This is a genomic window from Rhodococcus sp. OAS809 (assembly GCF_040546695.1).
GTDB classification, from domain to species: domain Bacteria; phylum Actinomycetota; class Actinomycetes; order Mycobacteriales; family Mycobacteriaceae; genus Rhodococcus_F; species Rhodococcus_F qingshengii.
Genome location: NZ_JBEPOI010000001.1, coordinates 230685 through 288355 on the forward strand (window position 1 = coordinate 230685; position 57671 = coordinate 288355).

The window sequence follows — 57671 nt, forward strand, 5'->3', positions numbered from 1 at the left end:
GCCGCCGATGTCGCACGAAAGGGAATCCGGGTCAATGCCGTTGCACCTGGACCGATTTGGACGCCATTGATTCCGGCGACAATGCCCAAGGAGAAGTTCGAGACGTTCGGGGACGACGTTCCGCTCGGGCGGGCAGGTCAGCCGGCCGAGCTTGCCCCCGCCTATGTATTTCTCGCCTCTAGCGAATCCAGTTACACCACTGGGGAAGTCATCGGCGTGACGGGAGGAAAACCGCTCACCTGAATGTGCGACTAGACAAGGCGTACGACGACGGCGTAACGGTCAACCGTTGTCGAGACCGGCTGCGACCATCGCTGCGGCAGTCTCTCGTTCGGAGAATGAGCCCTTCTCCAGACCCCGGATGACGCCGGAGCGATCAGCGGGGGAACGGTTTTGGTTCAACTTCGCTTTTCCGTAGACACGGGCCACGTGCAATTTCGATCCCCACAATCCCTCGCAGCTGCGCATCGGTAAGCCTCCCTGGCTACTCGATGTTGGAAATTGCGCCTACTCAGCCCCGAGTTCCCGATCGACGAACAAGGCTCCTACCCCGCGCGGAGACCTCCCCGTTCAGGGTGGCAACGATCGATGTCCAGCTGATCCAAGCATTCCGTCGGCCGGCGAGGACTTCCGAGGCGCCCGTATGCGTGCTGGTCTGCCGACCGAACAAGCGGAGCCCCTCCCCAAAGGTTCGCGACGGTCTCTCCGCTACGTTGGGCCGATCGCGGCCGTGCTGCAAGGAAAGCCCCGAATCTGCCGGAGAGGCAGCGTGCAGTCCAGTTTCGCGCATGCCGATATCCGCGATCACCCTCGACGCTCAGTTCACAATGGATCAGCGAGGGGGCAACTTCAGCGTCGAGCACCGAGAGCTTCCCGGCTTGTCACGGACGCGGCCCGCCTTCAAGCAGTCGGGCCAGCCCTGGACCCACCGCCGTTCTGCGTCTGGACGGGCGATGACAGGGACGAATGCTGCCAAACGAACCTCCCACGCCTGCAGCACTTCAGCTCGAAATTGTCTCACGCTGCGCGACGCGTATCCAGTCGAATGAAGGGGTTCCGGCGCACGCTGCCGGAGGTAGCGCTGGCGCGCAACTCCCACCGCCACCGGGAATTTCGCTCACTCGTCACAGAAGTCATCGTCTACCGCCAGTTCAAACTGTGCTCAAGAATGCCGAGCCCCGATGCCACCGCATTGCCTTCGAGTGATGGCATGTGACGGCCTTGTTTACCGGTTTGATCGCCTGCCCGACGGGTAGCACTCGAACGAGGCCGGTACTTCAGTGCCGGAAGACAACGTGGAAAGGACCCACCGTGGCTCGTCAAGACTCACAACCTCAACTCAAGGATCAAGAGCTCTATGAAGAACTACGAAAGAAGGGGGATTCGAAGCAGAAGGCGGCTCGGATTTCCAACGCGGCTGCCAATCGTGGACGGTCAAGTGTGGGTAAATCCGGCGGCAAGTCCTCACCGTACGAAGAATGGACGGTCGAAGAATTGAAAAGGCGAGCCAAAGAACTCGACCTGCACGGGTACTCGAAATTGAAGAAGAGCGAACTGATCGACACCCTCCGACATCATTGATCTCACCATTTCATTTGGTATGAATCGCGCGGGCCGATCTGGCTCCTCGTTAGCTCCAGCGAACGCTCGCCCCATAATCCTGAAGCGGGTGGCACTCTCTCAGCGGGCGCGGGCAGGGATTCGTCCGTTGAACAGGAAGTCGTCAACGGTTGTGTTGGCCTTCTTGGCGTGCATACGGAGTCGGCCGTAAGGAGCGCTTTTCGACGTCGACCTTGGCGTGGTCGGCTTCGGGCAGTCCTGGCCGGATTCGCCCCGCAGTGCGTCGATCGAGATGATCGTCGGCTTTCCGCTACGCGTTGGCTTCGCCGACGCCGTCGCGGAGGTCCTCGATCCGTTTTGGAATCGACCTTGTAAGCGGCGTTCGGTGTGGCGACTTTCTGAGTGATGTGCCAATGTCTCGTCGAGCTTCTCCGCGAGACGTGCTGCGAGAGAACGGGGACAGCGGTCGCCGCCGTCCGGTCACGATGCTCATGTAGCACTGTCCGCTGTACGAACATGTGCAGCACACGAGGTAGGGCGGACAGTTCAGAAGCGATGAGCATCGCGAATCAGCCACCACCATTCGAAAGAACCGTCGACGGTGAGAGTCGCCATCTGGGTCGTAAATTACTATAGGAGCGGAATGCTTTGTATCGGATTTATCGTGGCGGGGCGGGAATTCGACACTTTGCCCACGAGGGACATGAATAATCCGTTCCGACATCCCCTGTTGTTCCATTTCGTCGAGAAATGCACTCAAAGGCGATGCGAACACTCCGTAGTCGTCGAAGTGCACAGGAATCGCGTAGTCAGGGGAAATCAAGTTCACCGCTTTCACTCCCTCGATCCCATCCATGGTCACCGTCACACCCCACGGTATTTTGTCGCCGAAAGGCAGCCTCGTCCCACCCAGATGGAAAACGCCACTGTGGATGCGCGGATACCGCCGTGGAATCTCCGCCAAATCCTCGACCGCGAGCGTGTCCCCGGAGACGTACACGCAGAGTTTCGGCGGCTCTGTGCCGGAACCGAATTCGAGGATGCTGCCCATCACCGGCGGTTAAATCCGCGCCGTGGTTGCCCACGACGGCCCGTGCCGGCCAGGCACGGCGGTGACGCGAACCCAGTCGCCGTCCGCCGTGACCGTGCGTGACTCCCAAATCGCCAACCCGGCTGCTTTTTCGAAACCACGACGTCTTTTTCGCAGCGTGTTCAGTGGTGACGGGTAACGCGTGGTCCAAACCCGCCTGCGCACGTCGATCCCAGTGATCGCCGTGCAGGTGCGAGAGAACCACTGCGTCTAGGCGGGGAAGTTGGTCGACGGTCGATGCAGGCGCGTGCAGTCTTTTCGAGGTGAGCCCATGGCCCAGATAGGCGTACTCGCCGCGGTGCAGAAAGTTGGGGTCGGTCAGTATGGTCACGTTCCCGTACCTGATCAGGAAAGTCGCATTGCCAATAAAGGTGAAAATCCCTTTCTCCATAGGGCTCTGATACCCAGCCTTCACTCCATCAACCGCAGTACGTTTCGACATCAGGACTCGAACGCCACAAGCCGGTTCAGCATATTGCGCGCCACCGCATGCCAGGGTAATAAGGGGTGGATTTCGCGGCCGCAGAGGTTAGCAAGACTTTTAGTTGACTGGCAGCCTGTGTCATATCCTGCGCACGAAACTTGATGTTCCACTTGGGCGAGTGGATGTCCGGCGTGGACAGTCTCAGCAACCGATCAGCCGGGTCCTTGCCGAATTGGAGAGCCTCGGACAGGTCCTGCTGCCACCAAGATCCCCTCATCTGCTCCACGCGGCTTCGACGACGTCGGTGACTGCAATCGGTGTCACTGTTCCAGTCGCCAACCCCGTGGCGAGATTCCGAATAGTTTAGACAGCAGTCGATGTCGCGATCGCGGCGAAGCGAGAAGTGGGCGCGTCAGGATTTTCGAGCACTGGCGCGCGCGGGCATGCAGGGCATGATCGAGGGCGCGAAGGCTGGCGCCGAACGGCGTGTTAGAACACGACACGCGGGTCGCCAGCCACGGTCGAAAGTAACTGGCGGAGAGAGAAAGTGGATCTTCGGCCGCCGGCATGATTGAAAGGAATCACCGTCTTGATGTCCTTCGGCACGAAAGGGCGAAGTCGCGCTCGGACAGGCAGCGTGCTTCCTTTCTGATTGGTGCATTCGTCGCGTTGACCGCTTTCATGCTGTTTCGGCGCTTCCCCGAGATTCACATTCAGACTGAGGAGTTGAAATGTGACAAGGAAGCAGCAACGGACGGGGGTGATGGTCATGGCTCGACGTGGTGCGGGCGCCATCGGTGCCCCACACAGTCGATCGCCAGTGCGGACAACATCGACGAGCACTCCTCGTCTGTCCGCGGGATACCGGGTCCGCAGCGGCTTCCACGACAACGCAGAATCAAACCGGCATTTGGTGGAGCCATGTTTGATCCGGTCCCTGTCCGGGAAGGTGAGATTTCTAGTATTCGCGGGCTCAGGGCCGCGACCGCACCGAAAACGCAAGCAGCGGAGGGATTGCCATGACACACCTCACTTCCGACCTGCTCTCGACCGGCATACCGACGCTGGGGGTGGAGGAGGAGTTCTTACTCTGCGAGCCCCGAACGGGGCGGCCCAGTTTGCGCAGTAGCGAGGTCGGATCCATTGGCCGCGGACTCGGAGTCTCCCTTCAACGTGAACTTTCCCGTTGCCAAGTGGAAACGTCGACGTCTATAGGGGCCCACATCCGCGATCTTCGTGCTCAACTGTGCGAATCACGCGCCGCCGCCGCTACCGCTGCTGCCGAGGCGGGCTGTCAGCTGCTGGCCGTCGGGACAGCGTTTTACGACCCTCCGCCTGACGCGATTACACCGACGTCGCGGTACCGGCGTATGGCGGGTCAGTACGGCGCGCTCACCACAAGTGTGATTTGCGGTTGCCATATCCATGTGGGGGTCGAGGACCGCGAACGCGCCGTTCAGGTCATCAATCATCTACGTCCCTGGTTGCCCACAGTCTTGGCATTGACCGCGAATTCGCCTATTTGCGCCGGAGTTGATACCGGCTACGCAAGCTGGCGGCATATCGTTTTCGGCAGATGGCCGAGCGCGGGTCCGCCTCCACGGTTCGAGTCCGCCCTACACTACGAGGACGTTGTGGAAACGATGTTGGAGACGGGGCTCATCCTTGATCCTCATATGGTTTATTGGGACGCACGCCTTTCGGATCATCTTCCTACGGTAGAGATTCGGATCAGCGACGTGCCGGCGACGGTAGAGGAGACGATCACTCTGGCCACGCTGGTACACGCCTTGGTCATCATGGCAACCAAGGCAGTGGTCAGCGGTGAAACGGTCCCGGCTGTTGACCAGGATTTACTCCGCGCAGCATGCTGGCGGGCCGCTCGTGACGGTCTCGATGGCAAGGCACTCGATTTGAAATCCATCCGTCTAGTGACCGCCCGCCAAGCTGTCCGTCGCCTGATGCACCATGTCGCGCCTACACTGACCGCTCTCGGCGAGCTCGACCGTGTCGCGGCCGCGGTGAACAGAGTTCTTGCCCGCGGAAATGGCGCGATCGTCCAACGTCGAGAACTGGCACGGCGGGGAAGCGTCTCCGACGTGATCGACCTGTGTGCCCGGCGCACCGTGGAGGGATGCACGCAGCCAAGGAACGTCAGTTTGTTGTCTCACCCCGGTGAACCCGTCTATCCGTAAACCTCTAGGGCAGTGATCGGTTGGTTCGACTGGCACTTGGCTGCGGACGACCTCCTGGGCCTCGGAGTTTGGTCGATAATATGACGGCTAACGACACTCCGAAGTTATCGTTGCGCCAGGAGGGCTTGGGGCCAGGTCAGTCGCTGTAAGTTTTGGGTCAGACGGAAAGATGGCACACCCCAGCACCCGCCCAATAGCGCCTGACCTGGCGCGATGCTAAGGTTCGCCTGAATCGGGACTGCGCTGTCTTCCTCAGGTGGGGACCGAATGGAAGTTTGGACGTCCTCATGCCTGACAACGATGCCTTCGAGGTGCCGCAGAGATTGGGACGCGGTTATGTCGAAGCGAGTCAGCAGTATTGAGTAAATTTCACCGTGACGTCGCCGTCCTCGCCTCGTACCTCGCACAATTCGACTACAGCGATAGAGGAACCGCCGACTCTCACACTGCCGCTTCGGCACTCACGCCTGAGGACCGTCACCGCCGTCGAGGCGACTACGCGGACAGTATTGCTGGGTGACCGCGACAGAAGTCAGTGATGAAGACGTCGCGGCGCTCAACCAGATGCGGGCAACGCTACGGCTTCCTGCCCTCATCGTGACCGCCGACGGCCCTCGTAACGGCAAAGACTCGTCGTCGAGAATAAGGAACCCTATCGGCGAACGGAGGTTACTTTCGAACCCAGTACCGAGGGTGTGCGTCGGTTACGAAGGCCCCTGCATCGCACCGCGCAAGCGCCAACTTCTGCACGAGCACCACCCGCTTTACAATTGCGCCTCCCACCGGCAACGACGGACCGCCTTACTGGCAAACCGCCGAGCCTCGAAACCCACTGCAGACATCCCGATTACCTACGAAACTACTGTGCTGCCACGCCCCGATACCGCAGGCAATCAACGCCGTTGCCGGGGATACGGTTCGCATCCTTCCCCAGTTACTGGCATTGCACCGACGTCGTGTCCCGCTCGCACCCGCTGCAGGAACGGAAAATTTCCAGAGCGACAACGTCGACGTCCCGGCACCCCGATGCCTCGCCGTCATCCCATCGTGCTGGTCGAAGGAGATGATTTGGTGGCGCGGAAAACCACGAGTTCCTCAGTAGCCTGACCAGCCACGATCAAACCCCGTTGCTCGAGAACCGCTCGCCGCGAACGCATGACGGGACCGAAAGGAACCAAACTCCTGGCCACCACAGTCACCGTCAAACCGCATTCTTCCAACATTGCCTCCGTCTTCTGCACACCACACAGCGCTGACTGCAGCAACAGTAACGTCCCACCCGGAGCCAACACTTCAGCGCAAGACAGCGCGATCCTGTCAAGTAATGCCCGCCCGTCTTTCCCGGCGTCCCACGCACGCTCGATACCGGTCGTAGGCAACTCATCGCCCCACGCCGGAACATACGGCGGGTTGGAAACGACGACATCGAACAACTCGCCCTGCACCGCCGCCGTCAGATCACCTCGCCGAACATCGATACGCTTTCCGGCAACGACCGCATTGAGTCGCGCATTCAGACACGCCCGGCGAGCAATGTCCACGGCGACAACGTGCCCGGCCCCCGCCTTGGCCGCGGCGACCGACAACGCGCCTGTACCGGCGCACAAATCCAACACCCGAGTGCGCGGTGTCAGACTATGCGCCAAGAGGGCATCGTTGAGCAAGGATGTGTCCTGTTGAGGTGGATATACACCGGGTAAACGCACGATCATCATCGACTCCTCGGTTCTGGCACCATGCACACGCCCATTCCCCGAACAGCACGTACGCAAACCGATCGTCAATTACCTCGCGCTCGAATCGGTCTCGTACCCTGCCGGAAGGCTGTGGCGGGGCGACCGTTCGATTCGACGGTATCCGGCGCACCCCCGCCCGGCGGCCCCGACGCAACGATCATCGACCCGGCGCACGGAATATTGCGCTTGAGGTCGGCCTCTCGCGGCCGTCGCATCCGCCCAACGCGTGCTGTGCCGCACCGCGACGAATGAAGTCGGAAGACGTTGCCGGGACACTGAGGACGCGGGTCGTACGAACCCAACCGCTGGATGCGTACCGAGACCACGGGTCGCATCGCCCCGCCGACCCCGCATCTCGCTACTCCTGGCTACGCCGAGGACGTCCCAAATCCTCTCATACGATGTGTTCGACAATGGGGCAACTATCGTCACCGGCAGACCGAAGGACAGGTCCGACCCCCGAAGCGGGTAGGTAGCCGTCAGGCCTTTCCTCTGGCCTTTTTCGGGGCGATAGGGCCCCGGTCGGCGTACATTGCCTCGATCCGAGACTTGATCTCCGTAGTACTCATGGAACCGCTGCGCACAGTCGGTCGCGAGTTTGATGAAGTCGAGACGGTCATGTGAAATTCCTTGCTGATAGAGACGAACTTCGGAGCGGCTCGGTCGAACCGTCAAATCACGAGAGCAGCGATTCCGATACAGATCACGACAAGCGTCGCGACTCCCACACTCACGGCGACGGATCCGGTCAATATCAACGCCGGAACAGATGCCGACAATGCCGAGCCGACTGCGATCACCGACGTCGACCGCATTGGTGTCACCCGAGATTCGTGCGGGGGTAGTTCGAATGCGGGGCGATTCATGGGTTTTGGCGTCCTTCCTGAGTGGGCCGCGCGGTACGTGGCGCGCCCTTGGCTGCGATGCGAACCCGAAGGGTTCTGCACAAGCCCTGTGATCTCAAGGCGGGGTTCTATGTGTCCGACCGGCACAGTGAGTGTGAAGCAGATCACTTCGTGCCGTATTTCGTTGTACACCCTCACGCGGTGTTCATGCCACTCGGACAAGCGTCCACCATCGTTTGTTCATCCGCTCCGCATTGCAACGCCCCACGAAGGGATCGAGATTAGGCCGATGAGGCGGCCAAAACGAACACGGACTCCAATGCCTTGTGCCGTCCTTCTTCCGATGCCACGCGGCTTCGAAGCCACACGGGCAATGAAGGCACGGCTAGGATCGTCCGCCGGACCGTGCCTCGATTCCTGCTCTTTTGTCGTGATACCTATCCGTCCGGCGGTGCCCCTTTTTCTTACGACGTCCAAGTGGCTACCCCCGAGACGGGGTCTAGTCAGGGGTCGAGCGTCTCGGCGGCACGCGCGCAACCGGGTTCAGCCCCTGGACCTGCCGTCTGGATGATTCTGATCAGCGTCGTAGGTTCACGTCGATGGGAACAAATACTGACTGGCGACGAGTGGGCGGGGCTGAGCGGCCGAGTGCCGACACCGCGACGTCTGAGCAACCGTCTGGCTGGCTTTCACGACCTTTACCGCCGGTGGTGATCTCGGTGTAGATCGTCTCCCCCACCCCCGAGCATCTCGTCGAGGAACTCACGCACCACGGCCGACGCCTCCGCCACATGTACACCGGCGAACATAAGGAGCTTGTGGTGGTCACCGTGGACGGCAGCAGCAAGCGCGCAGACCGGACACCAAACGCAGGCGCTGGGCGTGGGTAGTTCGTCAGGAGTCGATGACCTACCCGCGCGCTCCGGTCCTTCGGTGAACGTGGCAAGAATCGGCTCGATCCGGGTGAGAGCAGTATTTGCCAGCTTCATCAGCTCTTGCAGGAACGTGGCGGGATCGTCCCAGTTGACGCGATGGTGCCCCTGTCCCCTATGTTCTTTCAACGCGGCTCCTCCGTTGGAGTGGTCTGGTAAGTCCGGGGTGTCGCTACAACCGTCGGCAATGACGCAAGCCGGAGATGACGTCATAGGGCGATCCCGCCCAATACCTAGCAGCACGTGACAAGCCGCGAAGCCGTGTACCCGAAACTTTTCCATCCTGGTGACACTTGTTTTTCCGACGACATCCGGGGCATCGACGGTGAAACGCGCGCCTCGACAACGATCTATTCGGCTGCGACTTGGCAGCCGGGACGCTGCCGTGCATCGTCCACACGCCCCTCGCGCGAGCCCAGCCTCCACTGAAGCCCCGGCCGCACCGTCAACGTGCGAAAACTCAAGACACGGAAGGTCAATTCGGTGGGGCTTGCGGCGGCTTCTTGGCATCACGGCCGCTGACTTTGTCACGAACCTTGTCCACCGCAGCAGCAGCCATCCCCATAGTGTTGAGCACAGCAGGATCCGAAGGGGTCCCCGGATGCGGTCGGGTCGGGGCCATCGGCTTCGCCCGCGCCATCTTCTCCCCCAACGCCTCGAGATCCGCCGGGGTCATCGCCTCCCGCAGCCGCGGCCACACCTGCTCCTGCTCGAACTCGATGTGCTCGCGTGCAGCCTCGACAAAGCGGGCCAGAGCCTCCTCGAACACTGCATCGCCCGCCTCACCGTCCTCGAGCATCTGCAGGATACGTTTGGCCGCGTCCTCCTGCGCAACACCGTGGTCAGCGAGCTCGTCGCCGCCCTCCACTGTCCGGCGCACTGCCGGCCAGAAGAACTGCTCCTCCACTGCCTCGTGCTGAGATTCGGCGATCACCAGCGTGGTCACCATGTCGTTGCGGGCACCGAGCCCCACGCCCTCCCCGGCGCGCGGAACCTCATCGAGTGCCTCGAGCATGCCGAGCACACTTTCGTGATCAGCGCGAAGGAACGCCAACGCATCCATCTACCTCACCTCCCGAAACTGCCCGCCACACAGAATTTCGATCAAACATGACACTGCACACGAGGACATGGCGATCACACGGTCCCAGCATGCTGTTCGTGCGTGAACGGCTTACTACCCGACACTGCCGGCGCCCCCTCAGGATTGAGCTCACCACCCCGATTCACCGACTCTTCTCCCCCCAGCCACTGCTCGGTCGGCTTCTCGACATACCGCCACTGCATTCCCTCCGGCCACGGCCCCTGCCCCTCGTTCCACGGGCCACGCGTCGACTGACCGTCAGACATGTTGAACGCAACATTCTGAAACCGATCGTCACCAGGAAGTTTGCCGGGCGGAAAGTTCACCGGCAGCTCGTTGAGCGCCGCGGTGAACTGCTGATAGTGCGCCACCTCCCGGGTCATCAGAAACGTCAACGTGTCCTGCACCCCCGGATCATCGGTGAACTGCTTGAGATATTCGTAGACGATCTTCGCCCGGGACTCCGCCGCCAAATTGCTCCGAATATCCACCGACGGTTCACCGTTGGCGTTGACAAACGTCCCCGACCACGGCACACCCGCCGAATTGACGACATCCGGGCCACCACCACTCAACGTGAAAAACAGCGGCGAGACCGCCGCCTGATGAATCACCTGCTCACGTCCGTCGGAGGTCGCGATCGCCGGCATCCAGTCACACCGTTCGTTGGCTTCCTTCAGGTCATCGTTGAGCCCGTCGAGAAGCATCGTGATCATCGACCCCACAATCTCGAGATGAGAAAACTCCTCCGTCGCGATATCCATGAACAGGTCGTACATCTTCGGGTTCTTGCGACGCAGCGTAAAGGCTTGCGTGAAGTACTGCATCGCCGCCTTCAGTTCACCGTTCTCGCCTCCGAACTGCTCCTGCAGCAATGTAGCGAAACGAGGATCCGGGCCACTGACACGCACATCGAACTGCAAATCCTTGTTGTGAACAAACATCTTTCACTCCCAACGCGAGTAGATACACGACTCCGAGCGGCTACCCACACACATGAGGGACAAACCCGCCAGCACACCAACCGACACTCCCTCCGTCACATTTGATCACCGCTCCACCGAAGGAGAACCCTTCACATCGGATCCCGCGTGGCGTCGATCAGCCATCGCCAAACAGGGGCACCAACACCGTGCACCGCAGATCCCGCCACCCGACCGACAACGAACCTCGAACAACCCTGCAGGACATCTCAGCGCAACCTGCGCAGCTTCGAGGTTGTTCCAAGTCGTTGGTAGACAAGTATTCCCGGGTCACGTCGTAGGTTTGTTCGGAGGCGACGGCACGGTTCGATTGCGGGACTACGGCCGCACACGGAGGGTGCTGTGCCGCGCGTGTTGTCGGGGTTGCTACCGCGTCGAACCTCATGATCGATCTGATGTATGCACCATCGGGGTAGATACTGGAAAGACACGTCGCCGACGCAGTCACCGCTGCCAGTGGTGCCTCGGCTTGGGTGTGAGACGAGACGAGGCCGTCATCGGAATGACGAACTTCGCTGCGCACCAATGGCGAATCGCTTCCGGGCACCGGTCGCGTTATCTCCGCGCCCATCTTGATTCGAGGTCTGACCGCGATAGCCCACAGTGCCGGAGCATCGCGGGCGTGCGAAGTCCGCGCACTGAAGGAATGCCTTGGCGCCCAATCAGTTCGGTTCTAAAAAGGACCAGGTGAGCTTTTCGGCGCAACCTATCGCCCAACCGAGGTAGGAAGAAACTGATTTTTTTCCGAGCCGCGATTCGCAACAATGCCGCCCCCTCGGGAGTTAGTGAGATGTCAGGGGGGATCGACGCGAATCGTCCGTTCGAATCTATTCAGTTCTGACGCTATGTGATTCGCTCTGTCGCTGTGTCGGCATCGCCGTCGGGGTAGTCAGTTTGTGCTGCCTCGGTGCGGTACGTCACTCGTGTTTTCGCCCAGATGGCGTACGGTTGCTGCCTTACCTGCCGCGGAAGGGGGAAAATATCTGAGCGGCCTCATCCGGTGCGGATGACGACTGTGACCTGACCCGGCGACATCTGCGATGCGGACATTGCGTGCCTGCGGTGGGTACACGGACCGATCATGTTCGTACGTGACGACGTCACCGTCTTGCAGGGAATGGTAGATACCGCTTCCCGCAATCTCGGTGAAGTGCACGAAGACGCTCGGGCCACCTTCGTCGGGCAGAATGAACCCGAATCCGTGTTCGAAGTTGAACCACTCGACGAGACCACGCTTCACTTCTCTGGCACGTAAATCGCCCGTACAGGACCCTTCTGTGCCAGAGATTCTCGTATCGACGGTCATCTCGGTTCCTCTCCCGGGCCGCGTCGCTGACGACCGCGGCCCATACCAAGCGCGGCGGTAGCGAGTCCTAGAACGCAGACGAGTGCTCCTACAACCACATTCGACCAGATCAGGGAAGTGCTCGTAGCGACGCCCGCAACAAGCCACGGAGAGACAATCAGCCAGATCCCGAGTAGTGGGACAACGAATGTCATGCCGTGGGTGCGGCCGTACGCGGATCCGAACGCCACTGCCAGCAATCCGATCGCAGCACCACATATCAAGTTCGTGGCGGTCAGATTGGTTTGTGCGGTGAAGCCGATGATCCATGCGGACGCCGCTGCGTAGAGTCCAGAGAGCAACATCAGCCCCTCCACCATCTGAGTGGTTGGTTGTTGGGCCGCTCGGTCGTAGCGCTCCCGCATTGCCATGATGTCGGGGTGAGTGTGCATTGGAGCGTGGATTGATGATGACATGGGAATTCAACTCCTCGACGAAGCGGAAGGCGCTGCCCCTTCCGATCCGTATGTGCGTTTCTGGGGCACAGGCACTTTCGGAACCGATGAGTGCCCTGAGCCATCAGACACGTACCCAGTCCTCCGTTGATCAATGCGCTATCGGCGAAAAAATCGAGAAGTATTCGGTGTGCGCTGGAGTCACGGTCGAAAGACGGCACGCACGCATCCGTCCTTTTTCTCCTTGAACAGTTCGTAACCGCGGACGGCATCGGCGAGTGGCATGTCATGGGTGATCAAGACTGACGGGTCGAGGTCTCCTTGCAGTACGTAATCGAACATGCGCGGCATATATCGCTGCCCATGTTGTTGCGCCGAACGCAATGTCAGACTCTTGTTCGTGATCAGACCCATCGGAAACTTGTCGGTGAGGCCGTAAACGCCGAGGACCGACACGACGCCGCCCTTCCTGCACGCGAGAACAGCTTGGCGGAGCGAAGTAGCGCGGTCGGTTTCCAGGCGCAGCAGTTGTTTGGCCCGGTCGTAAAGTTGTTGAATCCCTGTACCGTGGCCTTCCATACCCACAGCGTCGATGCACGAGTCGGGGCCGCGTCCACCCGTCGCTTCACGTAAGGCCTCCTGCACACTGTCGACACGCGAGTAGTCGATAGTTTCGGCACCAACGACGTTGCGCGCCAGCTGAAGCCGCTCTGGAAACCGGTCGATGACAATTACGCGTTCTGCACCGAGCAGACGCGCACTATGGGCGGCCATCACTCCGACACCGCCGCTACCCCAGACGGCAACGGTGTCACCGGGCGAGATATCACAGAATTCCGCACCCATCAGTCCTGTGGGAACTGCGTCCGAAAGGAACAACGCCTGCTCGTCGGTGATGCCCTCCGGAACTGCAAAACAATTGACATCACCGAACGGTACGCGGATGTATTCGGCATGGGACCCTTGGTATCCGCCGAATGGGTGTGTGTAGCCGTAGATTCCGCCAGTGGGATAGCCGAAGACCGGTTGCTGTAACTCGGCATTGGGATTGGTGGTATCGCACACCGAATACAAGTCGCGGTCGCAGTACCAGCACGATTTACAGCCGATGAACGAGGGCACGACGACGCGGGCACCGACGCTTGTCTGCGTCACCTCCGAGCCTGTCTCGATTACCTCACCCATGAACTCGTGTCCGAAGACGTCGCCTTCCTTCATTCCCGGCAGGTAGCCATTGATGAAGTGCAGATCGGATCCACAAGTCGTGGTAAGCCGCACTTGGACAATGACGTCGTGGGGATTGGTTATCCGCGGATCGTCCACCGTTTCCACGGCGAGATCGTTGACCCCGTTCCAGCACAGTGCGCGCATGAAGACCTCCTCCGATCAGTGAGCACCTTTGCGGGCACTTGGATTGTTGGAGAGCGTGGGGGCCTCGCCGGTCTGTAACAGCGCGCGGGCTCGATAGAGCACTTTGAACAGCACTGTTTGGGTGAATAGGTCCGGAAACGGCGTGGCGGCCTTCAGGGTGACTTCTGTGCCCATATCAACTGGAGCCGAGCGATACCTGACGACCACGGTAGCGTCGTTACTACTGTCCGAGTTCGCGTCATCACCACTGACCGCGACGAACCGTAACTCGCCGTCAGCGGTGTGAAGTCGCGTACGCCACGTGTGTACCTCACCGGCGCCGATTGACAGCGTCCACACGAAGATTTCGTTCTCAGGCGAGCTGACAGTTGCAACATCGCCAAAGACCTGCGACAGCCTCTCGGGATCTCGCCAGAATCTTTCCATGTCGTCGCTGCCGACGCTGATGGTCACGGTCTGCGAGCTCATACCTCTGCGCCCACCGTGCCTGAGACCCTTGACCACACGCGCGTCAAGTTGTTTCCTCACGTTGTAGAGAATGCCCATCGCCCCTCCCATAGCGGACTGCGTCCCATTGTTCGGCAGTACCCGATCGCCGGTAATGAAAACGGCATCATCTGCCCTGTCGGCACGCCGTCGTATCCGGACTGAGAGGGGCCATGAGGATGGTTCGTGTCCACTGGACGCCACCCACTTATCGTCCCCCAGACGCGAACATCGCGGCTCTGATGTCCCGGCCACCCGCTCTGCACGTGACCGGACCGATCGACAGAAAAGATCTCGACCACGTGGACTACGAAATCCTGCACGAGCGTGAACACATCTAGGAATCGATCATCACACCCGTTCAGCGAACCCGCCCGTGAGACGCCTTCGCCGTACGCCGCCCCTTCTCACATTGCGTCGTCGTACCGCCATCGTCGCTCATGGGCCCACCAATTCGAGCGTTGCGCGAACAGGCGATTGAGTGGCTCCACAGATCTGAACGCGGCATAGATGTGGAACCCCAACCGTCCGATGCCGGCCGGGTTCCACGGGGTGAGACGTCCCCGTGTTGAGCACACAGCACGGGGACCCATTTTCCGCGCCGGGCTCCTTGTTCGACCCCGCGCCTACACCCTGAAACAGTCCGTTAGGTTTGACGTGCGGAGTATGTGAACCGTTACCACCGAATCACTTTCAGCGCTGCGCGATCACGCGGAGCGTCGAACGCGACCAGATCTCCGCCCAAGCTCGGCGCACTCGACGTCGTAGGCGGAAACCCTGACCGGACGCTCCGACGGTCCCCCTCACACCGGCGGCATGCACCGTCTTTCCACCCGCCACGGACGTCGAAACCTTCCTCACCGGTGACCGATAGTCCACCTGTGAGCCAGAACCAGCCCCTCCGACTTGACCCCAGCCGACGCGGTCGTCGCCTACGCGTCAATCGGCGGGCGTCACCCGAACAAGTTCACTCCACCATCTAACGCCTGAACACCAGACCTTGACGCCGCCAAGAAATTGTTCACCGTCGTAGTTGTGTGCGTCGGCCCGGTCCCAGCTGGTTTCTTGTTGGGCCACCGCGAGGACGGCGGGCATAAGACCCTCGACGGGTCGTAGCCGGATCGCCGAATCTGCTGGATTACGCCAAAGGTGGTAGGCGAACGACTTGTCCCGCATAAGCCAGGCCGGCACCGAATCCGAGCAGCAGCGCCATGTCGCCGTGTCGGGCCTCGCCGGAACGGAGAAGCTGTTCCATGGCCATCGGAATCGATGCTGCGCTGGTATTTCCGCTTTCGGTGATGTCGCGGGCAACTGCGACGGTGTCGGGCAGTCCCAGCGTTCGTACGAGCGCGTCGGTGATGCGACTGTTGGCTTGGTGTGGAACGAACGCGTCGAGGTCGTGGGCCGTGATTCCAGCTTTGTCCAGTGCGTCGCGGCAGGCCTTCTCCAAAAAGGTTATTGCCCAGCGAAATACAGCCTGGCCGTTCATTCGGATGTACGGTCGTTCACTGCGTTCGCCGGATTGCTCGGCCGCAGCGACCTCGGCGAAGTACTGGGTGAAGTCCTTGTCCTGCTTGATTGCAGAGGTCTGGCTTCCATCCGATCCCCAAGCGACCGGGCCGATACCTTCGGACTCGGACGGGCCGACCACGACTGCTCCAGCCCCGTCCGCGAAAATGAAGGCACAGGTTCGGTCGGTCGGATCGAGCAGATCGGAAAGCCGTTCCACGCCGATCACCAGAACATGGCGTGCCTGACCCGCGCGGACGAGGGCTGCGGCGTTGCCGAGCGCGTAGCAAAAACCTGCACAACCGGCTGAGACGTCGAACGCTGCGGTGTCGTGCAATCCTAATTCGGTCGCCACGACCGCGCCTGCGGATGGCCCCAGCACCATTTGCGACGATGTCGCCAGTACGACTGCATCGATCTGTTCGGCGGCGATACCGGCGGCGGCGAGAGCGCTGCGAGCGGCGCTGACGCTCATCGTCACGATTGTTTCGTCCGGTTCCGCCCACCCCCGCGCAGCAATTCCCGAACGGGTGCGGATCCATTCGTCGGAAGAGTCGATACGATCGACGATTTCGGAATTGGGGACACTGCGTCGGGGCCGGTAGACGCCCAGCCCCAGGAGGGCTGTGTGAGCAACGGAAGGCGCTGTGGAAATGAGCACGGAATCCTCTCCGGGGGACCTGACGGTCCACGTCTCCTGCATCTAACATCAACAGAACTGCACACACAAACGCACGCGCCGCCAATACCCTCTTGTTGGGGGCACAAGCTCGCGCTCACAGCCCTTACCAATGGGCAACTCGACCTTTTGAGTAGGCGCCGGGACGTCAACTTTGAGTTGGTCTCGGAACATCAAGCACCGCTATATCGTTCGAATTGCCAACCCGCGTACTACCGCACGACTGAGGACGGCGCCACGACAGTTCTCGTGGACATTTCCTCCGGCCATTGGCGGCGGATGCACTTCCCTTACCGCATGAACGTCGGCATGCGGCCCGGTATCGCCCACAGTTTTGAGTCCAATTCCTGCGTGATCGTGAATTCGTTCAGTCGAATGACGAGGTCACGATCAGCAGACACACGGGTTACCAACCTGAAGCCTCCATCGAAGCAAAGACCCGGGAGCGGGCGCACCCGTGGATCGTATTCCAGCACCGAATCGAATTCGCGAAGTATGTCGTAGAAATCTCGCAACGCACCGAGTTCGCATCTGGACATGCCGACGCCGCCTGTTGCGATGAACCGAACATGACTGCGCACACTACGAGCCGGAAAAGAATTGAGATGCTCCCGTTGGACGACCCAGGGAAGAGGACTCTTGCCGTCGATCTCCGCACGAAAAAGAGTGCCTGTGACACGAGACCGTGGTGTTGACGGTAGCGATGGACGGGGTCGAGGTGCAGTCATTGCGGTTTCGCAGCCATAGTTTGTCAACGGTTCGATTTGAGCTGGTTCGTCTTGAGTTCACAAAGCATTCTGTGCCCTGCCGGCGCCGAACACCGCTCCGTACCAGAAGCCTACTGTGCGAGTACGTGACGTCCACCACGATCAGTGTCACTGCCGCGATTCCTTGATCGGCGACGTCGTGTAAGTAGGCCGCCGCCCATACCCAACTCAAAAAGAAAGTACGTCCCCTTCCGGTGCCCGCGAACCCAGCAGGTAAGTACGTGGCCCTCAGCAGCGGAAGGCACATCCCACCGATCACGCTCTCCTGCAACGAAATCTCTGCACACGTGAGATCGATCCCCGAACCGTCAGGCACCGGTTCCACCAGTAAGGTCCACGCGCTCACGAACGTCCTCGTGAACGCAAGAGTCCGGTCCTGAGACCGCGTTCAGTTCGTGGATGAACCGAACGAAAGAGTCGGAATCTACCGACGGGACTATCGACTTGCGACCTGCGGGTATCGACGAATCAACTGATCGTGCACGATCTTCAGCCTATGTCTCACCGTCATGAAACCTCCGCCGGAATCGCCTTCGCGAGCACCATGCGCCTGCACGATCGCTCAGGGAAGTGCCATCAACGAATCTCGGTCGGCAGAATTTCGGCACTCGCAATCTGTAGAGCCTCTCGACCCGCAAACTTCGGCTCACCATCAACGGGCGGTTACGCGCTGGAAGGGGTGCACGAATGCAACCAGGAATCCCGCCAACCGTCGGTCAAACCCCGCCGTTTAAAACCTCTCGCGCCGGCGGTGTGGACCTGCACCGTCAACACCAACAGCCACCGAACGACGACGTGTGCTCGTCAGTCTCGATCGACTCCTCACGCACCACCACCGACCCGCCGAGCGCGTCGAAATGTAGCACTGAGCTCACGGGGTCATGTCGGACCCACACGGCCACGGACAGTGGATGCCCCGGGCGGAAAATGTATGAAACCAACTCGATCTGCCCCGGTCTCTCCAGGTCGCGGACATCAGACACAGCCGCCCGAATCCGTGGCCCCGACACCTCCGCCGCTGCGAACGCCGTCTCGCCCGCATGCAGGTCAGTCATCGAATCCATGTCCTGCACCGCACCCTCGCGTACTCAGTAGAGATGACGCAGACCATCGGCGGCCACGGCCTCGACGGAAATGAGGTTTGCGGTGACGTCAACGCGCCGAATCGGCAATTCGCCGAGAGTCGAGTCCGGTCGCTTAGGTGGTGGTCTTTCAATTTCGGCTCAATCCTGCGCAGGCACAGCCTCGTTCAGGCTAGACCCTCGCACGCGTCGCGCGTCTGCGCCGGAAGATCCATTGATGAACTACCACGCGGTTTCTCGGATGGCATCGGGTAACACCCCAGTTTCCGAGTGCTCAGGGCAGTTGCGTCGTTGCCTGGGTCATCGCTTTGGGAGGGTGTCGACTATCTCGGTAGCCACGGACGCGAGTCGGACGTTCAGGCGCTGAGACTGCTGCACGAGCAGCTCGAACGCGCGATCCTCCCCAATCCCGTGCAGCACCATCAACATTCCTTTCGCCCGTTCGATCACTCCCCGCGTCCGCATCGCGGCCTGCATGCCTTCGACCTCGCTCCTCCACATCTCCGCACGACGCGCATTCCACACCGCACCTTCGACCGCAGCCACGAACACTTGCAACAGCACCTCGTCGGTCTCGCTGAACCCACGATCGCCCAACCCGTACAGATTCAGCGCTCCCACCTCGGACTCTCCGGTGAGCAACGGGACAGACAAGTAACTCGCCACGCCCATCCCCGCAACCTTTGCCGCGAATGCGGGCCATCGCTGCTCTGCATCCTCGATCCGCGCCCGCACTACCTTGCCAGTGCGCGCAGCTTCCAGGCACGGGCCTTCGTTCGCCCGGTATTGATGGGCTTCGACATCGAAAGCACGCTCTTCCGTACACGCGATTGTCTCCGGCTGCTTACCAGGGGCCGGCAGGATCGTCACCGCAGCCATGTCCGCGGCTAGCATTGTCGCCACGATCTGCTGGCACACCGATTGCAAAAAAACCGACAGTTGCATAGGCGTCCGCAGTAACGCCCCGAAACGCTCGAGCGCGGTAGCGATGTCGGCGGAATCGTAATCCAGCGACGCTCCGCCAGAGAGCGAAAAAGACCCGACACATGCAACAGAGGGGTCGTTCCGGTTCATCGTGGTCCTGTCTCGCAGGTACCATCCTGCGCGCACTCCAAAGGTGGCGGCGCTGGCTTCACCGTGGCTGCGATTTTACCGCCCACGGATGGATACGACGAAACCTGGTCCCTACTTAAACCATTCGAATAGTCAGCTCGCGTCCACCTGGAAATATTTGTCCACGACGATGCCGCGGGTGAGATCTGTGATGAGATGTTGCGACGAGAATGCTTCGGCGCGCACCGGATCAGCGTCTCCTCACACCGATCCCCACCGCGTCACCGGCGCAACGCCGCGACTTGAACATTCCCACTGCGAACCACGGCATCGCCCGGTCGCGAAATCAAGTCATGTGCCGGATCGAGTTCGGCCAATGCCGCGCCCTCGGTCGAGTCTGCATAAAGTCGGTGCTGGATCCTTGCCCCGCTCCGGGGTCCACAGGCGCCCCCTGTATTTCAAGCACATCAGTCCTCGCTTGCTCCCGCTCTCTCGATGTCTTGGCCACCGCAGACGGCCGCCGGATCGTCCTCCGAGTCGTCGATCGGCCGGTCACTGTGCATATAGCGACCGTGGACTGGCTCACCACGGTACGGGCACGCCGAAGCGCTTGGCGGTCCGGCAGCGTTGCACCCCAGCCTTTTCCAAGATGTCGTCGCAACTGCGATACGGTGGGCCAACGTGCCGATGTCGCGGTCCGCTGGTGGCATCGACCGAACCGTTGACGACCTCCACATCGCACTGCCCGCTCTCAGCGAGCTCACCGGGTAGGTAGCTAAGGCGGGGGCATAGTCGCCAAATACTCGCGGTATGAAGGGATGTGGGCCCGTCATAGTCGAGAAGGTCCCCGCGGAGAAGGCGCCGCTGGCGCCGTTGACGTCCCATGGTCGGTGCGTAAGTCGAGAGGACTGTCGACCGGGGCGAGCTAGATGTGTCGACTTGGATGAGCTCTTCTCCACTGAAGCCGTGTTCGCAGTGAAAAATTGAACGAAGTCATCCACGTAGTGGTCTCGCCGCGCGGTCCCGACTGGCTACGATCGCGCGAAACGTCGTCGGTATCGACTTCAAACCCGCCACACGAACATTGACCTAGATCCCTGAATATCTGCCGGACTCATCGAAAGCGCTGTCGTGCAACGTGTTCCTTTTGAATCTCATACTCATATCGCTCTCCGAGCGAGGGAGCGGATTGACGGTTCGGTGATGCGCGGGATATACCGTTGATGCGCTCGTTGGCCTCCCACTCGACTCACCATGCCTTGACTTTCCATTGCTTCGTTGCGACTTGGATTCGCGTGAGTGCACGCGGACGAAGTTTGTACGTGGATGTTGGCAGACAGCGGGTTCCACCGCGCCGCCAACGATACAGTTCGAGGGCCTCGTGCTGGGCCGCATTACGGAAACTGCCAAGCAGAATCGATGGAACCTTCACTGCACATACCGTGCACCACGCTCCTCACCGGTTGTGAGGGTTTGCCAACACCAACGCCGAATACGCGCCAGCGCTGATGCCTCGTCGCCGAGCATTCTCTTCGAGCCGTGCGGTTGCGAGTTCGATCGAAAGACCCTCGAGTTCGGCAATCATGCCGACCGCCTGCTCCACTTCGCCGCGGACCGTGACCAACTTCTTCACAGCCACCGCCACGTGCGAGTGACGATCTTGGCGGCTGTCCGTGGACAACGTCAGGGCAGCCAAGTCTGCCATGGACTGCCCGTACGCATTACTGCGCGTGGCACTATCCCACGAATCGCGGGTGAAAACCACGAGTGTGCCGAATGATTTGCGGCCCAATCTCATCGGGAAACAACGGCACCCACCGAGACCCCGTTCGAGCCCCGAGCGACCGAACTTCTGCCACCGCTCCCCCACGTCTGCGAAATTGTCGACCATCACAACCGCCCCGCTCTCGGCGCTGAGCGCGGCGGGGCCCGCTATAGCGAGAGTGCGGTCGGGAATAAAGTCTGCATTCGCCGACTCCACCAGCACATCGAGATAATCTGGCTCCCCGTTTCGCACGACGAGGACGCACCACACACCGCTCAGATCCTGTCTCGATCGCTCGACTATCGTCTCGAGCACACGAAGAGAATCGAAGTCGGTGGTGAGAAGATGAGTTACCTCGGCAATGCTCAATTGTATTGCGGAAGTGTTCATCCTGTGCTCCCATCTTGAAGTGCTGCTGACAAGTTGCGCGACGTCCCCAGAGGCGGTGTCATCCGTTTTCACTACCATGCGTGAAACGTGTGCGCCGATTCACGATATCTGCAGCGATCTCCCAGATCGGCCTTCCCGAGGAGTACGCGGCGGCTCGAAGCCGGGAAAGCGATTCGTCGATCGAGACACGAAGTTGGATGGCGATCATTCCGACTGCCTGATTCACTTCCGGTCGGTGAAAGGCGTTGACAAGCGTCCCGGTGTCGAAATCGCCGATCAGAGGAAGTTCGGCCAGGAGCGCCACAGCAATGGCTGCTGCGGTTGCAGTGGCCAATTCGACCTGTTCTTCGTCAAGTGGCAGCGGAGCGAGGCGATACAGTTCGAGCACGCCGAAAACGTCATTTCCACCCTTCAGCGGAAACGCGAACACGGACCCGACCCCGGCTTTGCCTGCCTCACTGGCGAATCCTGGCCAGATGTCACGGTCGTAATCGCTGGATGTGTCGTTACAGAATGTCGGACGCTGGGTGGTGAATGCGTCAACACACGGACCGTCGCCGCCGGTGAACTGGAGTTCGTCGAGGTGCTGGGCTACCGAGTCGGTCGCATACATCAGCTCACGCGATGACGCGCTGTTCAGCACCGTGACAGCCGCGCCTTGAACGTCAGTCAGATTCAGACACTGTCGACACAGGTTCGCGGTCGTGGGCAATTCGACCGCTGCGCGGCGGCCTCTCTCCCTGTCGGCGTCGTTGGGAAATTCGGGTGTGTCCTGGCTTCCTCTCGGATCCGTATTCACAGGACGCACCTCCTCAGTTGCCTTCACGGGACAGAAACGGCGCCCGGTCATCCGGTCCGGCGTAAAGTCGAGATTACCGAATAGAGGTACTTCTCAGGCGCGCGGCCGAGTCGGCCGCGTCGGTGCCACTTTTGGTTGGTGGACCACTTCCACCGCGCGGATCGGGCACGTACACCATGAACTTCGACAGTTCTCATCCGCGCGCGCGCCCGTCGGGTGCGCTCGAACGCGCGCGCGGTCGCGAGCCTAAACTCATCGATCGTCTCGAACGATCTCTCTCGACACCAGCGGGTTCGCCCGATCGGGTTGTGGAGTTGATGGCTCGATGCACGGTAGCGGCTGTGGATTTGGTTGTCGGTGTTGACCACGCCGGTGTGACAGCGTCCTTGGATAGTGAACCGTTCACCGTTGCCCCAACCGATGAACGTGTAGAGGACTTCGATCGCAAGCAATACCTTCTCGATGACGGGCCGTGTCTTTCTGCGTCGCGCACGGGACGTTCGGTACGTATGTCGGTCGAGCAATTAGGCATTCAATGGCCGGCTCTCGGTGTTGCTGCGCGTAATGCCGGTTTGACCGGTTTCCTTGCGGTACCGCTGTTCAACTCCGGATTGCCGGTCGGGTCGTTGAACATGTATTCGCATTCTGCCGTGGCGGACACGGACCGGGACCGCGATCTCGTCCTTGTCATTGCCGAGTACCTGGGAGCCGGACTCGACGCCATCGCAACAGACAATCGACTCGAACGCGCTGGCGCAGCGCTGCGCCGAGGAATCGCGTCACGCGCTGAGATCGAACGAGCGGTCGGAATTCTGATGGTGCGCCGAGACACCGATCCCGAGACCGCTTTTTCCGAATTGGAGGCTGAGGCGCGTCGCGAATCTCGGCACATACGAGACGTTGCACGTCAGACGATCATTTCGGCGGATGACGACCGCCCCTAGGGGCTTCAGATCGCGCAACCAGGACACCATGACCGGCGTTCCACGGAAGCCCCCGATGGGCGAAAGATCACCATCGTTCTGATGCGTACGATTTTTCAAGTACACGCTCGTGAGCAGTGTCCTGCGTCTGCGATCAGTCTGTTTTGAATCACGTCCGCAACTGCCCCTTCCCACAGATGAGCCGGACTGTCACGAGCAAGAGTTCCCCGCTGTTACCTGTCGATAACTTCTTCGGCGACCACGACCGCCTCTGCCGCGCCCGCGGATTTCCATGGACGAGCTGTGCCCGACGAATCGGCACTCGAACAGACAATCAGGAAAAGTACTTCGCCACAACACTCTTGGGCCATCACGTCTCGACGGTACGCACATTCGCCAACAAATCCTCTGCCACCGTCCACAGTTTCGTGTTGGTACGTTGGGATTTGTCGACCAACATTGCGAATGCCGCATCCGCATCGACACCATGCACCGCCATCAACACCCCCTTCGCCTGATCGATCACTGCCCGCGACTCGAGCGCACGCTCGAGTTGCGACGCCAGTTGCCGGGCACCCCGGTAACGTTCGGTGCTGCCGATCGCATAGCCGGCAGCGGTGGTGAACAAATTCATCAACGCCACCTCCGAACGAGCGAACCCGTCCGCACGGCTTCCGTACACGTTCACCGCCCCTGCACGCACTCCGGGCTCGAGCGGCGGCAGCGGGATCGACAGGAAACTTTCTACCCCGAACCGCCGCGCTTCCGAAGACAGGCCCGGCCACCGCTGGCTCGCCGCAACACGGTCCGCCACCACGATCTCTGCGCTCTCTGCGGCCTCGACACACGGACCTTCCCACGACCTGTACTGAAGCTCGTCCACCATGGCGACCTCGCGGGACGTCCGCGCCGCCGTCGAGGGTGTTCCTTCTTCGTCGAGGACGGTCACCCCTGCCATATCGGCATCCTCGATCAACTCCACCGCATGCTCACACAACCGCCGCAAGTACTTTTCGATGTGTTCGGCCGGATCCAGCGCCCGATACAGATCTTGTAACGCTTCGGCAGCAGCATCGAGCGGAGGAAACCAACGATCACCGCCCGCGGCGCTTCGCACGACATCCATCTCACACCTCATCCGATCCCACGAATGGCACACGACAAAAACGTGGGCAGGAACCGAATCCCGGTTCTCACCAGTGACGAATGCCCGGATACCACTCCCACAAAACTCGACAGGGATGCACAGGCCTTCGGCCACCAAAACCGAAAATGGTGGGTTCACCGGCGTCGAGGTGTGAGTGCCTGTCCGTGCAGGACGATCTTTCGAGGATGACCCCGGCGAGTGGACAGCCGGATGTTAGGTCGCCGGGATGCGTCACCGAAAACGCTTCGAGTACGTCGGACCAGAGGTATCCCGCACGCGATGAGCGCAAATGTGTTCCGTTGATGCAATCCCTGGGCGCACGGAGTGCGTTGACGAACTCATGTGATGCGCGAACCAGATTCAACACACGCCGGCCGCGTCAGCGTAGCGACATAGCGTGGTGTTCACGCCACGGGTGAGGAGCGGAGACCTAGCTGATGACACCGCATCGGAGGCAGTGGCGGGTGGCCGCGGCCAGTGTTGCGGCGTTTGGATCCGGTTGGCGGAAAGCCGATCAGGCGGCCTCGACTTCCAATGTGTCGTTGCAGTGGTTCGTCGGTGTGGGGGGCTCATGCTCTATCGTTGCACGCACCCCTCCCGGATGCTCCAGTGCGCAAACCACATTCGGTGCACTGCCTACGTTGCGGCGCCATTCCAAGGCTGGCGCTCTGGCTCACTGGGTCAGGCTCAGATTCCTGTTCTGCTGGGCAGCAACATGATTCCACTCCGGCAAGTCCGATCACGGTAGGCGTTGCTTGCGGGCCAAGTATCCGGCCACGCATCCCACTCCTGCGTCCACCAGGGTGGAGGAGAGCACCATGCGCCCGTGCCTGACCTGATGGCACGGGGGACCGTGACGGAGACCTCTCAGAATTGGCACTCTCAGTTGCAGAGTGCTAATTCGTGTGGTTATCATGTTCTCGCACAGTAAGTTCGGTCAACCGCCACAGTGGCGGTGACCTTTCTTTTCACGACATGGGAGGTGTGTTGCTGTGCTTCGTTTCGATCCTTTCACCGACATCGACGCGATCACCAAGTCCGTACTCGCCGCGGGAACCGGCAACGGACGCAGTCCACGGTTCATGCCGATGGACCTCTACAAGGTCGAGGACCAGTACGTCCTGCACGCCGATCTTCCCGGCGTCGACCCAGGATCAGTGGACGTCCGCATCGACGGCTCGACCCTGACGTTGACCGCGCACCGCACCGCCCTCTCCGAAGAGGGTGTGAGCTGGCTGGCGAGTGAGCGTTTCGCTGGAACCTTCAGACGGCAACTGTCCATCAGCGACGACATCGACGCCGAACAGATCGTCGCCTCGTACGACAACGGCGTGTTGACGGTGACGTTGCCGATCGCGGAGAAGGCTAAACCGCGGCGGATCGAGGTCTCCTCCGGACCGCCCTCACGTACCGAAACCATCGAAGCGAAACCGCAGGTGCAGGTCGAAGCCTGATCCTACTGGCCGGACAAGCGTTCCACGGTGGGGTGGGTTCCGAAGACATGCGTGCTCGGGGCTCACTCCACCGCCCTTTCGGTCCCACCCGCCGTTCGCCACCCACTTAGCCGTAGGCCGACCGGTACACCCTCCACACGAGAGAATCAGCACGAGAACCGCTTAGCTGCCATGACTGCATCAACCCTCCCTCCGCACGAACAATCCGACAACACGGCCAACACCGAATCCCGCCCGCACACCTCGCCTGATTGGTGGGATCACCACCGCCCGATCACCAGTGACGAATACAGCGACATGGCGTTGATGCTCGGCGCCCTCTCGATCCTGACGTTCTGGATGTTCGGCCTCGGCATCCTCCTTGGTGCCGCTGCCATCGGAACGGCACTGACAGCGCGCCGACCCAAGACACCCGGGCAGCACCCCAACGCCCGTCAGGGAATCGCCGGAGTCCTCACCGGCATCGCCGGTGTCGCTTTCGGCATCATCTTCCTCACCGCGGCACTCCCACACCTGTAGTGGAAAAAATAGGTGTTGTATCGCGGCAAAGTGCTCGCCCCACCAGACCCGGGTGATGATATCCATCGAAGCATTTCGAACCCTGACATGCCCAGACCCAGCTGTCGAATCCCTGCTGCGCACCACCGTAACGCGGCAAGCGCTCCCGAGGTAGCCGGATCAAACTGGTGGACTAGATGCACGAAGCATTCGCTAGGTCGAGGGCGCGAACACTCACACGACAAAGCGATGCGCACCGCTATCGGATGGTGAGTCGATCGGAGCGCATTACAGTTGCAGTCATGTCTGTGAACATCGACATCCGTTTCGGCTTGTATAGCCTCGCAGCGGAAGATGCGGCACTGGCCTACACGTTGTTCGAGCGAGCGATCAGGGAAAATCAACTCGAACGTGACGTGACCATCTTCAAACAAGAGAACGCCGACGGGACCCGCGACGTGTACGTCGTGTCGCAGCATCCCGTAATCTTCAGCGGATTCTACAAGTGGCGCTCTACCTTCGAGGAGTCATTGCAAAGCCGCGTCGCGGAGGCGATCCCACCCGCACGAGTGGCATTCGACTGGCAGTACCCCGATGAGTAGTGAGGTGGATCGAGGACCAGGACTAGACCGGCCGCTGATCGGACGAGCCCCTGACTGCAGCATCGGGGGAGAGTTGATGACCCGCTAATTCCATGTAACCGCACTACGAATCGGCTACACACGGCGCGGATCGTCTCCATTTCTCGGTGACGACAGACCCTCGGGGAGTGCCCTTCCTGACGCCGTCGGTGCGCACTGTTCTTACGTACAGCACGGCTGAGAAAACAGTCTCGGGCTAATACGGTCTGTCATCGGCTTCGCCGCCAGGAACTGTGCGCCCAACTACTACCATCCGTGCCTTTCGGCCGTGAAACCTTCTGCGCTGCAGATTACTATGGCCGAAATGCTAGGAAGTCCGGTCGCGGCTCCGACCCGGAGAACGGCTTCCCGAGTGCGTTCTCGACACTGTTGAAAACGACGAATATGTTCGCCCTCGGCGCCGGAGAAAGGTTTCCCGACGACGCATGAAGAAGGTTACTGTCGAACAGGGTCATCGACCCCGCTCCTCCAGTCAGCACCTCAATACCATGTCGGTGGTAGAGCATGGTGATCATTTCCTCCGACGGGACACCGACACGCGGGACTTCTTCGACCAAAGACTCTTCGAAGTATCGATCGGGTGTCGCGCCTGCGCATTGAAGAAATGTTCGATGCGACCCGGGCATCACCATCAAGGGCCCGTTGAAAGAGTGATTATCGGTCAATGCGATCGACGCGCTCACTGCACGGGGTGTCGACATGCCGTCCTCCGCATGCCATGTCTCAAAATCGGCATGCCAGTAGAAAGCCCCGCCGTGAAATCCGGGCTTTGAGTTCAGTCGGCTTTGGTGAACGTAGACCTCGGAACCGAGTATCTCGCGCGCGAGGTCAACCGCGCCGGACTCCTCGACTGCGGCGTGGACCACCGGACTCAAGTTCAGGATATCGAAGATCGAGCGGACCGAGGTCGATGCCTTCTCACGCACGATTCGTTTGTCGTCGATCAGGGCGGGTTCGGCGCCCAGTCGCTGGACTTCACTCAGGCATCTACTGATGGTGTCCGGATTGAGGACGCCCTCGCGCACTGTGAACCCGTCTTGCTCGACATCGCGATGTTTCAGTCGCATCTGTTGGTTCCAGACGACGGGATCGGCCCGGTCCAGTTCGGCGGAGGCGGTTGAGATTCTTGTGGGATACCCATCATTGGTGAAAGTCATCAGTTCGGTTCTGCTCCTCGTTACTCGACCCAAAACCCTGCGTGATACGCACGCCAAGATCCCGGGACACATTCCTCTCTGGACGTCACACGAGACTCATCGTCTAGAACACTGCCGTCAGACGAGCCCAAATCCATTGAAAACCAACGGCTCTTGTCGATGGGAACCACTGGCATTAGATTCCGAGTACTGACCAGCTAGCACACGCGCAGCACCGCTGTCGCTTCAGCTCGGCGGCGAACTCATCGGACCGAAAACTGGTCAGCGTCCGGAGCGCTGTCGCGTAGGGAATTGAGTTGGGTGGCGATCGAGCTACGAATCTGCTCGGCATTGATCTTGAGGTCTCCGAACGGAATCGGATCCAGTGAAACACCATCGATGACCACTTTCCCGACAATTCCGACAACCGAACCGTCCTCGCGGTAGGCAATGGCCTGACCTGCAGCAATTACCTGTTCGATCACGGAGCCCTGATCGAACCCACGACCACCGCGATATACGAGAACGTCTGCGTCCTCGTCTCGAACCGACACGAACCAGTCCACTCTGCCTCCTCATTTTCCAACCAGGTGTTGCCGCGTTGTCAACCGCAGACGACATCGCGCGACATCCCGCCCTGTCACTTGTCAGTGTCGAAACGATCACCAGCGATAACGCCCTGCGCGATCGCAGTGATGCGGCGTTGCCGCGAGAACGCCCGCGCGCGAAGCCGCACCATCGCCTCGTCTACCGAAATCTTGTGGTACGCAGCAAGTATTCCGCAGGCGACATTCACGTTTCCACGGCGGAACACCCCGGCATCGCTTCCCGAGCTCAATACATTGCCTGGAGCGAGTTCGGCGAGCACTGCACGGGCGATCTTGTGTGCGAACAACCGACACGTCACGTCCTCATGCGCTGCAAGGACGGCCGGGGAACTTCCATAGAGCTCGAGTACCCCGAACGGTGACCCACCACCCCCCCGAGCGGGTAGGCATAGACCCTCGCCGCACCGAACCCCAACACCTGGGCTGCGAACAGTGGCCACCGCGCACGCGCCGCGCCTCCTGAAATGTCGTCGTGCAGTTCGGGGTTGTCGAAGCGGAAAGCATCCAGGCACGGGCCTTCCCCGAGAGTGAACTGCGTTTCGTCGATTTCCTCCGCGACGCCGTCGCTGGCGTACACGAGATCTCGCGTCGATGCGGTCGCGAAAACAGCGACACCGGCACCGTCGATCCCTGTCTCGCGGACGAGCTCACTGACGAGCTGTTTCGTCATCTCGAATGGCTCCGACGGAGGAAAACCCGAGGGAGAGAGCGAAATCGACATCGACGGACTTTCCCGAGCGTAAATCCGCTCGCGTTGCGTTGGTGCAGTTTTCTCCAAAACCTATTGGAATACGGCATCTTTCAGAATGCACATCCTCCCAAGTGCCATCGCGGCAGGGGGCAGCAGCACGTTGTCGGCAATGTATCGCAACACTGTCCGGCCCTTTTCTGACCCGGATGGCAAGCCTGATCAACTGCACCCATTTAGAGCTTCTTCCCTCATCTGCGTGCCTTCAAACAATCGTGGGTATGCGCTCAAGATCGAGACTATTCAGCAGCATCTTCAGGAGAAAGACGCGCAGCAAATGTCAGCAATACTCGGAAGCTGGCGCGCGGCCAACTGCCAGAATGGTACTGCTGAAGGTCAGCAATGGTGTGGTCGGGCGGCCTGACGGATTAGCCGTCGAAGGAGCCGCTCTTGTCCTCGGAAACGCATGTCCAACAATGCGCAGCGCTGATATGCGCCTACATCACCAACGACGATGAGGCATGCGAGCCCCTTCGGGACGCCACAGACGTGACATACTGGCGATGGTACGAATCTGCGACAGCCTTGTGTGCGATAGTGCTGAACCTGATCGCATTCAATCTCGGCAGTCGCCGCTTCACCGTCATCGATCGCTCCGCCCCTGAGCGGCAGGAGAGCTTCCCGGTCACAGATATTTGCCGCACGCGACGTCCGTTGGCCGGCCAAGGCTGGGGGTACACGACGGCCACGGTAAACGGGGCACTGCCGTTGGCGATCCGCCCTCGACGGCACTTCCACCGCGTATTCGAGCCCGGATGCTCCATACGTTTGTCATCGAAACCTTCACCCGCGCAGATGCGCCCGTCTCCCTCCGTCGCCGCAGACGATGAAGGGTCGATTCATCGTCAGGACCGCGAAAACTTCTGCGTCCTTCTAACGGCGGGGCGGGAGGGTACACAACACGATCTGCGCCGCGTCGGCACGTTGACATCACCAAAGTGGTTTCCTAAGCATGCTCGTCGCACTCGATAGGTATTTCATCGCATGCCATACGCGTCGTCGGCCCGTTGCGCAGCGCGCACCAACGCAAAACCTGGGGCACGGCCGGACCTCGGCGCGAGAGGGCGACTTCGCCGGCCCGCCGCCCGAAATGTTCAGGCCTCGTCGAGACCTGCGGCGATCATCGCTGCGGCGGTCTCTCGTTCGGAGTGTGTGCCTTGTTCCAATCCCCGGATGACGCCGGAGCGATCTTCAGGGGAGCGGTTCTGGTTCATCTTCGCCTTACCGTAGACGCGATCGATCTGCAGTTCGAACCCCACAATTCCTCGTAGTTGCGCATCGATGAACTCCTTCGGTGCGTCGGTGACCGTCCACTGCTTCTGCCTACCGGACTCGTGCTGGGTGGTCAGCGCCGTAACATGCTCGCGTAACCATTGATCATCGTCATGCGTCACCAATTGCCCGTATATATAGAGAACTTCGTAGTTCCACGTCGGGACGACCTTTCCGTGCACGCGCTTGCTCGGGTAGTAGTCCGGTGACACATAGGCGTCAGTGGCAGGTAAGACGATGACGGTCTCTCCCCCGTTTGCATATCGCCAGTGCGGATTCGCGCGCGCGATGTGGCCTTCGACCGAGTGATTCTCCGCGTTGTAGCGCAACGGGATCGACGTCACTTCGAGGGATTCTGGGCCGGGGGTGATCAGGTGGCCGAAACCTCCAGCCCGCAACGAAGCATCGATCGCCTCATCCGAGAGACGAAACTTTCCGGGCAAGATCATGAAAACTCCTTGTCGTTCCTGGTCGCGGTGACTACTTCCGGCGATGTGTTCGCCAGGCGATCCGCCGCACTCGTGCACTCAATCCAGCGCCGCTTGTCACGTGACAATCCAAACACGGGTTTCCATTTTTGTCACGTGCCAATAAGATGACCAGGTGATCAACTCTGTGGCGGACCGGGTGAACCTCGATATCGTTCGCGGGACCGCCGGCGAGATTTCCGAGGGCATCCGCAATCTCATCAGTGCTGGGGTACTGGCTCCAGGGGATGCGTTGCCGCCCATACGGGCCTTGGCCGACGATCTCGAGGTTCACCGGAACACAGTTGCCGGAGCCTATCGCTTGCTCGTGGCGGCGGGAGTTGTGGAGACACAGGGCCGGCGCGGCAGCTTCGTGCGAGCCATACCGTTCCTGGAAGGAGAAGGCGGTATCGCTCTTCCTGGCAGCGTGGATCTCGCCAGCGGAAATCCTGATCCGGCATTGCTGCCCGATCTCAGAGCCGCCTTGGACCGGACCACTTACACGCCCCGGTTGTACGGCGCCGCAGCCACCGAGCCTCTACTCGATTCCTGGGCACGTTCCTCGATCGAGGACGAGGTTCTCAGGCCGTGCTCGATCACCATCACCAACGGTGCCGTTGACGCGGTCGAGCGACTGTTGACCGCTCATTTGACCCGAGGTGACGCCGTCGCGATCGAGGATCCGTGCTTCCTGGCGAGCATCGGAACGCTCAAAGCCAACAGCTTCCGAGCGGTACCGATGGACATCGACACTTCGGGTATTACCCCGCAAGGGCTGCTGCGTGCTCTCGAAAGTGGTGTGCGCGCGATTATTTGCACCCCTCGTGCGCACAACCCCACCGGGGTCAGCATGAGCGCCGACCGAGCGGCGATTCTCGGAAGCATCCTGGCCGAGTTCCCTCACGTTCTGGTAATCGAGGACGATCACTTCTCTGCCGTGTCCAGCAATCGGTACTGTCGGCTCGCTCCGATGAGCACGACGCGGTGGGCGCTTGTTCGTTCCGTGTCGAAATTTCTCGGGCCCGACCTGCGCGTGGCAGTGGTCGCCTCGGACCTCGACACCGGCATTCGGCTGAGCACTCATCTCCGGTCGGGCGCCAACTGGGTCAGTCACCTGCAGCAGCGCTTGAGTGCTGAACTGCTCAGTGATCCGACGGTGATCGAGGGCCTCGCCGATGCTCGCGCTGTCTACGAGCGACGTCGAACCCTTCTGAAAAATGCACTGTCAGAACATGATATCGAGGTTCCTGACACCCTCGACGGACTCAATGTCTGGGTTCCGCTGGATCGGGATTCCGCACCGATTGTCGATCGACTCGCCGAGTCTGGCTGGCTCGTGCGGGACGGAAGTCAGTTCTCGGCGACGTCGGATCAGTGCCACCGGGCACTTCGTGTGACCGCCTCCACCATCACCTCCGACCACGCGCGCGAGTTCGCGAACACCCTGGTCGGAATCCTGAAGACCTGAGGTGGTTCCAGCGCGCCCGATACGGATTCGTTTGGTCACCGCAGTCTGCATGCCGATTGACACTCGCCGTTGGGCAGGATGGTTTGTAGGCCAACAACTGGCATGGGCCCCTTCAGCAAGTCTCGGCAATTCGAAATCCGCGAAGGCCGAAACCCTTCGCGCCCGGGACCTTTCCCATGAAGGTAAGCTCGGCACGGGTGAGGCGAGTCGAATATCGAATATGTCGTTGTCGATGTCGCAGCCGTCGGCAGACCTCGGACCCCCGAGAGCCTCAGCGAACAACCGTGTCCAACACTTCCTTCAGTATGCTCAGTAGCGTTCTGGCCGGCTGTTTCCGAGCCCGATCCGCATCAACCACGCGCATCGAAAACGACTGCGCCGGACCTGGGCGCCCTGATATCGAAAGCCCCCTCGCTGACGTGGGAGAACCCTTGGTGTGCACTCGCGCCATCACTGCCGCGAGCTGAATTGGGATTTAGCTGCCCAGCATTGATCACCCCCCTCCTCGGGACGCTACAAACATGGAGTTGCGCCTTCACCGGGCATCCTGTTGCAGCGCAGTGTATTTCATGACCAATCGACAGAGTCATGCGCCGGGTCGCTGCATTTTCGAGTGGGCTCCAACCGATCGGATAGAGCACGGCCCCACCTCCGACACCGTCGGCCCGCCTGTAGCTCACCTTGACGACACCTCCAATCTGGGCCATTGTAGTGAACATGTTCAGTGAACAGGTTCACTCAAGGGCGCAGAAACGTACCAAGACTCGTGCGCGTGTGCTTGCGGCAGCAGAACAGTTGTTCCGGGATCAGGGGTTCGACGCGACGACGATTCGGGATATCGCAGCGCTCGCTCAAGTAAGCACAGGCACCGTGATGGCTGTCGGCGACAAGGAATCGTTGCTGGTCACTGTCTACGACGAGTGGATTTCCGCCGTCCACCGTGAGCGCCAGTCCGATCTCATCGACGACGCGAGCCCACTCTCGGCTGCCGACGCGCCCCACGCGATCTTGAGCCTGTTCACACCGTTCGTTCGCCACTTCGCCCGGGACCCCGGACTATCCCGTGCCTACGCAGCGATCATCGTCAGTGGCCGGGTCGAGTCGCAGATTTTCAAGCAGCTCCGCCACGCGCTGGTCACCGAGATCGAGGCGACCCTCGTCCGCGCGGGGCTGGTCCACGAACGCGCCGAGCGCGGTGCGTACGTCATCTACTTCGGATATCTCGGCCTGCTCATGTCTGCCGGCGCCGACGACAGCGACTCGGCCGCCGCATCTGACTTCGAACATTTCCTCGACATCATCAACTTCGTCACCACATCACCTAACCAGGGAGAACTTTCATGATCGCCACACCGCACATCTGGTGGCCGACCGCGGCACTGGCCGCAATCTTGCTGGCCGATGCCCTGCTCTCGATCCGCCCACCCGCCTTCATACAAAACTGCCTCGATGGCGTCGCCTACCCGCGCGACTGGTGGTGGACGCTGGTCGTGGTCAAGCTGCTCGCCGCCGCGGGACTGCTCGCAGGACTGCACTTCCCCGGAGTGGGCGTCACCGCCACCGCGGGTGTTGTTGCCTACTTCGTGTGTGCCGCGTACGCACACATCCGCGCACACTTCGTGAAGCAGGAATTCTGGATCAATTGCCTCGGCATGCTCGCACTATCGATCGTCGTCCTCGTCGTGTCCTACACCGACCTCGTGGCGGGCTGATCGAACCCTTCATCGTTGTGCGCCGCGGGTTTAACCTCCACGGGACTTCCTGGGGCGTAGACGGAACCGGCACACAGTGCGGCTGCACTCGGACCGATTTGCAGCTTTGCGTTCCGGTCATTTTCGACTTCTGACGGAATTTTCGCGAAGGCCGCCACCGACCGAACGTCGGGGGACGTTGCGAGCGCCGAGAAGAAGGATCGGACCTGCCTGCACAATTTGCGAGATCCCCGTCGGGCCGCGACCCGTTGGTCGTGTGCGGCTCGGACGGTCGTAGACGAACCTGACCGCGAGGGTCGAAGCTCTCCAGGTGTGTGGGGTGTCGTTCACGTCATTGGCGGAAACGATCGACACGCCAAACTTCCTACTGGGCGCTAATCTTCAAATACTTTGCGCCCTAATATCATTCGGCTTCCCGCATCCAGCAACGCGCAGCTGCTGGCCGCGCCGCTGCCCGCGCGCTTGGTCGTATCGGCAGTCCACCGAAGCACTCGACGCGACGAAGGCGACACAACTTCAGCGCACGATCGAGGACTGAGCCCCAAGGAGCGATCGCGCCCGACTCGGGATATCGCGCGGCACACTGCACGTCCACCTGATACTTCACTGCAACTTCCGCATCCTTGTCCATTGAATTTGCCTCCGACAGAGCCAACGAAGGTGCCGGGCACTGGCAACAAATCGGCTGGGTCAGCGCGGGGGCCACATCATCCGTCGGCTACGACAGAGATGAGGGGCCTCTCGGATCGAACTACCAGTTCGACAGACAGACGAGCGCCCGCCGGAAAACATGGGGGTTCGTTCCGGCGGACCCACATCACTGATGCCCCATCCAACACGTTGCAAACATGGATGGTCAGTCCGATCGCTCGTCAGTAGCGACGGGACGGACCCGTGCGCTGGGAGCCGGGCACAGACTCAGGTGGCCCCTCAGACCTACATGGTGACGTCTGTCCGAGGGGCCAATGCCATACTGCCCGCGGCCCCACGGCGCCAAACATCAGCTGGCTGTTGACGTGTCGAGCATTGGGACCTGACTACATGTTCGAACTGGTCGGCAAACAGTAAGACCATCAGGGGCTCTGACTCACAATGAGGTCGACACAGTCACTCCTTCAGCACCGAGGCTCCAGCACCTCGGTCAAGGCGCGGGCCACACGAAACCCAGGGGACGCAAACCTTCCCAGCAAGGCACGCCGTTGAGCTACCCGAGCCGAACGAGCCTCCAGCCAAGGAGTGCTTCCCGATCCAGCGTTGACAATACGTGCAGAAATTAACAAGTTTCATCTGCTCGGGAACTTTCAGCGGTTCCGAAGCATCTCATTGTCGACACCAGCGAACGGTCGCTGCGTCACCACAGCGAAAGGACTTCTGCGATGGCCACTCCAGACGGCATCTCCTCCAACCCTCAGGTCACGGGCAATCCCGAGGATGCTCAGTTCACCGGCACCGACTCCGCCGCACCGACCTCCCGTCCGGTGCCGGGTCCGGATACCGAAGGCGGCTACGGTTCGGCTCGCGATCTCGATGGCGACGGCATCGTCGACACCATCGAGATCGATCTGGACGGCGACGGAGACGTCGATCAGATCAAGCATGACCTCGACGGTGATGGCGTCTCTGATGTCGTCGAAACATCCACCGCAGGTGACGGACGTTTCGACGTCGTCGACATCGACAGCAACGGAGACGGGTACGCCGACATCACCCAGATCGACGTCGATAACGACGGCCGCATCGACGGGGTCGTCCTCGACACCAACTTCGACGGTCTCGCAGACGAAGCGGATTTCGATTCCGATGGCGACGGGCGAGTCGACACTGTCATCGTGGACACAAACGGCGACGGAATTCTCGACTTCGCGGGCATCGACGGCGACGGCGACGGGTTCGCCGACGAGTTCGTCACCGATCCCGGTCAGACCGGTGACTGGAACCCGGTACCTGATGTCGCTGATCCAGCCGACATCCCTGACACGGCGGCGGCGGCATCCGCACCCGACGCAATAGATCTCTGATCGAAGTCCGAATTCGGCTTCGCTGTTCTGCACGACAACTCGGTATTCGCACTTCGGTGCCGGACATTTGATGGGAAACACATGGATGAGAACTTCGGCACCGACCTAGCCGACACCGATTACGCCGCTGATCCGACACCGACAGATGATGGAGTCGACTTCCTCGGAGACAGTGCAGGAATCGACATGCCTGCGATGCCGTCGATGTGGGACGACGCTCCGGACGTGCCGCCAAGTGCGAATGCGATGCCAGCCATGCCCACCATGTCTTTCCCTGAACTCGACACAGACGCCGATCCGTCGCCCGGCCCGCCGGCGCCCACCCCATCACATGACGATGCCCCGCCTCCCGATCCCGCCCAGGCACCTATGCCAGACCCCGACGCCACGACGGCACCCGCCGACGGAACCTACGGAACGCCCACCGCATGGACGGCGGACTGGTTTTACCAGGAGGTCGACGGCTATTGCGGCCCGTCGTCCGTTGCCCAGATCGTCTCCGAATACACAGGCCTCGACATCAGTGATCCGCAGCAACTCGTCGATCGAGCACTCGAGCTCGGATTGTTCCCGAACGGTGATCCTTCGCAAGGGATGACGTCGAAGAGCATGGAAATCCTCATGGAGGACCAGGGCGTGCCGTGCCATCTTGAAACCAGTTCGATCAGTGATCTCGAGGAAAAGCTGTCCGATGGGTACGGGGTGGTTACGATGGTCGACTCCGGCGAAATCTGGTATCCCGGTGAGGAGACCGTCGAAGACAACACCCCGGATCACGCGCTCGTGGTCGCCGGCATCGACACCGAACGCGGCGTAGTCATCCTCTCCGATCCCGGCCATCCCGACGGCAATCAACTCGAAGTGCCCATCGACACGTTCGAAGACGCGTGGTCCGACTCCGGAAATGAGATGCTCGTCGCCGACGTTCCCGATGCCGACCTTGCCGACTCCACGGTCGATCCGACCGTCGCTGCGTTGACTCCGCGACCATGGGCGATCATTACCCTGACCCATCGATGACTCACCGCACGCAGGCGGCGGCCGAATGATCAGAGAAAGTGAGATCCACAATGTCCGGTGACGAAGGCAGCCTGTTCGACGAACTCGGCATTGCCCGCGAGTCGTTTCTGCCGGAACCCCCCGAAGACGTGTGGTCCGTGGCCCTCGCGCATGCGGTTGATCCTGACAGCGCCCCGGCCGACGACACACTCGCCCCCCTGATGGACGACACCGTCCGCCCGGCAGGCGATGTCGACGATGTCGGGACCCTCGGCGAGGACGACACCGTGAACGGTGGCAGCAGCGATGCTCATCCGATCCTCGAGCACTTCGGAGACGTCGATGTCCCCGACGACAGTGACGACGGGGACATCCCCGATGACATCGATCTCGGCGACGGCATGTGAACGAGCGCCGCCTCACCCCCCGCATTTCACCAGCCGTGAAACCACACAAAACGGACAGGCGAGTGGTCGCAACGTGCTGCGGGCACCTGAGGCATATATATTCTGACCGCTGACCAACCGAGGGGACCGATGGACGACACTGCGCTACTGCAGCTGTGCCGCGAAGGCGACAGCCGGGCCTTCGGCGAATTAGTCGGCAGACATCGCGCCCACGCGTGGGCTGTGTGCCTGCAGATTACCGGGCACCATCACGACGCGGAGGACGCCTTCCAGGACGCCCTCACCGCGGCCTGGCAGAACCTGCACCGTTTCCGGGGAGATGCAAAATTCAGCACCTGGCTGCACCGTATTGCGGCGAACGCGGCCCTGGCAACGATGCGGCGGCGTACCCCTGACCCGACTGCGCCGGATGATCTTGTCGAACTGCACGATCCGGCCTCGCTGACTGCGGACCGTGTCGCTGACGTCGACGTGGTCCGGAGAGCGCTCGCTCAGCTGCCGGAAGATTTCAGGGTCGCAATCGTGCTTCGCGAATTTGCGGAACTCTCCTACGCGGATATCGCCGCACATCAAGGAGTCGGGGTCCAGACTGTGAAAAGTCGGATCAGTCGCGCCCGGACGCAACTCGTCGCCGCACTCGGCGCACCCACCGGTTGACGATTTCGCTAGACCCAGGTCCTTCTGGGCGCGGCGGATCGCGGTCGGGCGGTGCGTTTGACCCGGGACTGTGGGGCGGGAAGATGTCTTGTCTACCGTTGACGCGCAGAAGTGGGAGCGAATGACTGGTCAGATCCAGGCGCAATTCCTTGTTGCAGTAGCTTTGGTCCACCGCGCCGGCGCATGTTATCTGGTGCCGTCAAGGGGGTGCTCGGCGAACTGCTTCCGGTAGGTGGAAGGTGCGGTCGCAAACGCGGATGTGAAGTTCTGTCGAAAGGTCACCGTGCTTCCGAACCCACACGCCAGCGCAATTGCGTCAATGCTCCAACCGGTCGTCTCCAGGAGAACTCGCGCCTCGCTCAGTCGTTGCTGGAGAATCCAGCGTGCCGGAGTGGTTCCCGTGACAAGACGGAACTGCCGTATGAAGTTTCGTCGACTCATCCGCGCCTGACCTGCGAGGCGGTCGACAGACAGCGGCTCGTCCAGGCGTCCGAGCGCCCATTCCAGCACGTCTGCAACAGCTGTGTCGCCCGCAGGTTCCGCAAGCGGTCTCTCGATGTACTGGGCCTGACCACCCTCTCGATGCGGCGCGACGACCAGGTTTCTCGCCACGCGGGTGGCAACTGCGGATCCGAGGTGCTTGCGCACAAGGTGCAGACAAGCATCGACCGACGACACCGTCCCCGCGGACGTCATCACGTCGCCGTGGTCGATATAGAGCACCGACTCGTCCAAGCGGATACTTGGATGGTTTTTAGCGAGCGCGGGCATCATCTCCCAGTGCGTGACGGCCGAGCGACCATGGAGGAGTCCGGCGTCGGCGACGGCAAAAGCGCCGAGACACAACCCCACGATCGGGGTGCCGCGAGCGTGCGCCCGGCACAGCTTGGCTCGCAATGACTCGCTGATCGGTGAAAGTGGTAGCGGCCAGGAAGGGATGATCACGATGTCGGCCCAATCGAGTGTCCGCGGTCCCGCCACATCGCCGACCGAGTATCCCTCGACGGTCCGAACCGCGCCCGCGCGATCGGACCACAACCTGGTTTCCCAGTCAGGTGCGAGCCCGAGCCTGCCCACCTCACCGAACACCATCAACGGCGCTGCGAGATGAAACATCGTGATGCTGTCGAACGCATAGACGGCGATTCGCATTTGGTCTCTTCCACATCATGGCGCAAAGTCATCGAAAGTATGCACCCGTGCCACTCACGGATGCATAGACACCTACCGAACAATGGAAGACGACCGTCAGGATCGCCGATACGAAACCGAACCCGACCGACCTTCCAGGAGTGATGAAAGTGCCTACACCTCGCCGTGCCCTTATCGTCGTCGACGTACAGCAGGAATACTTCGACGGTCCACTGCAGATCCAGTACCCACCGCGTGAGGAGTCATTGGCCAACATCCTCAGCGCCGTCAAGGTCGCTCGCGCGAATGACCTTCCCGTCGTCGTCGTGCAACATCGGATGCCCGAGGCCGCCCCGGTCTTTGTCGAAGGTACGCCCGGATGGTCACTTCACCCAGCGCTCGAGGATCACCTCGATCCGGAAACCAAGCGCATCCACAAGCAGTACGCGAGCGTCTTCGCCGGCACCGATACAGCCGATTGGCTGCACGCGAAAGACATCGACACCATCACGATCGTCGGGTACATTACCAACAATTGCGACCTCGGCACCGCCGTGGAAGCGGAAGCTCTCGGGTTCGCCGCCGAGATTTTGTCAGATGCCAGCGGTGCGATCCATCTGGCCAACGAAGCAGGTCAGGTATCGGCGCAGTCCCTGCACGAGACCCTCATGATTCTTTTGCATTCGAACTTCGCTGCCGTCGCAACAACAAGCGCATGGGTCGACGCCGTAGATTCCGGAACGAGTTTGCCCAAGAGCAATCTTGTCGTCTCAGCCATCCAAGGACGCGAGGCGGCCCTCAGTTGATGCAATGCTGCAGGCCCGCAATAGATTCGGGACGCCTTAATCCCTGCCGGTGCCGACCGAACTCTCATCGACACCTTGGATGCCGCGAAACTTGAAGGACGATAGGCCCTTTGAACGCGGATGTCGGCGCCGGTCGGCCGAGGCTGTGCCCGTCGAGTTTGTGCTCGGCACCCACCGAGTGTCCGGCGGGAACGGACGCTTGCTCGGGACTTGACGCTACTTGGAGGTGGAGTCCGACGCCTACGTCACTGCGGCCGATGCCTCCGTAAGGGCGAAAACGAGTTCCGGCGTACACCTTCGGAGGTGTACGCCGGACGTTGTTGCTGTAGATACTATTTCGCGGATTCGAGGATCTTGTACTGTGCGGTGGCCATTTGGTGGGCCTTCGTCTCGTCGTCGAGGGCGCTGACCTCACCGAGGTATCGCCCTTGGTGGACGATGCAGTAGTTGTACGTTCCTTGCGGGGTGTCTTTGGTGAAGCAGGCCGCGTTCGGGACACCGGGTGGGTTGGCGGATGGAGTGAATCCTTCGGAGTCGACGATGTCGCCCTTGAACAGGTCGAACAGTGTCGTTGCGCCGTCGGCGTTTTCGGACCGGTAAACGTTGCTTCCTGAACGTGCCATCAGCGTTGTGTCGGATTTGTCCATAAAGTCCAGTGTCAGTGTCGGGTTGGTCGAGAAGTGCGCCGCCCCGCGGGGTCCGTAGACGGCGTCGGAACTGGTGGTGCGGTTGCCTTCGTCCTCCGGGATCGTCAGCACTAAGACGTTGTCGATATCCATCGGCAGTTCGGCGAACTTGTCGGCTGCGGTGGCGGGGAACTTGTCGATCATCGGTCCCTGTTGTTCGAGCGCTTTCGCGGTGATCTGCGCGGTCCAGTCCTTTTCTGCGATCGGAGCGCTGGCCCAGGTGTAGATGATGTACTGCCCGTGTGGTGTGAACGAATTGGAGCTGAACGTACCCTCGGAGCTCTCGCGAGTGGTGGTCAATGTGTCCGGCAGGATGTCGATGCTCGTAGGTACGCCCGCGGGCAAATACTCGCTGGGGAGCGCGTCGTCGGCGGACATGTCCGTCGCTGCCCGTTGCGCTGATTCGGCGTCCGGGAACCGGAGCACGGCGTGCACGATGGACTTGTCCGCTTTCTTGTCCTTGTAAGAGCGGGAAGTGGAGAACCCAGTCAGCATGCCTTCGCGTTCGGCAATGTCCGGTGACTTACCTGTCAGCAGGACGCTCAGAGAGCGCTGCCGGATTTGATGACGTAGGTCGACATCCCCGCAGGACCCGTCAGCAGTGGGTCGAGTTCGGTGGGGAGGACGACGAATTCGGCCATCCGCTGTCCTTCGACGTAGCGGCCGGAGTTGATACTGGTCACGGTCCCGAAGTCGGCTTGCGGGGTGGTGCGGTATGTTCCGGAATCCATCTCCCCAGGTGCGCCGCCTTGCGCAGCGACGGTCGCACTACCGCCGCTTTCACTTTCGGCGTTCGGCTGGCCTTCGCTGGTGCTCGAGCATCCGGTTACCAGCAGTATCGCCGCTACGGCTGCCACCAGCGGCGCAAAAGTTTTCGCGCGCATCTTTCCCTCTCTCAGTACTGTCATGTCCTCACTCATTTCCGGGTGCTCGACCTGAACCGGCCGAACCGACCAGGTAAGGATCCCTCGACAATCAGATGGGATGGCGGCGGGTTTTGTTCCCACGGCCTGGAAATTTGTTCATCTGCTCCGATGGTGTCGCTCGTGGGCGGTGTTCATCCCTACCGATCGTCGACTGGCAAGCCGATATCGGATTCCGCGGATCCGAGGTGGGCGTTGTTGCGTTCGTCGAGCACCCGGTCGATCACAGATGTCGAGACGGGGAAAGCCGAGCCTTCCACGGTACGGATATACGCTCGGACCTCAGCCAACATTGCCAACTCTTCGTCGAAGCGATCGGTCATACCGGCAGTATGCAGCAGAGATCTTCCATCGACGCAGCTGCGGTGGATGCACGCGACCACCGCTCTCGCGGGGCCTCCTGGAATCCAAGGCGCAGGATCCGCGGTGCTCCCAGTGTGATCCGCGTTCATCGGGTCTTCGATCACTCGCCTGGACGTGGCTGCTGAATTTCGTTCGGGTCTCGTGGGAACTTTCTGCGCGCTGTGCGCATCTGACTTGTGAATGCACCGCACAAACTGTGTGCTCACCTCGGATAGGGTTTTGACCGCGAGTCGGACAGCTCCCCTCCCGAAGTGGGTGGTTGGGCGACGGCACGTCGTGCACCAGGCGGGACGAGCGATGGAGAGGACAGAGGTGACGGAGTCCGGCGAATCTGCCGTTGTCGCAGCGGACCCTGGCAGCGACCTGCGCAGCCAGACAGAGTCCGTCTTGGCCGGTGCGACGAAAATCCTGCGCACCTACGGCTTCACGGCGACAGCCGACGCCGCGGCCGCGAAAACGTCCGGCGGGCACGATCAGCGGACCGTGGTGGTGGTCGGGGAGGTCAATCGAGGTAAGAGTTCACTGGTCAACGCCCTCGTCGGGGTTCGGGGTGTCTCACCTGTCGATGTCGATGTCACCACCTCTGCGACGGTCTCGCTGGTGCCAGCTGGGGCTGAATATCCGCCAGGTTCGGCGGATCTGGTGTTCCCTGGCGCGGTACGCCGCATCGGATTCGACGAGGTCGCGGACTGGGTCAGCACCACGGGGCGCCATGTCGCCGACACACAGGGCGAGGTACTCCCGACCAGGGCGATCGTGCCCGTTTCCTCCCCTCATCTGCAAGGTCTCGTCGTAGTCGACACCCCCGGATCCGGCGGACTCGATGCAGTCCGTGCGCAACTGTCGGTGCAGTCGGCGCAGCAGGCCGGTGTCATCGTGGTCGTCTGCGATGCCACCTCCCCGCTGACCGCACCGGAGATGGAGTTCATTCGAACCTGCACTGCGACCGTGGAAGCGGTGATCGTGGTGGTGACGAAAACGGACAAGAATCTGCGCCGGTGGAAACCGATCGTGGAAGAAAACCGTCGCCTGCTTCGTACTCATCTGCGCCGCACCATCCCCGTGCTCGGGGTCTCGAGTGTGCGTGCTCTCGCGGCCGCCGACATTGCAGATCCGATACGCCGAGGCGCCGCCGAGAAGGCCTCCGGGATCACCGCTCTCCGCACCCACATCCAGAGCTCACTAAATTCGGACCACCGCGCCCAGGTCGACGGCCTGCGGACCGCACTCGAAGGGCTGCGGAAAGTGCACGCGAAGATCACCGCGGACATCGCCGTCACCCAAGAAGGCGCCGGCGCGCTACCGGAATTGGCGGTGCAGCGGGACCGGCTCACCGAGCTGAAAGCGCAGTCGACGCAGTGGGAGCAGTACCTCGGCCGAGATCTCGTCTTCGCCCGACAGGCTGCCTCGACAAGCCTCGAGGAACAACTCGACGGCGTTAAATCGAAGTGGACAGACCGGATCAACTCCTCCGGCATGGAAGTACTGCGCAAGAACCCACAGGCGTTCACCAGCGAGATCGAAGCGGATCTCCTCGCGGCGATGACCGCGGCGGTGCAGGTGTTCCTCGATCAGCTGCGGGGCATCGTGGTTCCGCTCTTCGATTCCGAAACCGTATGGCGGAGCATCGAAGCCGATGTCATCACCTCCATGCAATCCGACCCCCTCACTACCGGTCAGGTCGGTAGCAAGAAGCAAGGCCTACTCGACCCGAGTGTGCTGACAATGGGCATGATCGGTACCTCGATGCTCGGCGCTCTGATCGGAGTCGGGGCGATCGCTGGCGTTGTGTGGGTCGGGGTGAACCTCGGTTACAAAGCGATGCGAGCAGGAAAGACGAACCTCCTGACGTGGCTGCGAGAGACCGTGGCGACCGCAAAAGCGAGCACTTCGCGGATGCTCGAGGCGGCGTTGGCGCTCTCGCGGCCAGAGATTGTGATCCGCTACCGCGAACACCTGCGCACCAGCATTGACGAAGTGCAGCAACAGATGACCGACGCGAAGGAAGCGGCGCGTCTGGACGGCGCGACGCGTGATGCGACGCTCAAGCGCCTCAACAACAACTTGCGAGTGGTGACGGCGCGCTCCTCGGAAGTGGAGAACCTCATCACCCGACTGTCCACGCCCCCATCAGCATCCACACCGGCCACAGCCGTGTCCGACTCGGAGAAGGCGACGATCTCATGAACTCAACGCTCGCACTCGTCTTGATTGTGCTGGTGGGTGCCGGCGGCATCGCCGCTGGCTGGATGCTGCGCACCGCCCGAACACCCGCGGCCGCCGAACATGACGACAGTGCCCCATATGACACACTTGTCACCGCGCCCGCACCGGCTGCGGTCCCACACGGGATGCCGGTCGATGCGGATCGGCGCCTGATCAACTCTCTGATCGGTATCCACGACCTCGACGGCGGCACCTCCGCCCGTGAACGGATCCGCGAAGACCTCGCGCAGGTCAACGTCCACATTCTCGACGCCGCCCCTGGTGCCCTCTTCGACTCTGCACATCACAAGGCTGTCTCCGGCGCGGTCGCGGCCACCCCGGACCAGGTCGGCACCATCGCTACCCTGGTCCGGCCAGGCTGGGTCGGCCCAGCCGGGATCCTCCGGTTCGCCGAAGTCGCGGTCTACGTCGCTCCGACGGACCCGATGCCCCTATGAATGCGTCGTACCCGCCGAATACCGCGCAGTTCGATCGGCAACAAGCAGTCCGCACTGCTCTCGACCGCGGCCTGCACTCCCTCGCAGGACTCGGTGGGGATCTCGTCGATCACGCCAACCGTATCGGTGCAATCTTGTGGTCACCGCCGCGAGTGGTGATCGTCGGCCGCCTCAAGGCAGGTAAATCGACACTGGTCAACGCCCTGATCGGGGCACCGGTCGCTGAAACCGCAGCGTTGGAAGCCACCAACGTCGTCACCGTGTACCAGGCCGGGGCGCCCTCGCGGGCCGAACTCGTCACCCTCGACGGTGACCGCCGCCCGATCCCACTCGCCGCCGGCACCTCGGTGAGCCTCGATGTCGACGCCGCGGACATCGCCTACGTGCACCGGCACCTGCCCACGCAGGCACTGGCCAACCTCACCCTCGTCGATACTCCCGGCCTCGCGACACTGACCGTGGAGAACGAAAACCGCACCAGGGCCGCGTTGATCGACGGCTTCGCCCAAACCCGCGCCGCGTCCGTCGACGCAGACGGCGCCGTGTTCCTCTTCGACAGCGCCCCACGAGCCGACGAGATGGATTTCCTGCGCCAACTCGGGTTCACCCCGCTCAACACCCTCGGCGTGCTCTCCCGAGCAGACAGTTTCGGCGAAGGTGCACTGGGGCAACGTAACCCGATCGAACACGCACACGCACACGCACAGAAGCTCGCGCAGCGACTGGCGCAGTCGGTAGCCACCGTGGTGCCGGTTGCGGGTCTTCTGGCAGAGAGCAGCCACACCGGGCAGGTCACCGAAGCCGACGCAATCGCCCTGCACACCCTCGCATCGATGAACAACTTGGAGTTGATGGATCTCCTCGAATCGGAAAGCCCCGAACAGCTCGGGCCAGTGATGCGTGATCGCTTACTCGATCTGCTCGGTGAATACGGCGTCCTCGGCGCTCGCACCGTCGCTGGGCAGGGCGCGCACGCGGTGAATCAGTGGCTCACCGAACATTCAGGGATCTCGCAGGTGAAATATCTGCTCGAGAGTGCACTACAGGATTTCGCGGCGCTGCACCGTGCCGATCGGATCCTCGCCGAATTCGACCTTCTCGCCGTCAATCACCCTGCCCGCGAGCACATCCGCACCATCACCGACTGGGTGCGCAACGATCCGGCGATGCACCCTGTGCTGCTGTATCGAGCACTGCGCGGGATGCTACTCGCTGACCCGCACGCGCCCGTCGTCACCGAACTGACACGACTACTCTCCGGCCGGACCGACGCCGAACGCCTCGGCGTGCACCCCGAGACCAGCCCCGGGCAGCTCGCCCACCATGCCGGGGAACGACTGGTTCACGTTCAGCGGCAGGCGATTTCCACGCGCACCGCAGCAGAGGACGCAGCTTTGGCGGAACTGGTGCGCACCTACACGAGCATGCGGAGGCAGGCATGAACACACCACACCGCAACCCACCCCCGGCGCCAGGGTGGGTTCTGGCAGTCGACTTCGGAACCTCCAATACTGCTGCCGCGCACACCGGAATCCGCTCCGGATCACCAGAAACACTGCCCCTGACGCACCAAGGCAACCTGATGAGCTCGGCCGTATTTGTGGAATCGCCGACCACCATCGACGTCGGAGACGTCGCCCTGAACCGGGCCGAAACGAATCCAGCAGCGTTTATCCCCTCCCCCAAACGAGTCGTCGGACAAGGCATGGTGCACGTCAACGGCTACGACATCCCCGCCTCGTTACCCGTCGCGGCAGTGCTGCGGTTCGCCCTCGATCGAGCGACCGGAGTACACCGCGGCCAAACACCGACCCGGCTGGTCTTGACTCATCCGGAAGGATGGGCGCCGCGCGAAATCGAGGTTCTCCACGACGCGGCGGCAGCCCTGGGATACCAGAACGACTCGGTGGCAACGGTGTCCGAGCCGCGTGCGGCAGCCCACTCCTACACCCGCACCGAACACCTCGCGTCAGGCGCGAAGATCGCGGTCTTCGACTTCGGCGGTGGAACCCTGGATGTCGCCGTCCTCACCGCCACCAGCGCCGACACGTTCGAGGTCATTGCTGCGCGCGGTGACAACAGCCTCGGCGGAAAGAATCTCGATGCGCTCGTGCGCCGTTGGGTCGATAGCCGACTTCAGGACGAGAACCCAGAATTGCTGCACTTTCTGCGCACCGCTGCGCCGGCACACATCCTCCGGACCCTCGACGACTCTATCCGCCGCGCCAAAGAACTCCTCTCTTCCACCGACTCCGCGACGATTTCCGTAGTGGACAGCCGGCACGACCGCCGCGAAACCCTCAGCCTGACCCGCGCCGAGTTCGAATCGATCATCGCTCCGGAGATCGAGCGCGCAGCCGCCTTGACCCATGCCGCTCTGGTGGACGCAGGGTTGACCGGACGACAAGGGTTGACGGCGCTGTACCTGACCGGCGGCTCGTCCCGGATCCCGCTGGTGCAGAGCCGGATCGCCGCACTCGGGCCGATCGCAACTCTCGACGATCCGAAAACAGTGGTCGTTCAGGGCGCACTGATCGCCACGACACGATCGTCTGCTGCACCAGCCGGCCCATTTCCATCGACCACTTCCGCTGGTGCAGGTGCAGGTGCAGGTGCAGGTGCAGGTGCAGGTGAGCAGGCGCCCACACGAGCGCCGTTGTTCGGGGAATCGGCCCGTACCGGCAGCGTTCCCACTCACAATTCGCACAGCTCGCAGTCCTCGCCATTCGAGGCTGGAGCGGCCCTCGCGACGCGGTCGTCGTGGTCCCGCTCACGTGGTGTCCTCGTCGGTGCAGGAGTACTCGTCGTACTCTGCGCTGTCGGGGTAGCGGTCTGGGTGTCGACCTCGTCGAACAACGACACCACCACGCACAACGCCTCGCCCATCCGGACAGTGAACACCGCGCCCGGCACCGCTGACGACATCACAGCGGTCCAGGACCGGACAACCGAATACCTCGCCGCCGTCAGTGCAGAGGACAAAGCCGCCGTCGAATCTATGCGTTGCGCCGGCTACGTCACCGTGACAACGACCCCCGACGAAGCCCCCGCGACGGGGCCTGTGACGATCACGGTCAAGGAATTCATCTCCTCGAACGTCGTCGGCGACAACGCCTCCGTCCGTCTTCGGATCATCACAGATAAAGATGGCGCCACCGACGAAGGCGTTGTCCTGGTCGAATACGTCCGCGAAGACGGCCAGTGGATGTTCTGTTCCGTCACCGACCAATAACGCCCACACCACACGTCAAGACTGTCCCAGCGCGGCAGAGAAGTAATCACAGGAAAGAGACACATCATGTCGGGTTGGATGCTGAGCGTCGACTTCGGAACATCGAATACTGCCGCCGCGCACACCGGTGTTGTGACCGGAGCAGTGGAAACTCTGTCTCTGACCCACCAGGGCAACCTGATGAGTTCGGCCGTGTTCGTGGAATCGCCAGGGACCATCGATGTTGGGGATGTCGCCCTGAACCGGGCCGAGACGAATCCTGCTGCCTTCATTCCCTCGCCCAAACGCGTCGTCGCACAAGGCATGGTGCACGTCAACGGCTACGATATCCCCGCGTCGTTGCCTGTCGCTGCTGTCCTGCACACCGTGATCGGGCGTGCCACCGCCGCCCACCGCGACCAAGCGCCTTCACATCTGGTCCTGACGCATCCCGAGGGTTGGTCACCCCGCGAGGTGGGGGTGCTGCTCGACGCTGCAGCCAGGGTCGGCTACGGATCGGGACGGGTCAGTACTGTCTCCGAACCCCGGGCAGCCGCGCATTACTACTCACGCACCGAAACCATGCCCGCCGGCACGAAGATCGCGGTGTTCGACTTCGGCGGCGGAACGCTCGACATCGCGGTCCTGACTGCAACCGATGCCAATTCGTTCGACATCATCGCCGCCCGCGGTGATAACAGCCTCGGCGGCAAGAACCTCGACGCGGTATTACGGGGGTGGGTCGATCACATGCTCAGCGATCGCAATCCCGACTTGCTGCACTTCATCCGCACCTCCGCGCCCTTGCATGTCACCCGAAGTCTCGACGACTCCATCCAACGAGCCAAGGAACTGCTCTCTTCGAGCCCGTCAGCGACGATCACCGTCAACGGAAACGGGCATCAGGAAACGCTGTCGATCACTCGCCCGGAATTCGAATCCCTCATCGCCCCGGCGGTCGACCGCGCAGTCGCGTTGACGCGACAAACACTCACCGATGCGGGCATCACTCATCCGAGTCAGCTCTCGGCCTTGTACCTGACTGGTGGTTCGTCGCGGATACCGCTGGTCCATCAACGTCTCGCTGCCCTCGGGCCGATCGCGACACTCGACGACCCGAAAACAGTGGTCGCGCAGGGGGCGTTAATCGGGGGCGGGATTCAACGTGACTACGCCACCCCGCAGCTCGCTGCTCCTAGCTTCGGGACAGGCCCGACTACCCGCCCCGCTCCTGAGCAGATGCAACCTGCCTTCACTCTGAGCGCCGCCGCCGCTCAACGTCCTCACACGTCGAAGCCGTCCAACTCCAGAAGAATCAAGTACCTCGCAGCTGCCGGAGCTCTCGTCGTCATCGGAGCAATCGTGGCAGCGGTGATCGTTCTGCGCCCGTCACCGGACAACCCGGGCGTGGACAATCCAGCCGCCGCCGGCACCACACCCGCATCGACCACCGCTGCCGGACCGGTCACTGACGCCGACGCCGTCAAAGCTGCCCTCCCCACAGCCTTGGGCAGTGCCTCCGAAAACTGCCGGCAATCCACCTTCACCACCGACGGTGCCCTGGTGATCAGCTGCGATATCAAAAAATCCAATCAACTCGCCAAAAGCTTTTCCGAATACGGCAATCGCTTCACAGCCAGCCTTAACCTGAAGGAAGCGAAGAAAACGCTTCTCGGCTACCGGGAATACGACTACGGGAACTACACCTTGGTCGAAAACGATGCCCGCACAGCGGGAGTCAACATCAGTGATGGTTCGGCCGGGCAGGTGTCGGGAAGCTACGTCAACATGGAGACGGGACTCACCATCGACGTCTACGGTATGACCGATGCCGATGCCGTCACCAACTTCTTCCGATCGACGGGGCTTCTGTAATTACGCCCCCGGCGTCTCGGGAGGTCTCACACGATCTCTGCGGTGGCAGACTAGGACGCATCCTCGTGCCGGATCCATCGTACGCACGCCTCAGGATGCGACTCAGGAGTTCCCGCGGTTGAGTTCGTCATGAATTCCACTGAAAACGATTCCACTGAAAACGACTGGTGCGACACGTGTTGACTACTCAAACCCGTCGCCGTCCCGCCTGGTCCTTCGATCGGCCAGATCCTTCGTCGTTGTCGACGTTCGTCACGTACCCGGGCTGATCAACACCGGCCTATCACCAGCGGAGATATATTTGGCGAACTTTTCGATCCCTGTACGCACGAAGGCACCCCTTCCCGCGTATCGAAGCTCTTTTTCCACTGCCGGAAGCGGTTCCCCGCAACAACGGTGATACATGCTGTCAAGGACAGGTTGTAATGCCGCGCAGGCAATTTCATCCGGAACCACACCGGAACCCCCAAACCTGACAAACACATCGACCATCGAAACACCCGCCTTACATTGTGGGATCACAGCTTACAGACCAACCTGAACACATGCCCGACTCAAGCTGGACATGTTTCAGCAGAGCACTTTCCGGTGTCGACCGCACTGCGGAACATTTGGCGTCCCGGTAGCAACCCGCGCACGCCTAGTCGTGCCCTCATCTTTGACGAATGCATCGAGAGGCGCAGAACAGGAATCTGATGAAAGATTGGGTTGTGCGGACGCTGCGCGTGATCATCGCTGTCGCCCTGACAGGGTCTGTGGTCGTGCAAATCGCGATGTTGATGCTGTTGGATATCTGACTCCGAAGACGTTCCTGCCAGTGTTCGAAACTCGCTGGCACTGATCAGATCATCGGGCGCGGTGCGTCTCCAACTGATCACTGTTTGCATCTGGCGTCTATCGACTACGGCGCACCGAGGAACGGTCTTCTTCGACGCCGCGTTCCGATATGTCGATGGTGTCATCGGCGCGATCGGTGTCGTAGCACGGTTCGCCAACCACAACACCCCTGCGGATGTCGTAGCACCTGGACTGGTCGGCTATCTGCGGATTGTCTTTGGTCGCATGTGTCGCGCTCGTCGTCTACGTATTGCGTACGTTGCTCGCTCAAGCTGTTGCACTCGACTCGCAGGCCAAGCAGCTACAATCCGAACTCGACGAGGTCCTCTGATGCCGATCATCGTCGACATAGACGTTATGCTGGCCAAACGCAAGATGCCTGTCGGCGTACTCGCCGAACGGATCGGCATCACAGCGGCAAACTTGTCCGTCCTCAAAAATGGTCGCGCAAAGGCGATACGGTTCGCGACATTGGCAGCGCTCTGCGAAGAACTCGATTGCCAGCCCGGCGACCTGCGCTGGCACGACGACGAAGTACCGCCCGCCGCGAGAGACACTGCCGCGCACGCCAGAACCTAGGCCGTTGCGAGATACCTTCGAAATCCGAAAATCGCAGGGCACCACTCCACTCTCCACGAGTGACTAGAAAAGTGTTCAAGAGTTGCCCTAGTGGTGTGCCCTCGAACGCGCCCATCGCAGCGGTTTTGCGCTTACCTCCCGCGCTCCTGAAGATCGCGACGGAAGATTGATCAATTACGTTGCCTTGAAAGGGAACAAGACCGCGAAAGATCGCTGTGGGGATGTCGATACTCAGGTATTGAGCCACAGCAATGCCCAGAAAGTCACTCCCTAATACACCCGCGCGTGAGCACGAAGCATCTCTTGCCACAGAGGGCAGCCGGAGGTCATCGGCCGGTCCCTGCGTACCCGTCAACGCGGCACTAGGTGACGGGTAGAGCCAAAGGCACCGAGTCCGAACCGGACACGAAATCGTCTTTGCCGCTCCATTTCTTTCACCCGCGTGTAATGCTGCGGGGATGACGACGCTTGTTGTTGGCTGCCTCTACCGGACAAGGACCGCAAAAAGGGACACCGAGCCCGGTGGACGCCGGGAGTGAAACCTCTACAGAGCACTCATTCCGAGACAGCGCTGCCGAACGGCACCGGTTGCCGTGCGCGTTCGACATCACGATGACTGCGCAGCGACAACCGTCCGACCGCCGCTGCCCCGAGGAACAAGATCACCGCACCGAGGCCCTCGAAGAATGCCAACTGCTGCACAGCCCTCATCGCAGGCTCGGTCGCCGACGGCGTCCCCACCTCCCCGAGATGCAGCACCGGCGCCAGTGTCGGGCCAACGATGAACCATGCGCCACCCACGACCGCCAGCCACGCCCCGAGGCTGGCGACAACGCGATTCGCACTCAGCAACAGCAAAATCCCGCCGATGACGGTGACCACACCGGGAAGCATTTCGAGCCAACCTCGACCCGAGGTCCACGTCCATGCTTCATCCGGCACGAAAGAGAACGAGAAGTACGGTCCCACAAAGGGAATGAGCGCTCCCCAGACCCCGAGGACAATCAGCAAGATGCCGCTGACAGCACCCCGGCTTCGCGGCACCCACATCCGACCGGGCGGTCTCACATCGTGAACCGCTCCGGTCACGGGCTCTCGGCCGTCCACTTCGTCGGCGCGAACGTCCTCGGGCTCTTCTCGGGATGCCTTCCGGTCAAACATGTTCCACTCCTCGCCCGTGACATGTGACATGCGCAACGAACATGGGATGCCCGACAACCGCGGGCCCTCCAACCCCGCCATCCTGCGCCGTTTCCAGGATTTCGGCTCACAATCAGACAATCGGATGTCGAGATCGGCCCGGGCGTCCAGCGCCGCAGGGTCAGTAGTAGTGCCGCCGACCACCTACGGCATGTCCGGCAGCACCAAGCGCAAACAGAACGACCCCGACGACAACGAGAATGATGCCGATCGTCCACAAGACCGAGATCCCCGTCAAGAAGCCGACGATCAACAACACAACTCCAAGAATGATCATGGCATCCTCCTTCAGCCGATCACCCCATCGAGGGCGACGTACCCGCTCGCCATACTCCTCAAACAACGTCGACTTCCCTAGCAGCACTGTGAATTCCTACCGTGCTCCCGCCATTTGCGGACCGCGGAGTCTGCGTTGTTTGCTGAGATCGGGTCGTCATTGGATCTTGTCCCGCGTAGGCGGATCACTCGCCCTCGGACTCGGACTCGAAATACGACCCCCTCACCCATCCCCCGTGCGCCCGCACTGATTGGAACTGCGGCAAACGAAGTTCGTACAGGCAGACCTACCAATGGCTACCTCAATGAAAAACACAGTTGCACAGGGGGTACTCGCGGCCAATACCGGCCGACTGCCTGCGCGAGATCAACACGTGAGCATGAAGGAACCGTCACGCAAACCTACCGAGCAGTAATGAACCCGGGACACTCGCAGCGCTCGGGGGTATCCACTCAGTCGATGCCGGCCCACTGTCCACGAGTTTGGCGCCGACGTCCTGCGGGTATTTGAACTGCGGTTGCGTGTCCCATTTCCAGGGCGCTACACGCCATCGCGGAGCCGCAACGCCTATTCTCAGGTAACAGGAGCATGGTTCACGTGACGTCTTTCGAGCGGGCGAAGGTTTCACCTTTGTTCTCCCCCTCTCTCGCGATTCCAGCCTCCGCTGACCAACTGCCGGTCCTGCGAGCCACCGTGCGCACGGTCGCCACCCAATGTCGCCCTTCGTTGGACGCACTGGCGGATCTGGTCCTCGCCGTCAATGAGGCCGCGACCATCCTCATCAACCACGCAGGACTGTCGAGCGTCCTGGTGTGCGTCTTCGCGAACGTCGCAGAGCCCACCAGGCTGCGAATCACCCTCAGCGCCAACATCACCCTTCCAATCGATGCCAGCATTTCCTCATTCGAATGGTTCGTTCTGAAGGCGCTTGTGGACCACGTGGGACTCGACCAAAAACCTGGCACCAGCGGGGGTGGTGAGCTGTCCGCCACGATCATCATGGAGAAAGCCCTTCAGACCGGCCCATGAACACATGGCTCACACCGGAGCCGATCCGCAATCACCAGAGAGAATTTGGTGCCGCTCCATCGTCGCGACTAATCCTTTGCAATGCGGAGCGAACTCCAGAGTCGTTGCAGACCATGAGATCCGCAATCGGCATGCGCGCTACACCCAGTAACCCCGCCGTCCACCCCAGGACGATGGCCACACTGCATGTGGGAAGCCCCCCGCATGCACCCAGTCTGCGTGTTGCGGCGCGCCCGCCGTTCCGTGGCTTACCTCGCTGCACTCCGCTGCAGCGGACAATGTTTCAGAAGTTCCGCAAGGATGATGTTCAGGAGGCGACAGAACAGGTTCGGGCAGCATCAGCAGCGGCATTCGGCGCGTGGGATACATTCCCCTCGCCGCCGACGCCTTTCTGCGTCGTAGTCCTTTCACCGGGAAAATGACGAAATGTGTAGCGGGCACCTCGTTTCCCCAGAATATATCGCCTCGAGCTTCGCGATCCTCGGACTCGGTCCACACCAGAAGTTCGACATCATCGGGACCCGTTGGCCACTCCTTCACACCATCTCCTCGCCTGGCGCCCGGGCCTTTCGAGTGTAAAACGCGGGCAACATACGCCTGCATGACCGACTTTCGCACCTTTCCAGCGTGTTTCGTTGTGCGTGGATCGGCTACCACTTCCACATAGGAAACCGCGGACCGCAAGGAGGTAGATTTCCGCGATGCCGGCAACAACGATCGATGGACACAGACTCAACCTCACCCATCTCGACAAGGTGCTGTACCCCGATACCGGGACGAGTAAAGGTCAGGTGATCGAATATTTGAAAGAGATCGCACCGGCAATGTTGCCTCATCTCTCGCAACGTCCCGTCACAAGGAAACGCTGGCCCGATGGTGTCGACGCGGACTACTTCTTCGAACGGCAAGCCCCGCCATCAATACCGCAATGGGTGCCGCGGTTCTCTGTGCACCACCAAGACCGCACTGTCGACTACCCCCTTGTCGATTCGACTGCAGGCTTGGCTTTGATGGGCCAACTCGCCGCGCTGGAACTTCATGTGCCGCAATGGACAGTCGTCAAGGGTAAGCCAGGCCCAGTTACCCGGTTGATCTTCGATCTCGACCCTGGCGAGGGTGTGGAACTGTATGACTGCGCGCGCGTTGCCCTCGCAGTTCGAGAATATCTCACAGCAGTAGGGCTGTCGTCGTATCCGGTGACCAGTGGGAGCAAAGGCATTCACGTGTACGCCGAGCTGATCACGACTCTGGACTCGGAACCGTCGCAGTTCGCCCAGAAGCTCGCCAAGCAACTCGCCAAGGACTGGCCGGAGCTGGTGACCGCGACCATGGCGAAAACCGAACGTTCAGGCAATGTATTCGTCGACTGGAGCCAGAACAACCCTGCTAAGACGACCGTGGCACCGTACTCGCTGCGGGGTCGAGCCGAACCGACTGCCGCGGCGCCCCGGGATTGGTCCGAACTCGAAGAGAAAGGCCTGCGCCAGTTACGTTTCGACGAGGTACTCGAACGATGTCGAAGCGACGGCGACCTGTTGCCGAAGTCTCTGGACTCGCTCCGCACCTATCGATCCAAACGTCATCGAGGCCAGACACCCGAGCCGATGCCAGAACAGTCGACCGACGGGCACGGGTCGGATTCCCCCGACGAACCCAGCTTCGTCATCCAGGAACATCATGCGACCAACCTGCACTGGGACTTCCGACTCGAACACGACGGTGTTCTCGTCTCGTGGGCGGTGCCGAAGGGGGTCCCGGCCAAACCGGGAACCAACCGTCTCGCCGTTCAGACCGAAGACCACCCGCTCGACTACCGGATGTTGTCGGGAACCATCCCTGACGACCAGTACGGAGGTGGACGGGTCGAGATTTTCGATTCCGGTAGTTATGCCCCGATCAAGTGGGAAACGGGGAAGCTGGTATTCGAACTCCACGGCGACCGGATACGTGGGCAGTATGCACTGATCAATACCAAGGCCGATCGATGGTTGATGCACAGGATCAAGAAGGCCGACGAACGGCCGATACCTTCCGGCGATGGCGAACAGCCGTCGAAGGGGGCGACCGAACACGGTGCCCCACCACGCGGTCTGCAGCCGATGCTCGCCACCCTCCGTCCTGCTGATTATCTGGAGACCCTGGCCGCCGGCGAGTGGTCCTTCGAGGGCAAATGGGACGGAATTCGGGCGGTCGGTGAAGTATTCGACGGAAAACTTCGACTGCACAGCCGTTCTGGGCTCGACCTGACATCCACTTATCCCGACCTCGCTTGGATCGGCCCGGCTCTCGGCGAACACGCCGCAGTCCTCGATGGTGAGATAGTCACACTGGACGCGCACGACGTCACGAGTTTCGCTGCTCTGCAGAACCGAATGGGCCTGCGACGAGCAGCCGATATCGAACGTGCGGCGAAAAAGTACCCCGCGGAGTTTTTCGCGTTCGACATCTTGTTTCTCGACGGAACTTCACTGATGAAGAAGAAGTATGTCGATCGGCGCCGAGTACTGGACGAGCTCGTCGCCTCGTGCGAGGGGCTCACCGTGCCCGCTCGGCTGAAGGGCAATGGCGAACACGCCCTGGACGAGAGTCGCCGCCGCGGCTGGGAGGGAATCGTCGCCAAACGCAATGATTCCCCGTACCTGCCAGGCCAGCGTGGACGATCCTGGGTCAAGGTGAAGAACCAGCGCACCCAGGAAGTCCTGGTCGGTGGCTACCGGCCGGGCAAAGGTGCTCGCGCCAACAGCCTCGGTTCGTTGTTGTTGGGTGTCCCCGACGAGGACGGGCTGCGCTACATCGGCCGGGTCGGTACCGGATTCACCGAATCGGCGCTCGAAACCTTGAGCCGCACGTTGAAACGCATGTCGCGCAAAACCAGCCCCTTCTCGGCCGAATTGAAACCCGCCGAACGAAAGGACGCAGTGTGGGTGACGCCGCGGCTGGTTGGCGAGATCGCGTTCACCGAATGGACGACGGCAGGTCTGGTCAGGCATCCGACGTGGCGCGGACTGCGACCGGACAAGGGTCCGGACGACGTACGGTTCGAATAAGCGCCGGCATCCTCAGCGAGGGAAAACCGCGGGCGACGAATGGGTGCGGCGCGAGCGGGTACTGCCAAATCATGCAACCACGACGGACGGATCTACGCCGCTCGACAATTGTCACAGGCCTCTTCCTCGTCGCGCTGGTCGCGGCCGGATGCGGCGGTAGTGACGACTCGACCAACGACAATGCCACTGTCGAAACACCACCCGCTCCGCTAGACCTGACAACGACGGTTCCCAGCTTTCTTCCGGGTCTCGACGGTGACGTGTTTCGGGCACCCGGTCAGGCGAGTGACGACGACGCTTTCACCTACGACGAGGTTGTCGTTCCTGTGGGGTCTGCGGTCCACGTCGAATCCGAGAACGAGGGTGGCCGCACGACCGTCACATTCGAGGTCTGCGGGC

General features: G+C 61.2%; 53 protein-coding genes and 1 pseudogene (2 of these 54 cut by a window edge). 26 read left to right on the forward strand and 28 right to left on the reverse strand.

The features are described from left to right. Window positions 1-243, forward strand: partial view of an SDR family oxidoreductase gene (locus tag ABIE52_RS01105; RefSeq protein ID WP_192713090.1) — the end only. The gene continues 654 nt to the left of window position 1, outside the view; 243 of the gene's 897 nt are visible here — the last part of the coding sequence; its start codon lies off the left edge, out of view; the stop codon is at window positions 241-243. Window positions 244-282: 39 nt separating this feature from the next. Here ABIE52_RS01105 and ABIE52_RS01110 read toward each other — a convergent pair whose 3' ends face one another. Beyond that, the gene (locus tag ABIE52_RS01110) at window positions 283-468 is read right to left on the reverse strand and encodes a hypothetical protein (RefSeq protein WP_192713089.1); all 186 of its coding nucleotides are present in this window, start codon (window positions 466-468) and stop codon (window positions 283-285) included. Window positions 469-1311: 843 nt separating this feature from the next. On the opposite strand from ABIE52_RS01110, the gene ABIE52_RS01115 reads away from it, so the two are divergent. Continuing rightward, the gene (locus ABIE52_RS01115; RefSeq protein ID WP_192713088.1) at window positions 1312-1581 is read left to right on the forward strand and encodes a DUF7218 family protein; all 270 of its coding nucleotides are present in this window, start codon (window positions 1312-1314) and stop codon (window positions 1579-1581) included. 788 nt (window positions 1582-2369) lie between these two features. Here ABIE52_RS01115 and ABIE52_RS01120 read toward each other — a convergent pair. Then, window positions 2370-3092 carry an MBL fold metallo-hydrolase gene (locus ABIE52_RS01120; protein WP_354541394.1) on the reverse strand — a complete coding sequence of 241 codons (723 nt, stop codon included), beginning with the start codon at window positions 3090-3092 and terminating at the stop codon, window positions 2370-2372. 1001 nt (window positions 3093-4093) lie between these two features. Here ABIE52_RS01120 and ABIE52_RS01125 point away from each other — a divergent pair. Then, entirely contained in the window at window positions 4094-5269 is a 1176-nt protein-coding gene (locus ABIE52_RS01125; RefSeq protein ID WP_192713087.1) for a glutamate--cysteine ligase 2, read from the forward strand. Between the two features lie 1037 nt (window positions 5270-6306). On the opposite strand, the gene ABIE52_RS01130 is transcribed toward ABIE52_RS01125, so the two are convergent. The 14 genes from ABIE52_RS01130 to ABIE52_RS01195 form a co-directional block, all read right to left on the reverse strand. Next, a complete protein-coding gene (locus ABIE52_RS01130; protein WP_192713186.1) occupies window positions 6307-6981 on the reverse strand; it encodes a HemK2/MTQ2 family protein methyltransferase in 675 nt (224 codons plus the stop codon). Between the two features lie 695 nt (window positions 6982-7676). Beyond that, a complete protein-coding gene (locus ABIE52_RS01135; protein WP_192713086.1) occupies window positions 7677-7871 on the reverse strand; it encodes a hypothetical protein in 195 nt (64 codons plus the stop codon). 677 nt (window positions 7872-8548) lie between these two features. After that, window positions 8549-8995, reverse strand: coding sequence for a hypothetical protein (locus ABIE52_RS01140; protein ID WP_192713085.1), 447 nt, complete (start codon window positions 8993-8995; stop codon window positions 8549-8551). A gap of 262 nt (window positions 8996-9257) precedes the next feature. Beyond that, a complete protein-coding gene (locus tag ABIE52_RS01145; protein ID WP_192713084.1) occupies window positions 9258-9845 on the reverse strand; it encodes a hemerythrin domain-containing protein in 588 nt (195 codons plus the stop codon). Between the two features lie 74 nt (window positions 9846-9919). After that, window positions 9920-10810, reverse strand: coding sequence for a manganese catalase family protein (locus tag ABIE52_RS01150; RefSeq protein ID WP_192713083.1), 891 nt, complete (start codon window positions 10808-10810; stop codon window positions 9920-9922). Window positions 10811-11738: 928 nt separating this feature from the next. Next, window positions 11739-12155, reverse strand: a complete 417-nt coding sequence (locus ABIE52_RS33980; protein ID WP_502944847.1) for a cold shock domain-containing protein — start codon at window positions 12153-12155, stop codon at window positions 11739-11741. Then, window positions 12152-12610 carry an SPW repeat protein gene (locus ABIE52_RS01160; RefSeq protein WP_192713082.1) on the reverse strand — a complete coding sequence of 153 codons (459 nt, stop codon included), beginning with the start codon at window positions 12608-12610 and terminating at the stop codon, window positions 12152-12154. The genes ABIE52_RS33980 and ABIE52_RS01160 overlap by 4 nt, the downstream gene beginning before the upstream one ends. Window positions 12611-12790: 180 nt before the next feature. After that, complete coding sequence (locus tag ABIE52_RS01165) at window positions 12791-13960, reverse strand: zinc-dependent alcohol dehydrogenase (protein WP_192713081.1); 1170 nt, start codon at window positions 13958-13960, stop codon at window positions 12791-12793. Window positions 13961-13975: 15 nt separating this feature from the next. Then, window positions 13976-14506 carry a hypothetical protein gene (locus ABIE52_RS01170; protein WP_192713080.1) on the reverse strand — a complete coding sequence of 177 codons (531 nt, stop codon included), beginning with the start codon at window positions 14504-14506 and terminating at the stop codon, window positions 13976-13978. Between the two features lie 633 nt (window positions 14507-15139). Further along, window positions 15140-15307 (reverse strand): hypothetical protein, encoded by a 168-nt coding sequence (locus ABIE52_RS01175; protein ID WP_157902093.1) that lies wholly within the window; start codon window positions 15305-15307, stop codon window positions 15140-15142. Between the two features lie 277 nt (window positions 15308-15584). Then, window positions 15585-16658, reverse strand: a complete 1074-nt coding sequence (locus ABIE52_RS01180; protein WP_192713079.1) for a beta-ketoacyl-ACP synthase III — start codon at window positions 16656-16658, stop codon at window positions 15585-15587. A gap of 2125 nt (window positions 16659-18783) precedes the next feature. Then, window positions 18784-19557 carry an ANTAR domain-containing protein gene (locus ABIE52_RS01185; protein ID WP_354541395.1) on the reverse strand — a complete coding sequence of 258 codons (774 nt, stop codon included), beginning with the start codon at window positions 19555-19557 and terminating at the stop codon, window positions 18784-18786. A 1435-nt stretch (window positions 19558-20992) separates the two neighbouring features. Then, on the reverse strand, window positions 20993-21691 hold the full coding sequence (locus ABIE52_RS01190) for a hypothetical protein (protein ID WP_192713077.1): 699 nt from the start codon (window positions 21689-21691) through the stop codon (window positions 20993-20995). A 58-nt stretch (window positions 21692-21749) separates the two neighbouring features. Further along, a complete protein-coding gene (locus tag ABIE52_RS01195; protein WP_354541396.1) occupies window positions 21750-22541 on the reverse strand; it encodes a GAF and ANTAR domain-containing protein in 792 nt (263 codons plus the stop codon). Between the two features lie 266 nt (window positions 22542-22807). Between ABIE52_RS01195 and ABIE52_RS01200 the strand changes: the two genes are divergently transcribed. Next, window positions 22808-23434: a GAF and ANTAR domain-containing protein gene (locus tag ABIE52_RS01200; RefSeq protein ID WP_241896149.1), complete on the forward strand. Its 627-nt coding sequence runs from the start codon at window positions 22808-22810 to the stop codon at window positions 23432-23434. Between the two features lie 349 nt (window positions 23435-23783). On the opposite strand, the gene ABIE52_RS01205 is transcribed toward ABIE52_RS01200, so the two are convergent. After that, window positions 23784-24539: an ANTAR domain-containing response regulator gene (locus ABIE52_RS01205; RefSeq protein ID WP_192713074.1), complete on the reverse strand. Its 756-nt coding sequence runs from the start codon at window positions 24537-24539 to the stop codon at window positions 23784-23786. Window positions 24540-25552: 1013 nt separating this feature from the next. Between ABIE52_RS01205 and ABIE52_RS01210 the strand changes: the two genes are divergently transcribed. From ABIE52_RS01210 to ABIE52_RS01220, 3 genes are all read left to right on the forward strand, one after another. Further along, window positions 25553-26014 carry an Hsp20/alpha crystallin family protein gene (locus tag ABIE52_RS01210; protein ID WP_192713073.1) on the forward strand — a complete coding sequence of 154 codons (462 nt, stop codon included), beginning with the start codon at window positions 25553-25555 and terminating at the stop codon, window positions 26012-26014. Window positions 26015-26185: 171 nt separating this feature from the next. After that, the gene (locus ABIE52_RS01215; protein WP_080910747.1) at window positions 26186-26533 is read left to right on the forward strand and encodes a hypothetical protein; all 348 of its coding nucleotides are present in this window, start codon (window positions 26186-26188) and stop codon (window positions 26531-26533) included. Between the two features lie 281 nt (window positions 26534-26814). After that, on the forward strand, window positions 26815-27114 hold the full coding sequence (locus ABIE52_RS01220; protein ID WP_080910746.1) for a hypothetical protein: 300 nt from the start codon (window positions 26815-26817) through the stop codon (window positions 27112-27114). A 332-nt stretch (window positions 27115-27446) separates the two neighbouring features. Here ABIE52_RS01220 and ABIE52_RS01225 read toward each other — a convergent pair whose 3' ends face one another. From ABIE52_RS01225 to ABIE52_RS01240, 4 genes are all read right to left on the reverse strand, one after another. Further along, entirely contained in the window at window positions 27447-28310 is an 864-nt protein-coding gene (locus tag ABIE52_RS01225) for a phytanoyl-CoA dioxygenase family protein (protein ID WP_080910745.1), read from the reverse strand. A gap of 242 nt (window positions 28311-28552) precedes the next feature. Next, window positions 28553-28855, reverse strand: a complete 303-nt coding sequence (locus ABIE52_RS01230; protein ID WP_080910744.1) for a hypothetical protein — start codon at window positions 28853-28855, stop codon at window positions 28553-28555. 74 nt (window positions 28856-28929) lie between these two features. Beyond that, window positions 28930-29196, reverse strand: coding sequence for an ANTAR domain-containing protein (locus ABIE52_RS01235; protein WP_354541397.1), 267 nt, complete (start codon window positions 29194-29196; stop codon window positions 28930-28932). Continuing rightward, window positions 29193-29567, reverse strand: a complete 375-nt coding sequence (locus tag ABIE52_RS01240) for a hypothetical protein (RefSeq protein ID WP_354541398.1) — start codon at window positions 29565-29567, stop codon at window positions 29193-29195. The genes ABIE52_RS01235 and ABIE52_RS01240 overlap by 4 nt, the downstream gene beginning before the upstream one ends. Before the next feature lie 190 nt (window positions 29568-29757). On the opposite strand from ABIE52_RS01240, the gene ABIE52_RS01245 reads away from it, so the two are divergent. After that, window positions 29758-30009: a hypothetical protein gene (locus ABIE52_RS01245; protein WP_133053443.1), complete on the forward strand. Its 252-nt coding sequence runs from the start codon at window positions 29758-29760 to the stop codon at window positions 30007-30009. A 730-nt stretch (window positions 30010-30739) separates the two neighbouring features. Here ABIE52_RS01245 and ABIE52_RS01250 read toward each other — a convergent pair. Beyond that, complete coding sequence (locus ABIE52_RS01250) at window positions 30740-31366, reverse strand: FMN-binding negative transcriptional regulator (RefSeq protein WP_192713072.1); 627 nt, start codon at window positions 31364-31366, stop codon at window positions 30740-30742. A gap of 154 nt (window positions 31367-31520) precedes the next feature. Between ABIE52_RS01250 and ABIE52_RS01255 the strand changes: the two genes are divergently transcribed. From ABIE52_RS01255 to ABIE52_RS01285, 7 genes are all read left to right on the forward strand, one after another. Next, complete coding sequence (locus ABIE52_RS01255; protein WP_354541399.1) at window positions 31521-32852, forward strand: aminotransferase class I/II-fold pyridoxal phosphate-dependent enzyme; 1332 nt, start codon at window positions 31521-31523, stop codon at window positions 32850-32852. Between the two features lie 774 nt (window positions 32853-33626). Next, entirely contained in the window at window positions 33627-34196 is a 570-nt protein-coding gene (locus ABIE52_RS01260) for a TetR/AcrR family transcriptional regulator (protein ID WP_354541400.1), read from the forward strand. Further along, a complete protein-coding gene (locus tag ABIE52_RS01265; protein ID WP_192713070.1) occupies window positions 34193-34564 on the forward strand; it encodes a DoxX family protein in 372 nt (123 codons plus the stop codon). Before ABIE52_RS01260 ends, ABIE52_RS01265 begins: the two co-directional genes overlap by 4 nt. Window positions 34565-35940: 1376 nt before the next feature. Further along, window positions 35941-36582 (forward strand): hypothetical protein, encoded by a 642-nt coding sequence (locus tag ABIE52_RS01270; protein ID WP_192713069.1) that lies wholly within the window; start codon window positions 35941-35943, stop codon window positions 36580-36582. Window positions 36583-36663: 81 nt separating this feature from the next. Next, entirely contained in the window at window positions 36664-37602 is a 939-nt protein-coding gene (locus ABIE52_RS01275; RefSeq protein WP_354541401.1) for a C39 family peptidase, read from the forward strand. A 38-nt stretch (window positions 37603-37640) separates the two neighbouring features. Further along, a complete protein-coding gene (locus tag ABIE52_RS01280; RefSeq protein ID WP_192713068.1) occupies window positions 37641-37988 on the forward strand; it encodes a hypothetical protein in 348 nt (115 codons plus the stop codon). 129 nt (window positions 37989-38117) lie between these two features. Then, window positions 38118-38645 carry an RNA polymerase sigma factor gene (locus ABIE52_RS01285; protein WP_192713067.1) on the forward strand — a complete coding sequence of 176 codons (528 nt, stop codon included), beginning with the start codon at window positions 38118-38120 and terminating at the stop codon, window positions 38643-38645. A 186-nt stretch (window positions 38646-38831) separates the two neighbouring features. Here the strand turns inward: ABIE52_RS01285 and ABIE52_RS01290 are convergent, their stop codons facing one another. Next, window positions 38832-39797: a GlxA family transcriptional regulator gene (locus tag ABIE52_RS01290; RefSeq protein WP_192713066.1), complete on the reverse strand. Its 966-nt coding sequence runs from the start codon at window positions 39795-39797 to the stop codon at window positions 38832-38834. Between the two features lie 149 nt (window positions 39798-39946). On the opposite strand from ABIE52_RS01290, the gene ABIE52_RS01295 reads away from it, so the two are divergent. Continuing rightward, window positions 39947-40582, forward strand: coding sequence for an isochorismatase family protein (locus ABIE52_RS01295; RefSeq protein ID WP_192713065.1), 636 nt, complete (start codon window positions 39947-39949; stop codon window positions 40580-40582). A 332-nt stretch (window positions 40583-40914) separates the two neighbouring features. On the opposite strand, the gene ABIE52_RS01300 is transcribed toward ABIE52_RS01295, so the two are convergent. The 3 genes from ABIE52_RS01300 to ABIE52_RS01310 form a co-directional block, all read right to left on the reverse strand. Next, window positions 40915-41763, reverse strand: a complete 849-nt coding sequence (locus ABIE52_RS01300) for a DUF7373 family lipoprotein (protein WP_354541402.1) — start codon at window positions 41761-41763, stop codon at window positions 40915-40917. A 47-nt stretch (window positions 41764-41810) separates the two neighbouring features. Next, window positions 41811-42176: a DUF7373 family lipoprotein gene (locus ABIE52_RS01305; RefSeq protein WP_354541403.1), complete on the reverse strand. Its 366-nt coding sequence runs from the start codon at window positions 42174-42176 to the stop codon at window positions 41811-41813. Window positions 42177-42331: 155 nt separating this feature from the next. Further along, window positions 42332-42514 (reverse strand): hypothetical protein, encoded by a 183-nt coding sequence (locus ABIE52_RS01310; RefSeq protein WP_192713063.1) that lies wholly within the window; start codon window positions 42512-42514, stop codon window positions 42332-42334. Between the two features lie 352 nt (window positions 42515-42866). Between ABIE52_RS01310 and ABIE52_RS01315 the strand changes: the two genes are divergently transcribed. The 7 genes and pseudogenes from ABIE52_RS01315 to ABIE52_RS01340 all read left to right on the forward strand — a co-directional run bounded on the left by ABIE52_RS01315 (window position 42867) and on the right by ABIE52_RS01340 (window position 51719). Beyond that, the gene (locus ABIE52_RS01315; protein WP_354541404.1) at window positions 42867-44741 is read left to right on the forward strand and encodes a dynamin family protein; all 1875 of its coding nucleotides are present in this window, start codon (window positions 42867-42869) and stop codon (window positions 44739-44741) included. Beyond that, complete coding sequence (locus ABIE52_RS01320; RefSeq protein ID WP_192713061.1) at window positions 44738-45217, forward strand: hypothetical protein; 480 nt, start codon at window positions 44738-44740, stop codon at window positions 45215-45217. Before ABIE52_RS01315 ends, ABIE52_RS01320 begins: the two co-directional genes overlap by 4 nt. Further along, complete coding sequence (locus tag ABIE52_RS01325; protein ID WP_192713060.1) at window positions 45214-46659, forward strand: GTPase; 1446 nt, start codon at window positions 45214-45216, stop codon at window positions 46657-46659. The genes ABIE52_RS01320 and ABIE52_RS01325 overlap by 4 nt, the downstream gene beginning before the upstream one ends. After that, window positions 46656-48449: an Hsp70 family protein gene (locus tag ABIE52_RS01330; protein ID WP_192713059.1), complete on the forward strand. Its 1794-nt coding sequence runs from the start codon at window positions 46656-46658 to the stop codon at window positions 48447-48449. The genes ABIE52_RS01325 and ABIE52_RS01330 overlap by 4 nt, the downstream gene beginning before the upstream one ends. Before the next feature lie 66 nt (window positions 48450-48515). After that, window positions 48516-50303: an Hsp70 family protein gene (locus tag ABIE52_RS01335; protein WP_192713058.1), complete on the forward strand. Its 1788-nt coding sequence runs from the start codon at window positions 48516-48518 to the stop codon at window positions 50301-50303. A gap of 858 nt (window positions 50304-51161) precedes the next feature. Next, window positions 51162-51227 (forward strand): annotated as a pseudogene (locus tag ABIE52_RS33985) (hypothetical protein); the annotation flags it as partial. Between the two features lie 243 nt (window positions 51228-51470). Continuing rightward, entirely contained in the window at window positions 51471-51719 is a 249-nt protein-coding gene (locus ABIE52_RS01340) for a helix-turn-helix domain-containing protein (RefSeq protein ID WP_192713057.1), read from the forward strand. A 555-nt stretch (window positions 51720-52274) separates the two neighbouring features. Here ABIE52_RS01340 and ABIE52_RS01345 read toward each other — a convergent pair. Together ABIE52_RS01345 and ABIE52_RS01350 are read right to left on the reverse strand one after the other, a co-directional pair. Next, window positions 52275-52880: a hypothetical protein gene (locus tag ABIE52_RS01345; protein ID WP_192713056.1), complete on the reverse strand. Its 606-nt coding sequence runs from the start codon at window positions 52878-52880 to the stop codon at window positions 52275-52277. Window positions 52881-53040: 160 nt separating this feature from the next. Then, window positions 53041-53196 (reverse strand): DUF6131 family protein, encoded by a 156-nt coding sequence (locus tag ABIE52_RS01350; protein WP_192713055.1) that lies wholly within the window; start codon window positions 53194-53196, stop codon window positions 53041-53043. A 597-nt stretch (window positions 53197-53793) separates the two neighbouring features. Between ABIE52_RS01350 and ABIE52_RS01355 the strand changes: the two genes are divergently transcribed. The 3 genes from ABIE52_RS01355 to ABIE52_RS01365 all read left to right on the forward strand — a co-directional run. Beyond that, window positions 53794-54225, forward strand: coding sequence for an ATP-binding protein (locus ABIE52_RS01355; RefSeq protein ID WP_192713054.1), 432 nt, complete (start codon window positions 53794-53796; stop codon window positions 54223-54225). Between the two features lie 701 nt (window positions 54226-54926). After that, complete coding sequence (locus tag ABIE52_RS01360) at window positions 54927-57272, forward strand: ATP-dependent DNA ligase (protein WP_192713053.1); 2346 nt, start codon at window positions 54927-54929, stop codon at window positions 57270-57272. A gap of 71 nt (window positions 57273-57343) precedes the next feature. Beyond that, window positions 57344-57671, forward strand: the 5' end (the start) of a protein-coding gene (locus tag ABIE52_RS01365) for a superoxide dismutase family protein (protein ID WP_192713052.1). It continues 335 nt past the right edge of the window; the window shows 328 of its 663 coding nt (coding positions 1-328); the start codon lies at window positions 57344-57346; the stop codon falls past the right edge of the window.

What these genes read in the sequence shown, in the direction of transcription:
- ABIE52_RS01110 (WP_192713089.1), bottom strand. Translation starts at nt 468, where the DNA reads ATGCGCAGCTGCGAGGGATTGTGGGGATCGAAATTGCACGTGGCCCGT.
- ABIE52_RS01120 (WP_354541394.1), bottom strand. Translation starts at nt 3,092, where the DNA reads ATGTCGAAACGTACTGCGGTTGATGGAGTGAAGGCTGGGTATCAGAGC.
- ABIE52_RS01125 (WP_192713087.1), top strand. Translation starts at nt 4,094, where the DNA reads ATGACACACCTCACTTCCGACCTGCTCTCGACCGGCATACCGACGCTG.
- ABIE52_RS01130 (WP_192713186.1), bottom strand. Translation starts at nt 6,981, where the DNA reads ATGATCGTGCGTTTACCCGGTGTATATCCACCTCAACAGGACACATCC.
- ABIE52_RS01135 (WP_192713086.1), bottom strand. Translation starts at nt 7,871, where the DNA reads ATGAATCGCCCCGCATTCGAACTACCCCCGCACGAATCTCGGGTGACA.
- ABIE52_RS01140 (WP_192713085.1), bottom strand. Translation starts at nt 8,995, where the DNA reads ATGACGTCATCTCCGGCTTGCGTCATTGCCGACGGTTGTAGCGACACC.
- ABIE52_RS01145 (WP_192713084.1), bottom strand. Translation starts at nt 9,845, where the DNA reads ATGGATGCGTTGGCGTTCCTTCGCGCTGATCACGAAAGTGTGCTCGGC.
- ABIE52_RS01150 (WP_192713083.1), bottom strand. Translation starts at nt 10,810, where the DNA reads ATGTTTGTTCACAACAAGGATTTGCAGTTCGATGTGCGTGTCAGTGGC.
- ABIE52_RS33980 (WP_502944847.1), bottom strand. Translation starts at nt 12,155, where the DNA reads ATGACCGTCGATACGAGAATCTCTGGCACAGAAGGGTCCTGTACGGGC.
- ABIE52_RS01160 (WP_192713082.1), bottom strand. Translation starts at nt 12,610, where the DNA reads ATGTCATCATCAATCCACGCTCCAATGCACACTCACCCCGACATCATG.
- ABIE52_RS01165 (WP_192713081.1), bottom strand. Translation starts at nt 13,960, where the DNA reads ATGCGCGCACTGTGCTGGAACGGGGTCAACGATCTCGCCGTGGAAACG.
- ABIE52_RS01170 (WP_192713080.1), bottom strand. Translation starts at nt 14,506, where the DNA reads ATGGGCATTCTCTACAACGTGAGGAAACAACTTGACGCGCGTGTGGTC.
- ABIE52_RS01180 (WP_192713079.1), bottom strand. Translation starts at nt 16,658, where the DNA reads ATGCAGGAGACGTGGACCGTCAGGTCCCCCGGAGAGGATTCCGTGCTC.
- ABIE52_RS01185 (WP_354541395.1), bottom strand. Translation starts at nt 19,557, where the DNA reads ATGAACCGGAACGACCCCTCTGTTGCATGTGTCGGGTCTTTTTCGCTC.
- ABIE52_RS01190 (WP_192713077.1), bottom strand. Translation starts at nt 21,691, where the DNA reads ATGAACACTTCCGCAATACAATTGAGCATTGCCGAGGTAACTCATCTT.
- ABIE52_RS01195 (WP_354541396.1), bottom strand. Translation starts at nt 22,541, where the DNA reads ATGACCGGGCGCCGTTTCTGTCCCGTGAAGGCAACTGAGGAGGTGCGT.
- ABIE52_RS01200 (WP_241896149.1), top strand. Translation starts at nt 22,808, where the DNA reads ATGGCTCGATGCACGGTAGCGGCTGTGGATTTGGTTGTCGGTGTTGAC.
- ABIE52_RS01205 (WP_192713074.1), bottom strand. Translation starts at nt 24,539, where the DNA reads ATGGATGTCGTGCGAAGCGCCGCGGGCGGTGATCGTTGGTTTCCTCCG.
- ABIE52_RS01215 (WP_080910747.1), top strand. Translation starts at nt 26,186, where the DNA reads ATGACTGCATCAACCCTCCCTCCGCACGAACAATCCGACAACACGGCC.
- ABIE52_RS01220 (WP_080910746.1), top strand. Translation starts at nt 26,815, where the DNA reads ATGTCTGTGAACATCGACATCCGTTTCGGCTTGTATAGCCTCGCAGCG.
- ABIE52_RS01225 (WP_080910745.1), bottom strand. Translation starts at nt 28,310, where the DNA reads ATGACTTTCACCAATGATGGGTATCCCACAAGAATCTCAACCGCCTCC.
- ABIE52_RS01240 (WP_354541398.1), bottom strand. Translation starts at nt 29,567, where the DNA reads ATGACGAAACAGCTCGTCAGTGAGCTCGTCCGCGAGACAGGGATCGAC.
- ABIE52_RS01245 (WP_133053443.1), top strand. Translation starts at nt 29,758, where the DNA reads ATGTATCGCAACACTGTCCGGCCCTTTTCTGACCCGGATGGCAAGCCT.
- ABIE52_RS01250 (WP_192713072.1), bottom strand. Translation starts at nt 31,366, where the DNA reads ATGATCTTGCCCGGAAAGTTTCGTCTCTCGGATGAGGCGATCGATGCT.
- ABIE52_RS01265 (WP_192713070.1), top strand. Translation starts at nt 34,193, where the DNA reads ATGATCGCCACACCGCACATCTGGTGGCCGACCGCGGCACTGGCCGCA.
- ABIE52_RS01270 (WP_192713069.1), top strand. Translation starts at nt 35,941, where the DNA reads ATGGCCACTCCAGACGGCATCTCCTCCAACCCTCAGGTCACGGGCAAT.
- ABIE52_RS01275 (WP_354541401.1), top strand. Translation starts at nt 36,664, where the DNA reads ATGGATGAGAACTTCGGCACCGACCTAGCCGACACCGATTACGCCGCT.
- ABIE52_RS01285 (WP_192713067.1), top strand. Translation starts at nt 38,118, where the DNA reads ATGGACGACACTGCGCTACTGCAGCTGTGCCGCGAAGGCGACAGCCGG.
- ABIE52_RS01290 (WP_192713066.1), bottom strand. Translation starts at nt 39,797, where the DNA reads ATGCGAATCGCCGTCTATGCGTTCGACAGCATCACGATGTTTCATCTC.
- ABIE52_RS01300 (WP_354541402.1), bottom strand. Translation starts at nt 41,763, where the DNA reads ATGCTGACTGGGTTCTCCACTTCCCGCTCTTACAAGGACAAGAAAGCG.
- ABIE52_RS01305 (WP_354541403.1), bottom strand. Translation starts at nt 42,176, where the DNA reads ATGACAGTACTGAGAGAGGGAAAGATGCGCGCGAAAACTTTTGCGCCG.
- ABIE52_RS01310 (WP_192713063.1), bottom strand. Translation starts at nt 42,514, where the DNA reads ATGACCGATCGCTTCGACGAAGAGTTGGCAATGTTGGCTGAGGTCCGA.
- ABIE52_RS01320 (WP_192713061.1), top strand. Translation starts at nt 44,738, where the DNA reads ATGAACTCAACGCTCGCACTCGTCTTGATTGTGCTGGTGGGTGCCGGC.
- ABIE52_RS01325 (WP_192713060.1), top strand. Translation starts at nt 45,214, where the DNA reads ATGAATGCGTCGTACCCGCCGAATACCGCGCAGTTCGATCGGCAACAA.
- ABIE52_RS01330 (WP_192713059.1), top strand. Translation starts at nt 46,656, where the DNA reads ATGAACACACCACACCGCAACCCACCCCCGGCGCCAGGGTGGGTTCTG.
- ABIE52_RS01335 (WP_192713058.1), top strand. Translation starts at nt 48,516, where the DNA reads ATGTCGGGTTGGATGCTGAGCGTCGACTTCGGAACATCGAATACTGCC.
- ABIE52_RS01340 (WP_192713057.1), top strand. Translation starts at nt 51,471, where the DNA reads ATGCCGATCATCGTCGACATAGACGTTATGCTGGCCAAACGCAAGATG.
- ABIE52_RS01345 (WP_192713056.1), bottom strand. Translation starts at nt 52,880, where the DNA reads ATGTTTGACCGGAAGGCATCCCGAGAAGAGCCCGAGGACGTTCGCGCC.
- ABIE52_RS01350 (WP_192713055.1), bottom strand. Translation starts at nt 53,196, where the DNA reads ATGATCATTCTTGGAGTTGTGTTGTTGATCGTCGGCTTCTTGACGGGG.
- ABIE52_RS01360 (WP_192713053.1), top strand. Translation starts at nt 54,927, where the DNA reads ATGCCGGCAACAACGATCGATGGACACAGACTCAACCTCACCCATCTC.